Origin of the sequence: Gillisia mitskevichiae (assembly GCF_003634585.1) — a bacterium.
In the GTDB taxonomy this organism is placed as follows: domain Bacteria; phylum Bacteroidota; class Bacteroidia; order Flavobacteriales; family Flavobacteriaceae; genus Gillisia; species Gillisia mitskevichiae.
This window is the reverse complement of the sequence record NZ_RBLG01000002.1, coordinates 634387-691808: the sequence shown is the minus strand read 5'-3', so window position 1 is coordinate 691808 and position 57422 is coordinate 634387. Positions and strand designations below refer to the sequence as shown.

General features: G+C 33.4%; 64 protein-coding genes and 1 pseudogene (2 of these 65 only partly in view). 42 read left to right on the top strand and 23 right to left on the bottom strand.

The features are described 5' to 3' along the window. Positions 1-469, bottom strand: partial view of a pyridoxamine 5'-phosphate oxidase family protein gene (locus tag BC962_RS08920; protein WP_121345644.1) — the 5' portion only. Its footprint begins 77 nt before the window's first position; 469 of the gene's 546 nt are visible here — the first part of the coding sequence; the start codon lies at positions 467-469; its stop codon lies beyond the left edge, outside the window. 207 nt (positions 470-676) lie between these two features. Next, a complete protein-coding gene (locus BC962_RS08915) occupies positions 677-1402 on the bottom strand; it encodes an SIMPL domain-containing protein (protein ID WP_121345643.1) in 726 nt (241 codons plus the stop codon). An 82-nt stretch (positions 1403-1484) separates the two neighbouring features. Here BC962_RS08915 and guaA point away from each other — a divergent pair, with 82 nt between their 5' ends. Genes guaA through BC962_RS08895 form a run of 4 tightly spaced genes read left to right on the top strand, consistent with a single transcriptional unit; the run spans position 1485 to position 6030 of the window. After that, positions 1485-3017 (top strand): glutamine-hydrolyzing GMP synthase, encoded by a 1533-nt coding sequence (gene guaA, locus BC962_RS08910; RefSeq protein WP_121345642.1) that lies wholly within the window; start codon positions 1485-1487, stop codon positions 3015-3017. Between the two features lie 38 nt (positions 3018-3055). After that, a complete protein-coding gene (locus BC962_RS08905; protein ID WP_121345641.1) occupies positions 3056-5071 on the top strand; it encodes a LysM peptidoglycan-binding domain-containing protein in 2016 nt (671 codons plus the stop codon). Positions 5072-5076: 5 nt separating this feature from the next. Further along, positions 5077-5475, top strand: coding sequence for an OsmC family protein (locus BC962_RS08900; protein WP_121345640.1), 399 nt, complete (start codon positions 5077-5079; stop codon positions 5473-5475). Positions 5476-5478: 3 nt separating this feature from the next. Then, a complete protein-coding gene (locus BC962_RS08895) occupies positions 5479-6030 on the top strand; it encodes a DUF922 domain-containing protein (protein WP_147405640.1) in 552 nt (183 codons plus the stop codon). On the opposite strand, the gene BC962_RS08890 is transcribed toward BC962_RS08895, so the two are convergent. The 3 genes from BC962_RS08890 to BC962_RS08880 form a co-directional block, all read right to left on the bottom strand. Further along, entirely contained in the window at positions 6027-6968 is a 942-nt protein-coding gene (locus tag BC962_RS08890) for an NAD(P)H-dependent flavin oxidoreductase (RefSeq protein ID WP_121345638.1), read from the bottom strand. The two genes, BC962_RS08895 and BC962_RS08890, sit on opposite strands and share 4 nt — an antisense overlap. Positions 6969-7301: 333 nt before the next feature. Continuing rightward, positions 7302-8489 (bottom strand): tRNA 2-thiouridine(34) synthase MnmA, encoded by a 1188-nt coding sequence (gene mnmA, locus BC962_RS08885; RefSeq protein WP_121345637.1) that lies wholly within the window; start codon positions 8487-8489, stop codon positions 7302-7304. A 132-nt stretch (positions 8490-8621) separates the two neighbouring features. Then, positions 8622-9044 (bottom strand): lipocalin-like domain-containing protein, encoded by a 423-nt coding sequence (locus BC962_RS08880; RefSeq protein ID WP_121345636.1) that lies wholly within the window; start codon positions 9042-9044, stop codon positions 8622-8624. A 338-nt stretch (positions 9045-9382) separates the two neighbouring features. Between BC962_RS08880 and BC962_RS08875 the strand changes: the two genes are divergently transcribed. Beyond that, on the top strand, positions 9383-10360 hold the full coding sequence (locus BC962_RS08875; RefSeq protein ID WP_121345635.1) for a fasciclin domain-containing protein: 978 nt from the start codon (positions 9383-9385) through the stop codon (positions 10358-10360). A gap of 65 nt (positions 10361-10425) precedes the next feature. Here the strand turns inward: BC962_RS08875 and yidC are convergent, their stop codons facing one another. From yidC to BC962_RS08845, 6 genes are all read right to left on the bottom strand, one after another. Further along, on the bottom strand, positions 10426-12282 hold the full coding sequence (yidC, locus tag BC962_RS08870) for a membrane protein insertase YidC (RefSeq protein ID WP_121345634.1): 1857 nt from the start codon (positions 12280-12282) through the stop codon (positions 10426-10428). Positions 12283-12350: 68 nt separating this feature from the next. Then, entirely contained in the window at positions 12351-13994 is a 1644-nt protein-coding gene (locus BC962_RS08865; protein WP_121345633.1) for a CTP synthase, read from the bottom strand. Between the two features lie 124 nt (positions 13995-14118). Beyond that, on the bottom strand, positions 14119-14355 hold the full coding sequence (locus BC962_RS08860) for a DUF3820 family protein (RefSeq protein ID WP_121345632.1): 237 nt from the start codon (positions 14353-14355) through the stop codon (positions 14119-14121). A gap of 26 nt (positions 14356-14381) precedes the next feature. After that, positions 14382-14753, bottom strand: coding sequence for a response regulator (locus BC962_RS08855; RefSeq protein WP_121345631.1), 372 nt, complete (start codon positions 14751-14753; stop codon positions 14382-14384). Then, entirely contained in the window at positions 14750-15619 is an 870-nt protein-coding gene (locus tag BC962_RS08850) for a histidine kinase (RefSeq protein ID WP_245984130.1), read from the bottom strand. Before BC962_RS08850 ends, BC962_RS08855 begins: the two co-directional genes overlap by 4 nt. 16 nt (positions 15620-15635) lie before the next feature. Next, positions 15636-16211, bottom strand: a complete 576-nt coding sequence (locus BC962_RS08845; protein ID WP_121345630.1) for a carboxymuconolactone decarboxylase family protein — start codon at positions 16209-16211, stop codon at positions 15636-15638. Positions 16212-16415: 204 nt separating this feature from the next. On the opposite strand from BC962_RS08845, the gene BC962_RS08840 reads away from it, so the two are divergent. From BC962_RS08840 to BC962_RS08810, 7 genes are all read left to right on the top strand, one after another. Continuing rightward, positions 16416-16979, top strand: a complete 564-nt coding sequence (locus BC962_RS08840; RefSeq protein WP_121345629.1) for a TetR/AcrR family transcriptional regulator — start codon at positions 16416-16418, stop codon at positions 16977-16979. Between the two features lie 66 nt (positions 16980-17045). Continuing rightward, the gene (locus BC962_RS08835; RefSeq protein WP_121345628.1) at positions 17046-17477 is read left to right on the top strand and encodes a hypothetical protein; all 432 of its coding nucleotides are present in this window, start codon (positions 17046-17048) and stop codon (positions 17475-17477) included. Positions 17478-17574: 97 nt separating this feature from the next. Then, entirely contained in the window at positions 17575-18123 is a 549-nt protein-coding gene (locus tag BC962_RS08830) for a carboxymuconolactone decarboxylase family protein (RefSeq protein WP_121345627.1), read from the top strand. 192 nt (positions 18124-18315) lie between these two features. Beyond that, on the top strand, positions 18316-18627 hold the full coding sequence (locus BC962_RS08825) for an EthD family reductase (RefSeq protein WP_121345626.1): 312 nt from the start codon (positions 18316-18318) through the stop codon (positions 18625-18627). Between the two features lie 36 nt (positions 18628-18663). Continuing rightward, a complete protein-coding gene (locus tag BC962_RS08820; protein WP_121345625.1) occupies positions 18664-19317 on the top strand; it encodes a DsbA family oxidoreductase in 654 nt (217 codons plus the stop codon). Between the two features lie 209 nt (positions 19318-19526). Next, positions 19527-21089, top strand: a complete 1563-nt coding sequence (locus tag BC962_RS08815; protein ID WP_121345624.1) for an NAD(P)/FAD-dependent oxidoreductase — start codon at positions 19527-19529, stop codon at positions 21087-21089. A gap of 110 nt (positions 21090-21199) precedes the next feature. After that, positions 21200-22720 carry a GH3 family domain-containing protein gene (locus BC962_RS08810; RefSeq protein ID WP_121345623.1) on the top strand — a complete coding sequence of 507 codons (1521 nt, stop codon included), beginning with the start codon at positions 21200-21202 and terminating at the stop codon, positions 22718-22720. 12 nt (positions 22721-22732) lie between these two features. On the opposite strand, the gene BC962_RS08805 is transcribed toward BC962_RS08810, so the two are convergent. After that, positions 22733-23302: a hypothetical protein gene (locus BC962_RS08805; RefSeq protein WP_183075477.1), complete on the bottom strand. Its 570-nt coding sequence runs from the start codon at positions 23300-23302 to the stop codon at positions 22733-22735. Positions 23303-23528: 226 nt separating this feature from the next. Beyond that, positions 23529-23720, bottom strand: coding sequence for a cold-shock protein (locus BC962_RS08800; RefSeq protein WP_010229690.1), 192 nt, complete (start codon positions 23718-23720; stop codon positions 23529-23531). A 267-nt stretch (positions 23721-23987) separates the two neighbouring features. Between BC962_RS08800 and BC962_RS08795 the strand changes: the two genes are divergently transcribed. Continuing rightward, the gene (locus BC962_RS08795) at positions 23988-24953 is read left to right on the top strand and encodes a L,D-transpeptidase (RefSeq protein ID WP_121345621.1); all 966 of its coding nucleotides are present in this window, start codon (positions 23988-23990) and stop codon (positions 24951-24953) included. A 52-nt stretch (positions 24954-25005) separates the two neighbouring features. Here BC962_RS08795 and BC962_RS08790 read toward each other — a convergent pair whose 3' ends face one another. The 3 genes from BC962_RS08790 to BC962_RS08780 form a co-directional block, all read right to left on the bottom strand. After that, positions 25006-25800, bottom strand: a complete 795-nt coding sequence (locus BC962_RS08790; protein ID WP_121345620.1) for a Cof-type HAD-IIB family hydrolase — start codon at positions 25798-25800, stop codon at positions 25006-25008. A gap of 154 nt (positions 25801-25954) precedes the next feature. Continuing rightward, the gene (locus BC962_RS08785; protein WP_121345619.1) at positions 25955-26311 is read right to left on the bottom strand and encodes a phage holin family protein; all 357 of its coding nucleotides are present in this window, start codon (positions 26309-26311) and stop codon (positions 25955-25957) included. A gap of 68 nt (positions 26312-26379) precedes the next feature. Beyond that, the gene (locus tag BC962_RS08780; protein ID WP_121345618.1) at positions 26380-27021 is read right to left on the bottom strand and encodes a SanA/YdcF family protein; all 642 of its coding nucleotides are present in this window, start codon (positions 27019-27021) and stop codon (positions 26380-26382) included. A 175-nt stretch (positions 27022-27196) separates the two neighbouring features. On the opposite strand from BC962_RS08780, the gene BC962_RS08775 reads away from it, so the two are divergent. Further along, positions 27197-27829, top strand: a complete 633-nt coding sequence (locus BC962_RS08775; protein WP_121345617.1) for an NAD(P)H-dependent oxidoreductase — start codon at positions 27197-27199, stop codon at positions 27827-27829. 4 nt (positions 27830-27833) lie between these two features. Here BC962_RS08775 and ribB read toward each other — a convergent pair whose 3' ends face one another. From ribB to BC962_RS08755, 4 genes are read right to left on the bottom strand one after another with little or no spacing between them, the layout of a single operon-like run. Then, complete coding sequence (gene ribB / locus BC962_RS08770) at positions 27834-28982, bottom strand: 3,4-dihydroxy-2-butanone-4-phosphate synthase (RefSeq protein WP_121345616.1); 1149 nt, start codon at positions 28980-28982, stop codon at positions 27834-27836. A gap of 38 nt (positions 28983-29020) precedes the next feature. Beyond that, a complete protein-coding gene (locus tag BC962_RS08765) occupies positions 29021-30463 on the bottom strand; it encodes an LptF/LptG family permease (protein WP_183075476.1) in 1443 nt (480 codons plus the stop codon). 1 nt (position 30464) lies between these two features. Further along, positions 30465-31109 carry a LolA family protein gene (locus BC962_RS08760; RefSeq protein WP_121345615.1) on the bottom strand — a complete coding sequence of 215 codons (645 nt, stop codon included), beginning with the start codon at positions 31107-31109 and terminating at the stop codon, positions 30465-30467. Between the two features lie 22 nt (positions 31110-31131). Next, positions 31132-33501, bottom strand: a complete 2370-nt coding sequence (locus tag BC962_RS08755; RefSeq protein WP_121345614.1) for a DNA translocase FtsK — start codon at positions 33499-33501, stop codon at positions 31132-31134. A gap of 205 nt (positions 33502-33706) precedes the next feature. Here BC962_RS08755 and BC962_RS08750 point away from each other — a divergent pair, with 205 nt between their 5' ends. The 8 genes from BC962_RS08750 to BC962_RS08715 all read left to right on the top strand — a co-directional run bounded on the left by BC962_RS08750 (position 33707) and on the right by BC962_RS08715 (position 41343). Continuing rightward, positions 33707-34120 (top strand): hypothetical protein, encoded by a 414-nt coding sequence (locus BC962_RS08750; protein WP_121345613.1) that lies wholly within the window; start codon positions 33707-33709, stop codon positions 34118-34120. A 302-nt stretch (positions 34121-34422) separates the two neighbouring features. Next, positions 34423-35028, top strand: a complete 606-nt coding sequence (locus BC962_RS08745) for a DinB family protein (protein ID WP_245984129.1) — start codon at positions 34423-34425, stop codon at positions 35026-35028. Positions 35029-35317: 289 nt separating this feature from the next. Further along, on the top strand, positions 35318-35806 hold the full coding sequence (locus BC962_RS08740) for a nuclear transport factor 2 family protein (protein ID WP_121345611.1): 489 nt from the start codon (positions 35318-35320) through the stop codon (positions 35804-35806). A 42-nt stretch (positions 35807-35848) separates the two neighbouring features. After that, the gene (locus BC962_RS08735) at positions 35849-36391 is read left to right on the top strand and encodes a DUF4287 domain-containing protein (protein WP_121345610.1); all 543 of its coding nucleotides are present in this window, start codon (positions 35849-35851) and stop codon (positions 36389-36391) included. Positions 36392-36457: 66 nt separating this feature from the next. Continuing rightward, positions 36458-37258, top strand: a complete 801-nt coding sequence (locus BC962_RS08730) for a cyclase family protein (RefSeq protein ID WP_121346048.1) — start codon at positions 36458-36460, stop codon at positions 37256-37258. Between the two features lie 317 nt (positions 37259-37575). After that, positions 37576-38214 carry a hypothetical protein gene (locus BC962_RS08725; protein ID WP_147405639.1) on the top strand — a complete coding sequence of 213 codons (639 nt, stop codon included), beginning with the start codon at positions 37576-37578 and terminating at the stop codon, positions 38212-38214. Positions 38215-38390: 176 nt separating this feature from the next. After that, complete coding sequence (locus BC962_RS08720) at positions 38391-39860, top strand: serine hydrolase (protein ID WP_121345608.1); 1470 nt, start codon at positions 38391-38393, stop codon at positions 39858-39860. Positions 39861-39921: 61 nt separating this feature from the next. Then, positions 39922-41343, top strand: a complete 1422-nt coding sequence (locus BC962_RS08715) for an amidohydrolase family protein (protein WP_121345607.1) — start codon at positions 39922-39924, stop codon at positions 41341-41343. Between the two features lie 69 nt (positions 41344-41412). Here the strand turns inward: BC962_RS08715 and BC962_RS08710 are convergent, their stop codons facing one another. Beyond that, on the bottom strand, positions 41413-42123 hold the full coding sequence (locus BC962_RS08710) for a membrane or secreted protein (RefSeq protein ID WP_121345606.1): 711 nt from the start codon (positions 42121-42123) through the stop codon (positions 41413-41415). Between the two features lie 264 nt (positions 42124-42387). Between BC962_RS08710 and BC962_RS08705 the strand changes: the two genes are divergently transcribed. From BC962_RS08705 to BC962_RS16340, 20 genes and pseudogenes are all read left to right on the top strand, one after another. After that, complete coding sequence (locus BC962_RS08705) at positions 42388-43035, top strand: Yip1 family protein (RefSeq protein ID WP_121345605.1); 648 nt, start codon at positions 42388-42390, stop codon at positions 43033-43035. Between the two features lie 400 nt (positions 43036-43435). Continuing rightward, positions 43436-45280, top strand: a complete 1845-nt coding sequence (locus BC962_RS08700) for a helix-turn-helix domain-containing protein (protein ID WP_121346047.1) — start codon at positions 43436-43438, stop codon at positions 45278-45280. Positions 45281-45463: 183 nt separating this feature from the next. After that, entirely contained in the window at positions 45464-46171 is a 708-nt protein-coding gene (locus BC962_RS08695) for a DUF2927 domain-containing protein (protein ID WP_121345604.1), read from the top strand. Positions 46172-46549: 378 nt separating this feature from the next. Further along, complete coding sequence (locus tag BC962_RS08690; protein ID WP_121345603.1) at positions 46550-47506, top strand: calcium/sodium antiporter; 957 nt, start codon at positions 46550-46552, stop codon at positions 47504-47506. Between the two features lie 203 nt (positions 47507-47709). Further along, entirely contained in the window at positions 47710-47871 is a 162-nt protein-coding gene (locus BC962_RS16350) for a hypothetical protein (RefSeq protein WP_183075474.1), read from the top strand. Positions 47872-48097: 226 nt separating this feature from the next. Further along, on the top strand, positions 48098-48556 hold the full coding sequence (locus BC962_RS08685) for a hypothetical protein (RefSeq protein ID WP_121345602.1): 459 nt from the start codon (positions 48098-48100) through the stop codon (positions 48554-48556). Between the two features lie 273 nt (positions 48557-48829). Then, entirely contained in the window at positions 48830-49393 is a 564-nt protein-coding gene (locus tag BC962_RS08680) for a hypothetical protein (protein ID WP_121345601.1), read from the top strand. An 85-nt stretch (positions 49394-49478) separates the two neighbouring features. Next, positions 49479-49655, top strand: a complete 177-nt coding sequence (locus tag BC962_RS16345) for a hypothetical protein (RefSeq protein ID WP_183075473.1) — start codon at positions 49479-49481, stop codon at positions 49653-49655. Between the two features lie 76 nt (positions 49656-49731). Continuing rightward, on the top strand, positions 49732-50139 hold the full coding sequence (locus BC962_RS08675; protein ID WP_121345600.1) for a hypothetical protein: 408 nt from the start codon (positions 49732-49734) through the stop codon (positions 50137-50139). A gap of 47 nt (positions 50140-50186) precedes the next feature. After that, positions 50187-50672 (top strand): hypothetical protein, encoded by a 486-nt coding sequence (locus BC962_RS08670; protein WP_121345599.1) that lies wholly within the window; start codon positions 50187-50189, stop codon positions 50670-50672. Positions 50673-50717: 45 nt separating this feature from the next. Further along, complete coding sequence (locus BC962_RS08665; protein WP_121345598.1) at positions 50718-51383, top strand: porin family protein; 666 nt, start codon at positions 50718-50720, stop codon at positions 51381-51383. A gap of 106 nt (positions 51384-51489) precedes the next feature. Then, a complete protein-coding gene (locus tag BC962_RS08660) occupies positions 51490-52056 on the top strand; it encodes a thioesterase family protein (protein ID WP_245984127.1) in 567 nt (188 codons plus the stop codon). A gap of 52 nt (positions 52057-52108) precedes the next feature. Then, positions 52109-52510 carry a hypothetical protein gene (locus tag BC962_RS08655; RefSeq protein ID WP_121345597.1) on the top strand — a complete coding sequence of 134 codons (402 nt, stop codon included), beginning with the start codon at positions 52109-52111 and terminating at the stop codon, positions 52508-52510. A 338-nt stretch (positions 52511-52848) separates the two neighbouring features. Then, positions 52849-53292 carry a hypothetical protein gene (locus BC962_RS08650; protein WP_121345596.1) on the top strand — a complete coding sequence of 148 codons (444 nt, stop codon included), beginning with the start codon at positions 52849-52851 and terminating at the stop codon, positions 53290-53292. A 521-nt stretch (positions 53293-53813) separates the two neighbouring features. After that, entirely contained in the window at positions 53814-54275 is a 462-nt protein-coding gene (locus BC962_RS08645) for a hypothetical protein (protein WP_121345595.1), read from the top strand. Between the two features lie 169 nt (positions 54276-54444). Continuing rightward, on the top strand, positions 54445-54690 hold the full coding sequence (locus BC962_RS16575; protein ID WP_262674321.1) for a DUF5996 family protein: 246 nt from the start codon (positions 54445-54447) through the stop codon (positions 54688-54690). Positions 54691-54748: 58 nt separating this feature from the next. Continuing rightward, positions 54749-55360: pseudogene (locus BC962_RS08640) on the top strand (DUF5996 family protein); the annotation flags it as partial. 39 nt (positions 55361-55399) lie between these two features. Further along, positions 55400-55921, top strand: a complete 522-nt coding sequence (locus BC962_RS08635; RefSeq protein WP_121345594.1) for a GNAT family N-acetyltransferase — start codon at positions 55400-55402, stop codon at positions 55919-55921. Positions 55922-56155: 234 nt separating this feature from the next. After that, entirely contained in the window at positions 56156-56605 is a 450-nt protein-coding gene (locus BC962_RS08630; RefSeq protein ID WP_121346045.1) for a GNAT family N-acetyltransferase, read from the top strand. A gap of 224 nt (positions 56606-56829) precedes the next feature. Next, positions 56830-57006 carry a hypothetical protein gene (locus BC962_RS16340; protein ID WP_183075472.1) on the top strand — a complete coding sequence of 59 codons (177 nt, stop codon included), beginning with the start codon at positions 56830-56832 and terminating at the stop codon, positions 57004-57006. 27 nt (positions 57007-57033) lie between these two features. Here the strand turns inward: BC962_RS16340 and BC962_RS08625 are convergent, their stop codons facing one another. Then, positions 57034-57411: a diacylglycerol kinase gene (locus tag BC962_RS08625; protein WP_121345593.1), complete on the bottom strand. Its 378-nt coding sequence runs from the start codon at positions 57409-57411 to the stop codon at positions 57034-57036. Beyond that, positions 57411-57422 carry the 3' portion of a thiol peroxidase gene (gene tpx, locus BC962_RS08620; protein WP_121345592.1) on the bottom strand. 489 nt of this gene lie beyond the right edge of the window, so the window shows 12 of its 501 coding nt (coding positions 490-501); its start codon lies beyond the right edge, outside the window — the gene reads right to left on this strand; its stop codon occupies positions 57411-57413. The genes BC962_RS08625 and tpx overlap by 1 nt, the downstream gene beginning before the upstream one ends.

Sequence of the window (57422 nt, the reverse complement as noted above, 5' to 3'; positions counted from 1 at the left end):
TGAGCTTTAAATATTCCATTCTTACTGGTATAAATTCCAGGAGGGCAAAGTGTAATTTGTTGGTGCGCTCTACTTGTAGCGGATTTTTTATTGGCTTCCCCGGAGGTAATAAACTATTGTAATTATTTACAGCCTTCCCTTCAATCTTATATTTATGTTCTTCCCAAGCTTCATTATCGGTATGTATTATAATATTTCCTTTAAATACTAATTGAAGCTGATTTGCAGGATCATAAAAAAGGCAGTTTGCTTTTGAGTTATGTTCAAGTTGTTTGATCTTAGTAGAGCGGAGGTCGGTATAGAACAGCAAGCTTTTATTTTCAGAAATTCCTCTCAAAATAACAGTGCGTTGTCTTACGGCAGCATTTTTTCCCATTGTTGCCAAACTGAAAAAATTGAAAGGATGTTGTTTCCCAGATGCTGCTAGACTTAGTTCCTTCCATGCCGCTTGAAATAGGTCGTTTAACATAAGCTTAATTCAATTTTTAAAGTAATTAAGTAGTTTTACCTTCAAAAAAAAAGGATCATTAAAGATACGACATATTTCATTTTTGAACTATCCAGAAAATGGTATTTCAAGATTGCTGTCGGGTTTATTGAGCTGCAATTTTAATAGTTTGGATATGATATTATATTCTTTTGAAAACGTGGGAATATTTTAATTAATCACCTGGAATTAGTCAATTTTATATTCCAATCTCATAGTTATAGACGCAGTTTTCTTTTTGTCCTGAGTGTTATATGCGCCACTCCAACTATAATCTTCACCGCTATTCTGACCTGTAATTTGAAATACTCCCATACTAGCATTGTTGAGATCTCCTAGATTTCCACCGCTATTCTCTGCGATTTTTTCTGCTCGTAAACGCGCATCTTCTGTAGCTTTAGAGATCATTTCAATTTTAAGATCGGCTATTTTGGTATAATAATATCTTGGGGGCGTGGAGTTAAATTGGACTCCTTTATTCAATAGTTCTGTGATCTCTCGAGATACAGATTCTATTAATTCTACATTGGTAGATTCAATTTTTATAGATTGTATTAATTCATAGCCCTTAAAAGTGCTACCAACATAATTTCCATTTTGATATTGATTTTCTCGTTGTTCGTTGGTTTGAACAGAATTAAAAACGATGTTCTCTGAAGGAATCCCTTTTTGGATCAAGTATTTTCTTACAGTTTCCTTATCTGTGTTTAAATCTTCATAGGCCTGTTTTAATACAGGAAAAACTCTTACAAATTGTCCTTCCCAAACAATAAGGTCTGAGGTGAAATTCTCGCTGCCAGAACCGGTTACAGAGATAACTCCAACTGGCTGCGCTCTTTTTATATAGGCATTTCCTAATAACAAAGAAGCCAAAACTATGGCAATAGAAAATATGATAGCAACCAGATATTTCATAAATGTTTATTTTGAATGGATTTAAAGATATAAAATAATAATTCTGCTAGGACATTATTCGTTCAAATTCTTACTTTTGCGCATGCAACAAAACGTACTTATTTTAGACTTCGGATCCCAGTATACTCAACTAATTGCAAGACGAGTTAGAGAGCTTAACATTTACTGCGAAATTCACCCTTATAATAACCCACCAAAAGATATTTCAGGATTTAAGGCAACAATCCTTTCTGGAAGTCCTTTTTCTGTGAGAGCAGAAGATGCACCGCATCCTGATCTTTCAGAAATTAGAGGAAAAATGCCTTTGCTTGCGGTATGTTATGGAGCTCAGTATTTAGCTCATTTTCATGGAGGACGAGTAGAGCCTTCAGAAACTAGAGAATATGGAAGAGCCAATCTTTCTATTATAAAGGATGCCGAAGTTTTGTTTGAAGACATCACGGAGAATTCTCAGGTGTGGATGAGCCATAGTGATACTATAAAGGAATTGCCAACCAATGCTGTTCGTTTGGCTAGTACTTCAGACGTTCTAAATGCAGCTTACAGGATTGAAGGGGAAGAGACCTTTGCTATTCAGTTTCACCCGGAAGTTTATCATACTTCAGATGGAAAACAACTTTTAGAGAACTTTTTAGTGAAGATTGCTGGAGTAGAACAAAGTTGGACTCCGGAAGCCTTTGTAGACATGACGGTTTCAGAATTAAAAGAAAAGATTGGAGACGATAAAGTGGTTCTTGGTCTAAGCGGAGGAGTAGATTCTTCTGTTGCCGCGGTGCTTTTACATAAAGCCATCGGGAAGAACTTATATTGCATATTTGTAAATAACGGATTGCTTAGAAAGGACGAATTCGAAAGTGTTCTTGATCAATACAAGGATATGGGATTGAATGTAAAAGGAGTAGATGCTTCGGCACGTTTCTTGGATGCATTGGCTGGAGTTAGTGATCCAGAAGGAAAGAGAAAGAAGATAGGGAATGCCTTTATTGAAGTTTTTGACGATGAGGCTCACCAAATTCAAGATGTTAAATTTTTGGCGCAGGGGACAATTTATCCAGATGTAATAGAATCTGTTTCTGCTACAGGAGGACCTTCAGCAACAATTAAATCCCATCATAATGTTGGTGGATTGCCAGACTTTATGAAACTTAAGATAGTAGAGCCGTTAAGAGCACTCTTTAAAGATGAAGTGAGAAGGGTAGGTGCAGAACTTGGTATTGCAAAAGAATTGTTAGGAAGACATCCTTTTCCAGGTCCGGGATTGGCAATTAGAATCCTTGGGGATGTCACTGCCGAGAAAGTAAGGGTGCTTCAAGAAGTTGATGCCATTTTTATAAATGGACTAAAAGAATGGATGTTATACGATAAGGTTTGGCAAGCCGGAGCAATATTACTACCTGTGAATTCTGTTGGAGTTATGGGGGATGAGAGAACTTATGAAAAAGTAGTTGCTTTAAGAGCAGTAGAATCTACCGATGGAATGACAGCAGATTGGGTAAATTTACCTTACGAATTCCTACAAAAAATATCAAATACAATAATAAATAAGGTAAAAGGCGTTAATAGAGTAGTGTACGATATAAGTTCTAAACCGCCTGCAACTATAGAGTGGGAGTAATAGTTAGACACTAATTAATTTCAGTAAAAAAATAACAGATGAGGTTTTTAATTATTATATGCTTGTTTTTTCAAGTGCTTACTACTAGTGCCTTTGGTCAGGCTTATCAATATCATACAGTTACTGCAGGGGAAACAGTATATAGTATCTCCAAGAAATATGATATAAGCCAAGAGACTTTACTTAAACTAAATCCGGAAGCTAAGGAAGGTTTACAGGTAAATGCAAAGTTGGTAATTCCTATGTCCTTAGAACAAAGCGAAAACGCAGTTAAGAAAGCGGTTAGCTTTAATTCGCATAAAGTGCAGAAAAAGGAAACTTTATATAGCTTGTCTAAGGAATATGGAGTAAGTGTAGAAGACATCAAAAAGTACAATAAACAACTATATTCAAAAGAACTTCAGAATGGAGAAACTATCCAGATCCCTGTTTTCGTTGTAGATGAAAGCACTCCGGAAAAAGTTATTATTGCTGAAAAGAAAGAAAGACCTACTCCCGGGAAAGTTATTATAGAAGAAAGAAATCCTGAAGTAACTAATTCTAAACCCTCTGCACAGATCCTGAAAACGAGAGAGCATATTATTATTCCTAAAGAAACTAAATATGGGATCGCTCGGAAATATGGAATGACGCTGAAAGAGTTGGAAGATCTTAATCCAAAGGTTGGAGTTTTACAGCCAGGGATGATGATTAAAGTTGGAACTAATGTACTTAACCAGCCTGTGGTAATTACTGATGATGCCTTTGAATTCTATGAAGTGCAGCCTCAAGAAACTATGTATAGTTTAACTAGAAGATTTCAGGTAGCTGAAGATTCTTTGGTTGCTTTGAATCCTGCTTTAAAAGACGGATTAAAATGGGGTATGATCTTAAAAGTACCTACTAAAGATTCTAAAGGGAATAAATTGGAAGATGTAGCTGGATTAGGTGAAAAACCAATGCCAACTTCTGAGTTAACAAAAATGGATCTTTCTAAGAATTTAAAGAATTTCGAGCCGAAAAATCTAGTTTTGATGCTTCCTTATAATCTTAGTAAAATTAAAAACGATTCTGTTTCTAATGCTAAAGAGTCAATTCAAAAAGATCGTGTATTGCGACTCTCTTTAGATTTTTATAGCGGCGCTTTAATGGCTATAGATCGAGCTAAAGAATTGGGTATTTCTACAAACCTTCGTGTTTACGATACTCAAAATAATTCTGGAAAAGTTTCCCAAACTATTGCAGCTAACAATTTTAGTAATGTAGATGCTGTTATTGGTCCATTATATCAAGCAACCTCAGAAGAGGCAGCATCTAGCTTAGTGAATTTAAATGTTCCCGTGATCTCACCAATCACCAATAGAGAGTTAAAAGCGCTCCCTAATTTATACCAATCTCGTCCAAGTGATGATATGTTAAGAGAAGCCATGATCGTATTTCTCCAGAGTAATTCTCAAGGTAAAAATGTGATCATTGTAGCAGATGGAGCTTCTTCTGCAATAAAAGCCAAATTAGTAAGTGCTATCCCTGGTGCACGAATTTTAAATCCGCAATCCAATAATATTACAGAATCTTCATTAGCATCTGTAATAGATAAATCTCGTGAGAATTGGGTGATCTTAGAATCGGAAAATATTGCTTTGCTTGGAAGTGCAACTTCAGCTTTAAATAGATTAGCTAGGAATAACAGGATCACTTTGTTCACCACCTATAAAAACAGCACTTTTGAAAGTGATGCTGTAACTAATGAGCATTTAGGAGAATTGAGTTTTCATTTTCCTTCTGAATATAAAGAATTTGACGAAACAGTAACAGATAGTTTTGTTGAAGCCTATAAAAATAAGTATGGCTATATTCCTAATAAATACACAGTACGAGGTTACGATCTTACCTTAGATGTTTTATTAAGACTTGCCGCGATGGGAAGTATTGAAGAGTCTGTAAAAGCTAATATTATCACAGAATATGTAGAAAATAAATTCCTTTACAAACCTAAATCCAATGGTGGCTTTTATAATGATGCAATCTATATTATGCAACTAAATAAAGATCTTACACTTAGTGTTGCAAAATAAAATCTATGACTTCAAAAGTAATTTACAAAGGAGATCTGCGAACTGAATGTGAGCATATCCAAAGCGGAAATAAATTTATTACAGACGCTCCATTAGATAATAATGGGAAGGGAGAGGCATTCTCCCCAACAGATACTGTAGCTACTGCAATGGCCTCTTGTATGCTTACAATTATGGGAATTAAGGCTAACGAACACGAGCTGGATATAAAAGGTACATATGCGGAGGTTACAAAACACATGGCAGCAAATCCTAGAAGAATCTCTAAGATTGATGTAATTATGTTTGTAAAAGGAGAATTAACAGATAGAGATAAAACCGTACTGGAAAATTCGGCTAAGACATGCCCGGTCATCCAAAGTATTCACCCGGATATTATTAAAAACATCACCTTTAATTATTAATTAGTGAGAACTGTTTTCTTCATATTGATGCTCTCGCTTCCTGTTTTTGGGTTTGGGCAATCTGAAGATCTAAAGATTTCTTGGAGCGAAGAGGCTCATTTAACCTGGGAGGATTTCCAGGGAGTGCCTCTTGAAAAAACACTTTTTCATGCTAATACCAATACTGGACTTTCTTATTCTTGGGGTTTAAAAGGAACTTCACAGAAAATGGAATTAGACTATAAAGTAGAATCTTTTTTTTATCCAGAACAGAGTTGGGTACAGCCAGCATCAAAATCTGAATATTTGCTGAAGCATGAACAGCTTCATTTTGATATATCCGAATTGCATGCGCGAAAATTGAGAAAGCTTTTAGCTAATGTAGAGGCTTCTAAAATAAATAAAGATTCCCGCGAGTATTTGAATAAATTATATGAGAATATAGATAAGGAGCGTAGTGCTATGCAAAATGCTTTCGATAAAGAATCTAACCATAGTTTAAGCAAAGAAGCCGAACTTAAGTGGCGGCAGTATATTGCAGAAGAATTAAATAAATTTAAAGAATTTAGTTCTTAAAGTTGAGCCACTTTTTGCTTAGCACTTTCAAATTCTGAAATAATTTCCTGAATAATTTCTGTAGCTGGTTTTATCTCATGTATTAAGCCTGCGATCTGTCCTATTTCTAATTCCCCGTCTTCCATGTCGCCTTCAAACATCCCTTTTTTAGCACGAGCACGTCCTAATAAGGTGATTAGTTCTTCTTTTGTAGGAGCAGTTTGATATAGTGCCTGAACTTCATTAAAAAACTTATTTTTCAACATACGCACCGGTGCCAATTCTTTTAAAGTTAATTGGGTATCTCCTTCTTTAGCTTCTACCACTTTATTTTTAAAATTCTGATGAGAGGATGCCTCATTACTAGCAACAAATCGAGACCCAATTTGTACTGCATCTGCACCTAACACCATTGCAGCAAGCATTCCTCTACCTGTGGCTATTCCTCCAGCTGCGATAAGAGGTATTTCCAGTTGTTCTTTTACCATTGGGATCAGGGTGAAGGTTGTGGTTTCATCTCTTCCATTATGGCCTCCTGCTTCAAAGCCTTCAGCAACCACTGCATCTACTCCCGCATCTTGAGATTTTAATGCGAATTTCACACTGCTAACCACATGTACTACTTTAATACCGTGACTTTGTAAATGTTTAGTCCATGTTTTAGGATTTCCTGCAGAGGTAAAAACTATTTTAACCCCTTCTTCAATAATGATCTCCATGATCTTTTCTATATCAGGATATAGCATAGGAACATTAACTGCGAAAGGCTTGTTCGTAGCTTTTTTACATTTCTGAATATGCTCTCTTAGAATTTCAGGGTACATAGAACCAGCCCCAATTATCCCCAATCCTCCACTGTTACTAACGGTGCTTGCAAGTTTCCATCCACTTGCCCAGATCATTCCAGCTTGAATTAATGGATATTTTATATTGAAAAGTTGGGTGATTCTATTCTGCATATTTTATTGAAATTTATAGGTATACTTTTTTCGTCCCTCAATGCACCTTAACATCTCGTCCCCCTGAATTTATTTCAAGGTTTCAATTCACTCTATTTATTTTTAGTGTAGCTAGATTCTGAATCAAGTTCAGAATGACGTTTTTTAACAATTTATGGTGTTTTACGGATTTATATTTTAATTATTTAAAAGCCACGAATTCACAAATATAATCTCTCATTGAGGGTTTAATTCTCCGAGACTCTTGATTGATTTCTAATTAGTGAATTTGTGGCAATCTTTATAAGATCATATTTCTTGCTGATATCAATTTTACACTTAGGTATTGCTAATTTAAGAGATCACTCCTGAACCTACTAATTCATCCTCCAAATACCAAGCAACAAACTGACCTTCGGTAATTGCAGACTGTGCATTTTCGAACAATACATAAAGACCATTCTCTGTTTGATGTAAGGTAGCTTCTTGTAATTCTTGTCTATATCTAATTCTGGCTTTTACCTTAAGTTCAGAATCTGGTGCAATTGCTAGATCTTCACGAACCCAATGCACTTCATCATTAGCTACAAATAGCGCTTTTCTGAATAAGCCGGGATGCTCTTTTCCTTGACCTGTGTAGATAATATTTTCGTTAACATCTGTGTCTATTACAAATAAAGGTTCCGGAGTTCCACCTACTGCAAGACCTTTTCTTTGACCTTTTGTGAAGTAGTGAGCACCTTGATGTTTCCCAACAACTTTACCATCTGCTAGCTCATATTGAAACTTCTTAGAAAGTAGTTCCAGCTCTTCAGCCTTAGAATTGAACTGTATCGGTAGATCTTGGTATTGTTCTCTTTGAGAATCTATCTCTACTATTACTCCTTCTTTTGCTTTTAGTTTTTGCTGAAGAAATTCTGGCAACCTAACCTTTCCAATAAAACAAAGTCCTTGAGAATCTTTTTTATCGGCCGTGATCAAATCTTGTTCAGCAGCAATTTTGCGAACCTCTGGTTTTAGCAGCTCTCCAATTGGAAAAAGTGTTTTTGAAAGCTGTTCTTGGGTAAGTTGACATAGAAAATAAGACTGATCTTTATTATCATCTTTTCCTGCTAATAGCTGGTAGATAGTTTCTCCGTCTTTCTCCAGTATGCCTTTTCTACAATAATGTCCTGTTGCAACATAATCTGCTCCTAAAGAAAGAGCGATCTTCATGAAGACATCAAATTTTATTTCTCTATTACAAAGTACGTCTGGATTAGGTGTTCTTCCTAACTCATACTCACGAAACATATAGTCTACGATTCGCTCCTTATATTCTTCACTCAGGTCTACTGTCTGGAAGGGAATTCCTAATTTTTCAGCAACCATCATGGCATCGTTGCTATCATCTAACCATGGGCATTCATCAGAAATAGTTACGGTATCATCATGCCAGTTCTTCATGAACAAGCCTATAACTTCGTACCCTTGTTGTTGCAATAAATATGCGGTAACACTAGAATCTACACCTCCTGATAAGCCTACAACTACTTTTTTCATAATATAACATCAATCACTTCGGTAAGTCCGAGATTTAATAAGTCTTATAATTGTCGGATTACAGATGGCAAAATTACGAAATAAAAAAGGGTAGTAAAAACTACCCTCTCTTGATTTTAAATATTGAAAAAATTATCTTTTTTCGAATACAATATTTGTGTTTTGTCCAGAAAGTAGATCTGGATAAAAGGTGAAACTTGAGCTTTCGTTAAATTCAACTCTTCCAGCTTGAGAGCCAATCCCTTCAAAAGGAATGGTAAATTTATATCTAGAATTCCCTTCATTACTCCAAGCAGAATTATCAGAATCTTTTAATTCACATTCACCATCAGTAACAGTGTAAAAAGCAGAGTCTGCATTATTATCTGCATTAAAATCTATAAATGATTGTTTGTTGCATTCGCTTACAGTTAAATTTAATGTGCCACTATTGTTAATTTCAGCAACATACCACTTTCCTAAAATTTGGTCGTCACCTGCATTTCCTGAATCGTCATCGCTAGTGCAAGAGCTTAGTAATGTTAAACTAAAAAATAATAAAAAGATCTTTTTCATGTAAATAGGTTTTTAATTTGGTTTGCAAAGATAAGGTTTCCTTTATAACTTATAATCTACTGCATTATTTTATAGATATAGAAAATCAACTATAATTAGCTCAAATTTTAACAGATAAAAAATCTGTTATAGTATAATATTTAAACTACCCTTTCCGTTTTTAATTTAATATCCCCTATAATTTTAAACGTATATCAAATACCATTTACGTTTATAATCTCCCTATAAAATATTGATATACAATAAATTAACAATTGTTTAAAATTTATTAACAATTGTTAAACAAAATTATTCTATGTTGTTGTCTAATTTTATTAACTAATCAAAAAAATCATATTATGAAATTAACTTCGAAAATTTTCAAGCCCGCTGTTATGGCTTTCCTTGCCTTAGGAATGTTCGCCTGTAACGATGATGACGATGCTAATGTGCCAATGGTGGAAGATAATACTATTGCAGATTTTGTATCTACTAATGATAATTACTCCTCTTTAGCTGCGGCTCTTGAGGCAGCAGATCTAACATCCACGCTGGATGGAACCACTAAATACACTGTGTTTGCTCCTAATAATGAGGCGTTTAGTGAATTTTTAGCTGCTAATAATTTTGATGCCTTAGATGATGTACCTGTAGATGTATTAAAACAAGTACTTTTAAATCATGTTCAAATGGGAGAGATCATGGCTGCCGACTTAAGTACCGGGTATATAGAAAGTATGGCTAAAGGTCCAGCTTCAGATGAAAATCTTAGTATGTACATTAATGTTGGAGATAACGTAGTAATTAACGGGGTTTCAACTGTTACCACTACAAATATTGAAGTGGATAATGGAATTATTCACGCAGTGGACCAAGTGATTGGTTTGCCAGATATTACAACATTTGCAATTGCAGATCCAACATTCGATATATTACAAGCTGCATTAACTAGGGAAGAAGATTATACCTTCGTAGATATACTTCAATCTACTGGAGATGCTTCTCCTTTTACCGTATTTGCTCCAACTAATGATGCTTTTGTTGCATTATTAGATGAGCTTGATGTGGATTCCTTAGATGATATTGATGCTGATCTTCTAGCTACAGTACTTAGTTATCATGTGGTATCGGGAGATAACGTTAGAGCGGAAGATCTTACAGATGGAATGATGGTAACAACTTTTGAAACCGGAGAGATCACAATTAATGTAGGAGCTAGTGTGACTATTACAGATGAGAATGAAAGAACATCTACAGTTGTCTTACCAAATGTTCAGGCTACTAATGGAGTAATTCATGCCATAGACCAGGTGCTTTTACCTGCCTCAGAGGACTAGTTAACTAATTTTAAAAATTAAAAAAGCCCGGAATTCCGGGCTTTTTAATATCTGTATGTGAAAAACTATTTCTTAGCGTTCTTCTGTTGTTCTGCTTGCTCCATAATGTCTTGCATTTTCTTAGCAAACTTTCCTTGCTTTTTAGGCTTCTTTTTATTCTCCTGAATCTTAGCATGGATCTTATCTTCATCTATTATGGCATACTTAATTACAAGCATAATACCAATTGTAATTAAATTAGATACAAAATAGTAAAGTGAAAGTCCACTGGCATAATTGTTAAAGAAGAACAACATCATGATAGGGGATAAGTACATGATAAATTTCATGTTAGGCATCCCGGGTTGTTGGTTGTTCTGCATTGTTTGTCCTGTTGTCATCATCATGTAAATAAAGATGGCAATAGAAGCTAAAATTGGAAATAAACTCACATGGTCTCCGTAGAAAGGAATCGTAAATGGCAATTCTGCTATGGTATCGTAACTAGAAAGATCATCTGCCCAAAGGAATCCTTTTTGCCTTAATTGGAAGGCACTCGGGAAAAATTGGAATAAAGCATAGAAGACGGGGATCTGCATCAAGGCTGGCAAACATCCACTCATAGGGCTGGCTCCTGCCTTGCTATAAAGCTTCATAGTTTCCTGCTGCTTTTTCATTGCATTGTCCTTATATTTCTCATTAAGCTCATTAATTTCAGGTTTTAAAACCTTCATCTTAGCTTGAGATAAATAAGACTTGTAAGTTACTGGTGAGAGTACAATTCTTACTACGATAGTCATTACAATAATTGCAATTCCGTAACTAGGTAAGAACCCGGATAAAAATGCGAAAAACGGAATAAATACATATTTGTTAATCCATCCAAAAATCCCCCAACCTAATGGTACAACTTCATCTAGATTTCTGTCATAATCGTTTAAGATCTTATAATCTGTAGGACCGTAGTACCAATTCATATTATAATTAAGCTCTCCGCCTTTTAATTCTAAAGGAAGGCGAGTAGCAAACTCTTTTGTATATACTGTATCAATTTCTTCATCTTCAACTAGGTTTTTAGAAACGAAATCCCCCTTAACAAATGGAGTGTCTGTTAATAATATAGAAGAAAAGAAATGTTGTTTATAGGCTATCCAAGTTACATCGTCTGCTTCATCATCTTTCAATTCCCCTTGACCTAAATAATCATCGTCTCCATCTTCATATTCCCAAGCTAACTCGGTGTATCTATTTTCATAAGAGATACTTTTAGAATGACGATAACCTTTTAAATTCCAGTCTAAATTCACATCATTCGAGCTGCTAATTACATCTCTAAGGCCTTGAGAACGAATGCTGAAATCCAACATATATTCTCCCGGTTTCATCACGTATACATATTCCAAATATTCAGATTCTGAAACCTTCAATTTCATAGAAAGTACCTGATTGTTACCACTATCCGAAAGGGAAGGTTCAAAATACATGTCTTTTGTATTGATCACTCTTCCATCTGAAGTTGTAAAAGTCAAGTTTAAAGAAGCGTTTCCATCTTTTATAAGATAAACAGGAATAGAATCGTAGGTTTTAAACTGAGTCATTCTTGCTTCAGAAATATATCCACCTTTATTATCTATTTTAAGATCCAATAGATCATTGGCTAATGTGGTAGTCTTATTTGTTGCAGATGCTAAAGTTGCAGAATAGCCAAAAGTACCTAAAGATTCCTGTACTCTAGCTCTTGCAGTAGAATCCATTTCTTGAATACCAAGCTCTTTTTGTGGAGTAGCAGTTTCTTGAGGAGCATTCTCAACTTGCTCTATCGTATCTTTTTTATCTACAGCTTCGTTAGTCTCAAAGGAATTGTTGTACAACATCCAAATTAAAAGTCCACCAATCAGGAAAAATCCAATTAAGGATTGTACGTCGAATTTTTTTTCTTCCATGTTAAATTATAAAGTAAACTAAGCGTTCTCTATCACTTAGAGTTATTGTTAGTCAAAAAAATGACCGTTTATTGATTTTGTGTCAATTTGACACTCTTTTTTAGTTTTGAGTAGGTTACGGCAGCTTTCACAAAACCAACAAAAAGTGGATGAGGATTAGCTACGGTACTTTTATATTCTGGATGATATTGCACTCCAACATACCACGGATGGCCTTCTAACTCAACAATTTCTACCAAACCAGTTTCAGGATTTATTCCTGTGCTTTTTAATCCAGCGTTCTCTAATTCCGTTTTATACTTGTTGTTATATTCGTATCTATGTCTGTGTCTTTCAGAGATTTCCTCAGATTGATAGATCTCTTTAACAAGTGAGCCTTCAGAAAGTTTACAAGTCCATGCTCCCAATCTCATAGTTCCTCCTTTGTGAGTAACTTGTTTTTGAGCTTCCATGATATCTATAACAGGATGTTTAGTCTCATGATCCATTTCTGTAGAATTGGCATTTTTTAGCTGAAGTACATTTCTAGCAAATTCTATAACAGCCATTTGCATTCCTAAGCAAATTCCTAAGAAAGGAATGTTATTTTCTCTTGCATAACGAACTGCATCTATTTTACCTTCTACGCCTCGCTCTCCAAAACCAGGAGCAACTAAAATTCCATCTAAATGAGCGATCTTATTTTTAATAGTATTCTCATTGATGAATTCTGAATGTATGCTTTCTACCGTCACTTTTACTTCGTTGGCAGCGCCAGCATGAATAAAAGATTCTAAAATAGATTTATATGAATCTTGAAGTTCTACATATTTGCCAATAAGCCCAATTCTAACTTCGTACTTCGGGTTTTTATGACGTTGTAAAAACTGATTCCAGCGTTCTAAATTTGGAATTGTATCATCTGGTAGCATCAATTTTTTAAGTACAACTGTATCTAAACCTTCTTCTAACATAAGATTTGGTACATCGTAAATCGTTGAAGCGTCTATAGATTGAATAACTGCTTCTTGTCTAACATTACAAAAGATGGCAAGTTTTCTTCGAATATCATCAGAAAGTTCATGCTCTGTTCTACAAACCAAGATATCTGCCTTAATTCCACTTTCCATCAATGTTTTCACACTATGTTGAGTGGGTTTTGTCTTAAGTTCTCCTGCTGCTGCAAGGTATGGAACTAAAGTTAGGTGAATTACAAGTGCATTATCATCTCCCAATTCCCATTTAAGTTGTCTAACAGCTTCTATATATGGTAAGGATTCTATATCTCCAACTGTTCCACCTATCTCGGTAATAACTATGTCATATTCGCCGCTTTTACCAAGCATCTGAATACGTTCTTTAATTTCGTTGGTAATATGCGGAACCACCTGTACTGTTTTCCCTAAAAATTCTCCTCTGCGTTCTTTTTCAATCACGCTTTGGTAAATCCTACCAGTAGTAACATTATTGGCTTGTGAAGTTTTTACGTTTAGAAAACGCTCATAGTGCCCTAGATCTAAATCTGTTTCAGCTCCATCTTCTGTCACATAACATTCGCCATGTTCATAAGGATTAAGAGTTCCGGGATCTACATTTATGTAGGGATCTAATTTCTGAATTGTGGTTTTAAAGCCACGAGCTTGTAATAATTTTGCCAAAGATGCAGCGATAATTCCCTTTCCTAAAGAAGATGAAACCCCGCCAGTGACAAAAATATACTTGGTTTCGGCCATTTTATAAGTATTTGTTGTGTTGCTTTATTCAGGGCGCTAAATTACAAAGAAGAATAGAAAAAAGCATTCAATTTCAAACCTATTATTTTAGACCAAAAAACCTTTAATAAATAATTTTAGTGTATCAATTCTTTGGATATCGTAGGCGTATATTTCTAAGTATACTTTCCATCCCGTTCACCTTTAGTTCGGTTACTTGTTGTAATTGATCTCCTAATTTACCTTCTGGAAATCCTTTTTGCCTATACCAGATAAGATAATATTCGGGAATTTCAGAAAGAAACAAGCCTTTATATTTCCCAAAATACATCTTGGCATAAGCTAATTCTATAAGTGCTTTTTTATCTGGTTTTAATTCCATTTGGTAAATGTAAGTAGAAAGAATATTTACTTACAATGCTTAGAACATAATTCGGAGATCTTATTTTGACTAAGAGGTTTTATAATATAATCTGTTACGAAATCATACTCTGAAGCCTTTTCCTTGTCTAAATTGCTCGTACTAGAAGTTAGGATGACAATTTTTGGAGTATAGTTATTCTCTACTAGTTTATCTAAAAAGTCCCAGCCACTCATTTCTGGCATATTAAGATCGAGAAAAATAACGTCATTTTGCTCTTTTTGTTTTAAGATCTGTTCTAATGCTAAAACTGGATTGGTGAAATCTGATATAGGGATATTAATTCCTTCAACCTGTAGGAGTTTACGGGTAATAAAATTAGTTATAGGTTGATCGTCAACCAAAATTACAGAATTCATTCTTTTTCTACTTTTAAGTGTTCTAACTCCTGGGTTGCCATTAAAATTACTTCTTGGAGTACTAGATCCATTTCTTCCGCAGAAGATTCTATTTTCGGGACCAATTCTGTTCTAACCTCAGCATCAGAAAAATGAGGAAAAAGACCGATTAAGCCTTGAATTCTAGATAATGGCTCTCTTATATTATGAGCATTTAATGCCGAAATATGCAGTAATTTCTTATTTTTTTCTAAGATCTCACTTGTACGTTCCTTAATGATCTCTTTTTGGTTTTTAACAATGTTCTGAATTTCTTCATTTTGGGCTTTAATTACCTTTAAAGCCTCCGTTAATGATTTATTTTTATTGTCTAATAAACGAGCTAAATAGATCTCATGAAATTTAGCTTCAAAGCAATCTATAGCTAATTTTAATATATCTATATCTGCAGCTGTAAAATTCTTATTCTTATCGGAAATTAAAGTTACAGTAACTTTTCTACCATTATTATTGAATAACCATGCCCACATTTCAGGTTCTACAAGAATGGAACTATCTATATTTCTCGCTATCCAATCTTGTGGTAAATTAGTAGTATGTATTGGTATTTCTTTTAAATAGAGGTTCTCTTCATGCTCTAATAAATCCACTTTTTCATGTAAATCGTAATCCACTTCATCTTTAGTCAAGGAAAAGAAAAGGTGCTTTTTTTCTTGCTGAATTGTTATTCGAATTATATGATAATTAATAAGGTATTTAAGATGTGTTTTGGAAACTTCACCTACTTCCGCAAGTGAAGAACATCTACTTATTTTATTAGCAAATTTCGAATAAGCCTCATAAGTTATCCTATATAACTGAGAAGAATTCTTGGATATATCTTGCATTTAGAATGATATATGGTTACTCCAAAGTCTCCAAAAGTTCATTATCTACTTTAATGCCAGAAACATCTGCTATAGTGTTTAGCATATTTACAAGATCTGCCTGAGCCATTAATTCTTGAATTTCTTTATTACTGAAGCCAGCATTTTCTAATTCCTTAAAATCTGAATCGGCAATGTCTTTATGATTTAAAGCTGCTTTAGTAACTACATTTACTGCAGTTCTGTAGCTTACCGGCATACTAGGAGAGTTTAACTGCTCTGTTGCTTTAAAACCTTCAGCATCACTTATCATACTACTCATACTATCTGCAAAAATTCCATGTGCATGAGAACAGTAGTTACAGCCTCTTTCTTTAGAAACATTGTAGATGATAAGTTGTTTTAAAACATTTGGTACTTCCCCTTCCATTAATGTGGACTTCAATTTGTTCCAGTTTCCACCTAAAAGAGTTGCATTATCTCCTTGGCATTTAAACCAGTTTAATACAAATGGTAGTTGTAAGGTTTTTTTGGTATCGTCGTAAATTGCTTGAACTTCCAGAGAAGCCTCATCGTAAGACACCATTGGGTAGCGTGATGTAGTGTTGTTCATGTAGATAATAATTTAAGTAGGTTAATTAATGGCTGGAAATATACATAATAAATTAAAAACAGGAATATTAATAAGGAGATGTTATAATTTGTTCAATCTATAGGCACTTTATTTAAATCCTTTTTAGATGCTAACAATTAAGGAAAAGTTAAACATTTTTTTATAACTAAGCAATTGCATAGTTTTGCAGTGTAATTAAAAATAATGGCAAGAACTAAACAATATAAAGAAGAAGATGTTATTCAAAAGGCGATGAATCTTTTTTGGCGTAATGGTTACGAAGGAACTTCTGTGCGTATGCTGGAAAAAGAAATGGGAATCAATCAATTTTCTATTTATGCAAGTTTTGGAAGTAAACATGGGGTTTTTGTTGAAAGTATTAAAGCATATAAAAGTGAACTAAATAGTATTAGAAATGTTTTAAAAAATTCTAATAATGGGGTTTTAGGTATAAAGCAATTCTTTTATGACTTTTTAGAATTCACTAAAGAGAATGAGAAAGGGAAAGGCTGTCTGGTTTGTAATACTGTTAGTGAATTGGGGAATAAAGCTGAACCGGATCTTATGGTGGAATTGATGAAGTTTACAGAGGAGCTTAGAACTTTATTTATAAATAACTTACAACAAGATAAAGATAGATCTGAAGAAATGATAGAAAAGGCAGCTAATTTTCTAACAACTGCTATGCTGGGATTATCCTTAGGGTCTCGGATAGAAAATGAAACTCAGCTTGAAGATTATATAGAAATGACATTTAAAAAGCTTTAGTTTTTTTTTAAACCTTAACTAAGCGTTTGCTTAGAATAGAATTATCAATTTAAAAAATAAAATAATATGAAAAATTTAATTCCAATACTTGTTCTCATTACAGTTTCCATATCATTAAACGCTCAAGATTATGCGATGGTATTTCCTGCTAGCATCAAGATTGAGTCTAAGAATGATAACTATACTAGGCTTAATGATTTTGCTTCAGATGTTTTATTAACTAAGGATTTTAATTATAGAGATTTTTTGAAGAGTTCAAAAAATTCTATTGTAAACTTTCAGTTAAATGGAGAAAGTTTCACTAAATCGGAGTTTACTAAAATACTGAGAAAAGGAGCGAAAAAATCAGATTCTTATGCAGAGTTCCAACAATTTCTTAACAGCTCTTATCCACAATTTTCAAGCGTTCTTTCAAATGGAAACAAACATTTAATCTACGAGAAATTTAATAAAGGAACGTTCAATTCTTATTTCCAAGACTTAGCGAATAACTGGTAATAAGAGAATAAAAATCTCACACAATTCAATTTTTTTTAATTAATTCTAAGCTTATGCTTAGAAAGGTATAAACAATTATATATTAAATATTTAAACTATGAGTACATTAAAAGTTCACACAATCGAATCTGCACCAGAAGCTAGTAAAGCATTATTAGAGAATTCTAAAAAAGCATATGGTATGATACCAGGTTTGCATGGAGTATTAGCTGGTGCTCCAGGAATATTAGAAGCTTACCAAACTTTACATCAACTATTTGTAGACTCCTCCTTTAATAATGAAGAGTTAACAGTTGTATGGCAATCTATTAACGTAGAGCATGAATGTCATTATTGTGTACCAGCACATACAGGTATTGCTGCGATGATGAAGGTAGATGAAAATATCACCGAAGCTTTGCGTAATAGAACACAACTTGAAGATCCAAAATTGGAAGCATTAAGAAAAATGACATTATCTATAGTGCGTAATAGAGGAAATGTAGATGATAAAGAAATTGAAGCATTTTATGCTGCTGGATATGGGGAAAGACAAGCGCTAGAGATCATCCTTGGTTTGTCTCAAAAAACAATTAGTAATTATACCAATCACATTGCCAATACCCCAGTAGATGAAGCTTTCACAAAATTTGCTTGGAAAAAATAAGATCCAACAGGTAAGCATGCTAAAAGCTTAATTAGTAATATACCTTCCGGAACTACTTCGGAAGGTATGTTTATAGCAATTAATTGGCATAGTTTTAAGTCTTATAATTATGAAAAGGCTGTTCAATTTCAGAATATTTGATTTGGAAGTCCGAGGAATTAAATAGAAAATCTATCTTAAAAAATAAAAATCATGATAAAAGTAAGCGTAATGTATCCTAATGGACCAAAAACAAAATTTGATTCAGAATATTATAAAAATTCGCATTTGCCAATGATCGCAGAGGCTTTAGGTGAAGATTTAAAAGCGATGGAGTTTAATATAGGAATTGGAGGAAGAACTCCAGGGGCACTTGCACCTTATATTGCTATAGCTCATTTAACATTTGAATCGGTAGCATCGTTCCAATCCTCTTTTGGCCCACATGCCGAAAAATTTGCAGCAGATGTTCCTAATTATACCAATGTAGAAGGGGAACTTCAAATTAGCGAGATTGTTAGCTAATATCAGTTCCGAAGAAATAATTTTATAACGAAGAATATGAGTAGTAAGCTTAAAATAGATATAGTTTCAGATGTGGTTTGTCCCTGGTGTACAATCGGGTACAAACGTCTAGAGAAAGCTATAGATGAAATGGGTGTTCAAGATAAAATAGAAATTGAATGGCATCCCTTTGAACTTAATCCAAATATGCCTGAAGAAGGGGAAAATGTACAGGAACATATTGCAAATAAATATGGTGCCAGTTTGGAAGATCAAAAGCGCTCCCAAGAGCATATGACCGAAGTTGGGGAAGAGCTTGGATTTAAATTCGATTATTTTGACGATATGAGAATGGTAAATACAAGGGATGCACATATTTTGCTTGAATATGCAAAGGAAAATGGAAAACAAACTGAGTTAAAAATGCGTTTGGTTGAATCCTTTTTTAGTGAGCGTAAAGATGTTTCTAGCAAAGAGGTTTTAAAAAAGGCCTTACAAGAAGTCGGTTTAAATGTAGAGGAAGCGATGGGGAAATTAGATAGTGAAAAAGCTAGATTAGAGATTGAAACAAAAGAGGCATATTGGAAAAATTTAGGGGTAAATTCTGTGCCTACAATAGTTTTTAATATGAAAAGCGCTGTTACCGGAGCACAGCCCGTTTCAGTTTTTAAAGATGTATTAGCAGATCTACTTCAGGAGAAAATCGGATAATCACTATATACCATTAATGAGTTTTTTGGGAAAAATGAGTTCCTTTTAGCTAGCTAATAAAAGCTGTTTCTTTACCTATTAAGCCTTGTATATTTATAAAATTACAAGGCTTTTTCTATATTATTAGAATAATAAATTGATAAAACTTAAAAATATCCATCCCTTAATCTGAATTTATAAATACTTAAATTTGTGGCATATTTAAAGTCATGAAGTACGAGTATCAATTACGTGTAAGTCCAGAAGAAGCAGCAAAACAAGATCTTTTATTAAGAGAAGTTTCTAAGCATTCTGGGATATCTACCAAGAAAATACGACATATTGAAATTATTAAAAGGTCTATAGATGCAAGACAGCAGTCTGTAAAGATCAATTTAAAGGTGGGTGTTTATGTGAATGAAGATAAAAAAGAAACCACTTTTGAACTTCCGGAATATCCTAATGTAAAAGATAAAGAGGAAGTATTTATAATTGGAGCTGGCCCTGCAGGACTTTTTGCAGCGCTTCGTTGTATAGAATTAGGTAAGAAACCGGTTATAATTGAGAGAGGAAAAGATGTTCGAAATAGAAGACGAGACCTGAAAGCCTTAAATATAGAACATATTGTTAATGAGGATTCTAATTATTGCTTTGGTGAAGGTGGTGCTGGAACTTATAGCGATGGAAAATTATATACGAGGTCTAAAAAAAGAGGAGATGTAAATCGGATCTTAGAGTTATTTGTCGCATTTGGAGCAACTTCTGAAATTTTAGTAGATGCACATCCTCATATAGGAACGAATAAATTACCAGCAATTATAGCAAGTATTCGGGAAAAGATTCTTGAAATGGGAGGAGAAGTGCTTTTCGAAACAAGAGTATCAGATATTTTAATAGAGAATAATGCGATTAAGGGTATAAAAACCTTAAAGGGGGAGCATTTCAATACGAAAAACATCATTCTTGCCACTGGGCATTCTGCCAGAGATATCTTCGAATTATTGTATAGAAAAGGAATTAAAATAGAAGCAAAACCTTTTGCTTTAGGAGTAAGGATCGAGCATCCCCAACAATTAATAGATAAGATCCAGTATAAATGTGATGATAGAGGAGAATTTTTGCCTCCGTCTCCTTACAGTATTGTGAAGCAAATAGGTGGGAGAGGAATGTATTCCTTTTGTATGTGTCCTGGAGGAGTAATTGCACCTTGTGCTACTAGCCCGGGAGAAGTGGTCACTAATGGATGGTCTCCAAGTAAAAGGGATCAGCCTACTTCCAATTCTGGAATAGTGGTGGAATTACGACTTAATGATTTTAAAGCTTATGGTGATTCTCCACTTGCAGCAATGGAATTTCAGAAGAGTATAGAACAAGCTGCCTGGTTGCATGGGGGTGAGACTCAACGTGTACCTGCCCAAAAAATGGTTGACTTTGTTGAAGGCCGTATTTCTACAAATATTCCCGAGACCTCTTATAAGCCAGGGGTAACTTCCGCAGATCTTAAAAATGTTTTTCCAGAATTTATACATTCCACATTACAACAAGGATTTAAGGAATTTGGTAAATCCATGAGAGGATATTATACGAACGAAGCAGTTATACATGCTCCTGAATCTAGGACATCTTCGCCAGTTAGAATTCCCAGAGATCCCAAAACTTTAGAACATGTCCAGATTAAAGGTTTGTTTCCATGTGGGGAAGGAGCTGGTTTTGCAGGAGGAATTATTTCTGCAGCTATAGATGGGGAGAAATGTGCAGAAAATTGCATCGCTTTGATGCATACTTCAAGTTAGAACGGTCTTTAAAGGTTAAAAATTTTATAATTATAGTCTATAATTTAAGGCTATTTTTCACTTTTGCCTAGATTCAAAAAGTATTAGTTTCATTCAAAAATTAAGGCATCATGGCAATAATAGGATCAATTATAAAAGGTTTAATAGATTTAAGAGATAAAATTGTTTCTGAACCAAATGCTGATGAGGCCCAATTAGAGGTATTGAAAAGTTTACTTACTAAGGCAAAAAACACGGCCTTTGGGAAACATTATAATTTTGAAGAGATTTTAGAAGCAGAGGATATTCCTGCAACTTTTGCGGAACGTATTCCAAACTTCGATTATAATAAGATCAACGAAGAATGGTGGTATAAAATGCATGATGGGGAAACCGATGTTGTTTGGCCAGGTACTCCACCATATTTTGCTTTAAGTTCGGGTACAACTGGTAAAACCAGCAAAAGGATTCCAGTTTCAGAAGATATGGTAGAAGCAATACGCACCTCAGGGATTAAGCAAGTAGGGGCTTTAACTAATTTTGATCTTCCTACAGAATTCTTTGAAAAAGAGATCATGATGTTAGGTAGCTCTACAGATCTACAAAAAGAAGGCGCGCATGAAGAAGGGGAGATAAGTGGAATCTCTGCAAGCAATATTCCATTTTGGTTCAAGAGTTATTATAAACCAGGCGAAGAGATCGCAAAGATCGAAGATTGGGATGAGCGGGTAGAGATGATAGCGAAAAATGCTAAAAACTGGGATATTGGTGCAATTTCTGGAATTCCTTCTTGGATAGAATTAATGTTTAAAAAAGTTATAGAGCATCACAAAGTGAATAATATTCATGATATATGGCCAAACTTCCAAGTGTATACATCTGGAGGGGTAGCTTTTGAACCTTACGAAAAAAGTTTCAATGCTTTATTAGCTCATCCTGTTACAGTGATAGATACCTATTTAGCTTCAGAAGGATTTATGGCCTACCAGCAAAGGCCAGAAACTCATTCTATGAAACTTGTTTTAGATAATGGGATTTACTTTGAATTTGTTCCTTTTAAACCGGAATTTGTAAATGAAGATGGTTCTATAACAGATAATGCACCTGTAGTACAGCTTAGAGATGTTAAGGAAGAGGAGGATTATATCTTGCTAATAAGTACGGTTTCTGGAACATGGCGATATTTAATTGGAGACACAATTAAATTCACAGATGTTAGTAGGCACGAGATAAAGATCACTGGGCGAACCAAGTTCTTTCTGAATGTAGTGGGTTCTCAGCTTTCTGTTAATAAAATGAATGATGCGATCCAAGAATTAGAGAAAAAGTATGACATCGAGATCCCAGAATTCACTTTAGCAGCGGTTCGTATTGATGGCGAATTTCATCATTCCTGGTATTTAGGAACAGATACACAAATGAAAAATGAGGAATTGGCTGAGGCTTTAGACCAGTCTCTTAAGAATGCCAATAAAAATTATAAAGTTGCCAGATCTAAGGCTTTAAAAGGGGTGAAGGTAACTACGATTCCTCCCAATCATTTTTACGAATGGAATGCCCTGAATAAGAAGAAAGGCGGACAGGTGAAAATGGAACGTGTAATGAATGAGGAGAAATTCGCAGAATGGGAAGAATTTATTAATAGCTTATAGAAAACTGGCTATTTAATCTTTTAATTCTTCAACAAGTAGCAATATTTCTTCAGGGGATAAGTATAGCTTTCTAATTCGATCTTTGTAAATACTGGAGAGATGCGCATGATTTAAGATGAAATCTTTGGTAGCAAGAATATAATCTCCCATACCATGACTAACAGCAAACGTATCTGCAGCTCTTTCAGCTTCTTTTATAAATTTGTGGGAGGTTAAATAACTAATTCCAAAACCTATTAGATTAATTCCGCTGCGTTCCTGATAGTCCATAATATGCCCAAGTTCGTGACCAATCCAACCTATGAGAACTTCAGAAGGAACTTCTGAAATAGAGAATGATTCATTTTCTATATGAAAATGTTCGGTGATCATTACAAAATAGGATCTATTCTTTTTGTTTTTAAAAATCCCGGAAAATTTAGGCTGTGCCTGCATAAAAGATTTCTTTATCTTCTCTTTGAATCTAAACTCAATTGGAGTATCCTTTAATTCTGGGTAGTGAGATAAAGCAATGGCAACTTCATCGGCAATAGATTTTGGAATTATCTTATTAGTAATTTCAGAAGTATTTAAATCTTTCATATTAAGGCTAGAGCTAAAAACACTAATCTGCATCAAAGAAAAGAGTGCGAAAAAAATGAATTTGGCTTTTATATTGAACAAAGTGTTTTAATAAATTATGTGTATTAAAGATAATGCTCTAAAATCGTTCCATGAAAAATTTTAGAAAAGTTTAAAACAAAAAAAAAGCTTTGCACATCGTGCAAAGCTTTAAAATTGTCAAAGTATAGTATACTATAAACGAAGCCTAAGCTTGTTTTACATTTACTGCATTTAATCCTTTTCTTCCTTCTTCAAGATCAAACGTTACTTCGTCGTTTTCTCTAATTTCATCAACAAGACCATTAGCATGTACAAAATATTCTTTGTTTGACTCTTCGTCTGTGATAAATCCAAATCCTTTAGTGTCGTTAAAGAATTTTACGGTACCTCTATTCATTATATATAAATTTAATTTAGGCAAATATAGAGTTATTTATCGACTAATTACATTTATTTAGAAATATTTTCAATAAATTTTGTTTTTCTTAAAAATGTGTTAATAGCTTAAGCTAATGTTGGTTATAAAATAATTTAAGTGGTTTATTAATTTATTATTAATAAAGAATCAGTTTTTGTTAAAGTATATAAAAACATCATGTAGTTTAGAATTGAGACTGCGAAATTTGTTGTGTAATTATCATCAACCCAAATTGACTTTTATTCAATGAAACCCCAAATACGAATAACTTCTAGAGTATTTTTATTTTTAATTTTTCTGGTTATAGCAACTATCTCTTGTAATACCGAATCAGATAAAAAATCAGAGCCAAGTATTCAGACGGATATTGCAACGGATAGCTTAAATGATATTCCTAAAGAAAAAGTAATCCCAGAATTGGTTATAGCCTATAAAATAGATTCTTTACGGACTTCTGTTGAGTTGGATAGTTTTAAAAATAGATATTCAGAATCTCAGCAGAAAGTGATCGCAGCATTAAATAGAATTGATCCGAGTAGAATGAGGGTGGGTGAGAACCTTATTGTTCCTGATACTTTATTTGATGATATATCTAATTATGCTCCTTTTCCTAAGAAACTAGATATAATTAATGCTATACCTAAAACCGTTTTAATTTCACAACGTGTACAAGGCTTTGCATTATACGAAAATGGAAACTTAATAAAATGGGGTCCGGTAAGTTCTGGTAAAAAATCTACTCCCACCCCAAATGGCTTGCATTATGGAAACTATAAGGCAAAAAGGAAAATTAGTACTGTAGATGAGGCTTGGATATTACCTTATTATTTTAATTTCATGAATTTTGAGGGAGTAGGAGTGCACCAATATGCATTACCGGGATATCCTGCAAGTCATGCCTGCGTAAGATTATATATGGATGATGCACAATATATTTATGATTGGGCCAAGCAATGGGAATTAAATTCTTCTGGGCAAAAAGTCCTAAAAAAAGGAACTCCTTTTATGGTATATGGTAAATACGATTATAATGCTGAAGCTCCTTGGTTACAATTGGCTAAAGACAGGTTAAATAATAATTTGATAAATGAGGAGATGGCAACTTTAAAAGATTATGTTGCTAAATACAATGAATACATTAAATCGATAGAACCTAGTAATTTAGATAAAGAATTGTCTGTAGATAAAGGAACTGTAATTACTTATAATTAATTTCAAGAGTTAAATAAAAAAGGTTCACCCTAAAGGTGAACCTTTTTTATTGCTAATTTTTCAAAAGCCCTAATTCCTCTATAGTTCTTAATACTCCATTTTCGTTATTACTAAAATTGGTCACATACTTACTTGCACTTATTATTTCGGGATGTGCATTTTTCATAGCGTAACTAAATTTGGCATTCTGCATCATTTCTAGATCATTTAGATAATCGCCAAAAACCATAGTCTCCTCGGGAGTAATATTCAGCTCTTTTTGTATTTCTTTAATAGCATTCCCTTTATTCGCAGAAAGAGAAGTGATATCTATAAATACACTTGCTGCGATGGCTACCTTAAAATTATTTTTATAATCTTGGAAATGAGGATAGGTATGTTCTTCCACGCCATTAAAATTGCAAAGAGTCACTTTTAAAATAGTATCATCTACTTTAGTAAGATCCTCTACAATTTCTAAGCGTTCGTAATATTTGTTGATCTCCTTGAAAAATATTTCGTCCTTAGTTTCTATATATGCCGAGTTCTTGCCGCAGAGCACCAATTGAGTATGGTCAAGATTTCTACCAATTTCTATAAATTTAACAGCATCTTCTCTTTGTAGCGGATTCAGATAGATCTCTTTTCCTTTATAAACTACATACGTACCATTTTCCGCAAAAAACAGCATTCGGTCTTTGATCCTCTCAAATTTACTTTCCAAATTATAGAATTGCCTCCCACTGGCCACAGAAAACATTATTTTCTTATTGGTAAGTTCTTTTTCAATTTCCCAGAAATCTGGATGTATTTCATGCTTATCATTAAGCAAAGTTCCATCCATATCTGTCACAATCAATTTTATCATAGTAGTTTTTAAAAGCTTCAAATATAGGCTTTATGCCTGCGTTTAAAGTTAAGATTATATCAATTCTAACTCTTAGGTCATAGATAAGAATAATATCAAAAAAAAGCCGCTTCAGAATATTTCTGAAGCGGCGTGAAATATTAAATTTAATTCTTTAGAACAGTATAGCATCTACTAAAGCTCCAGCAAGAGCAAGTATAACTGCTAATATTATTGAAGTTGAAAACCCGATGGTTTTAAAGTCCTTACTAACCTTATCTGCTAGTTCAATAATTATTGCATAAGCAATCACTCTAGTAACAAAGCCTAGTCCTAGGAAATAAAATATTCCAAGAGTTGCAATGTTTAGTAAAGAAGTTAGTAACCAACTTAATAGAAAACTGAATACTCCTATGATCAAAGCAACAATTAATGCCGATTTAAAACCTTTTAGCTCAACTTTGCTCATGTATTTTGCCGCGAGTAGCAATACTCCTGCATCAATAATAATGTGTAGTAACCATTGTAACATACTGGATGGGATTTAATTAATAGTAAAATCTATTACAATAATAGTTAAAAATAAAATATTCTAATTTACTAACGACCAACAGGAGTTTCTTCCCCCATGTTCTTTGGTGTTTGTTTAGTTAGAACTTCATAAACGGCTTTTAGATTAGCTAGTTTCTCACGTCTTATTAAATTATTTTCAGTTTCATAGAATCTTTCTTTAGCTGGAAATCCAATATAGTCAAGACCTAATCCTTCAGCAATAAAAAGGGTCCTAGGGAGATGAAATTTTTGAGTAACTATAATCGCATTTGGAATTTTATAAACATGATCAGACCTGTACATACTGTCGTAAGTATCTAAACCTGCGGGATCTGTGAAAATTAAATTTTCTGGCACATCTCTTTCCAATAAGTAATTTTTCATGGCACTTACCTCGTCGTAATCATTTCGTCTATTGTCACCACTCAAAAGGAACTGCTTAGCCCTGCCAGATCTATAAATTTCTAAGGCTGTATCTACACGATCTCTTAATATAGGAGATAATTTCCCGTCTGAATGTACGCTGGCGCCAAGAACGATTAGCGTATTAGTTACTGGGAGATCTGATATTTCTGAATAAATTTCATCGGAAGTTGTTTCGATTATATAGGTACTAAGTCCCCAGATAAACGCAATCCCTCCCCCTAAAATTATCAATATGTATATTATATATTTCTTTAGCCTGTTCATCTATTTAGTTTCTGGAATGTGAAGATAACGGGTGCTTAGCAAATGTAGTATTTTTATCGATGATTGATTTGAATATTGCCAATCCATAATTCAAAACATTTGTAATAAGCGGTATAGTTGCTTCGTCTTGCAAATAGTTATGCCTAAATTTGTATTCTGAAATTTAACATAAGTGATGAATAATATAGAAGCTCTAAAGTGGAGATACGCCACTAAAAAATTTGATGAAAATAGGATCCTTTCAGAAGATAAAATAGAAATTCTTAAGCATGCCTTTAATTTAACTGCTACTTCCTATGGCTTGCAGCCTATTAAAATGGTTATAGTTCATAATAAGACGCTTCAATCCAAGCTTGTAGAATATTCCATGAATCAGCAACAGGTTGGGTCTGCATCTCATGTGCTGGTGTTATGCATAGAACGGGAAATAGATGAGGATTTCATAGAGAATTACTTCAAATACGTACATAAGATACGTGCTACTCCTAATGAGATCTTGTCTCCTTTTAAAGATTTTTTAATAGATGATTTTAAGAATAAGCATATAGATGAAATAACATCCTGGGCCACGAATCAAGCTTTTTTAGCAATGGGAACCTTGCTTACAGTTTCTGCAACCGAAGCAATAGATGCTTGCCCTATGGAAGGTTTTGAGCCAAAAAAATATGACGAGATCCTTGGCTTGGAAAAATTAAACCTTAAATCTGTATTAGTGTTACCTGTAGGATTTAGAGCAAAAGATGATATGTTTTCTGAATTTAAAAAGGTGCGTAGACCAATTTCAGATACCATTATAGAAATAAACTAGTTACTTAATAACTAACATATTCCATGATCTCTAATCCATATCCAATCATACCAACACGTTTTGCTTGTTGGGAGTTAGATAATAATTTGATCTTATGGATCTCCAGATCGTGCAAGATTTGTGCACCTATTCCAAAATCTTTATAATCCATGATAATAGGTGGTGCTTTTACCTCTCCTTTTTTCTGACGATCTTTTAATTCTGAAAGCCTACTTAATAAATTAAGAGATTGGCTGGCAGGATTTATAAAAACGATCGCTCCTCGGCCTTCATCATTAATAGCTTTGAACATATCGTCCAATTTCTTATCGGCATTATTGGTAAGCGTTCCTAAGATATCATTATTAATAAGGGTAGAATTAACCCGTACCATGATCTCTTCATTAGCTTTCCATACTCCCTTGGTAAGTGCAAGGTGAACCTGATTATTCGTGGTTTGCTTATAAGCTCTTAATCTAAAAGTTCCAAAACGGGTTTGAATATCATAATCTTCTTTTTTCTCTATTAAAGAATCATGTTGCATTCTATATGCTATAAGATCTTCTATAGATACTAATTTTAGATCGAATTTATTTGCAACCTCAATTAGCTGAGGCAATCTTGCCATTGTTCCATCTTCATTCATGATCTCAACGATCACTCCTGCAGGCTGAAATCCTGCTAATCTCGCAAAATCTATTGCAGCTTCTGTATGGCCAGTTCTTCTTAATACACCACCTTCTTTTGCTTTCAAAGGGAAAACATGTCCAGGTCTACTTAGGTCTGCTGGCTTGGTATTAGGATCTATTAATGCTTTTATCGTTTTAGCTCTGTCTGCAGCAGAAATCCCGGTAGTTACTCCGTTTCCTTTAAGATCTACAGATATGGTAAAAGCGGTCTCCAATGGATCGGTATTGTTTCCAACCATCATTCCCAATTTTAATTCATTACAATGCTCTTCCGTTATAGGAGCGCAAATAAGACCACGCCCGTGAGTGGCCATGAAATTGATCATCTCTGGGGTTACAGCTTCTGCTGCGGCAAGAAAATCTCCTTCATTCTCTCTATCTATATCATCTACAACAATAATTATCTTTCCAGCCCGGATATCATCTATGGCTTCCTGGATAGAATGTAATTTTAATTGTTGATTGTTTTGGATCGCTTGCGGCATAATAATAGTTTCTTTTTCAGGCTGCAAAGATATTTAATCTATTTTGTTTCCGACTTACTCCTGAAGAGTTTTTTAATAAGCTTGTTAATTGGAGCCATAAAATTCCCAAAGGCTAAGAGGCCTTGATCTGTAGTTGCCCTATATGTGAAAAAGATACCTAAGGGAAACATGATCAATGTGGAAAGCCAAGATGCCAAAAACGGACTCATACTTCCATCTTCTGCACTGTTCTTAGCGAATATCCCTATAAAGTGATAAGTAAGGAAAATTAAGATGGCAACGACCATTGGGAGTCCCATTCCACCTTTTCTAATAATTGCTCCTAAAGGGGCACCAACAAAGAATAAAATAATACAAGCCACACCTAATACATATTTTTCATGTAGTGCAATCTCAAATTTATTAAGCTGTTTGGCGCTATTTTTAAATTCCTGTTTTTTAATGGTAACATTAGATAAGGCAGCATTAACGCTTCCCAAGGCGAGTTCTACAATTTGTAATCCGTTCTTATTATCATACAACTCTAGAACAGATTCTTCAAAATTGGTGATAGAATCTTTAGGTGTATAATTAGATGCAAAATAGGTTGCGCCAGTACGACTATAGATTACATCTGCGAATTTATTTAATTCTTGGTTGTAGGAAGTAGAGAAAGAATCTATACTCTGTGAAAGCTCTCCAATCTTAAGCATGCTTTGAGAATTTCTATAATTCTCGTCATCCATGTCTACATTATTGAAATTAGAAAGATCTATATTGATGATATATTCCTTGAAATAACTCTTTGCAAAAGGTTTGTTATCTCGTTTAGTGAGATCTCTTTGTGGAATTTCATCGTAATAATTCCCATCCTTTAAAATGAGCGATAAGACTTCAGAATTCGTGCTTCCTACCAGTTCTCCTTCCGTAGATTTAATAACGGTAAGATTTCCACCTCCAGTAGATTTCTGATGAATAATTACATTCTTTAAATACTGGTCGTTATCTCCAGTCTTCTCATCTACCTTAATATTAATTTCACCTATATCATTAAAAACCCCTTCAGAAATAGCCATTGTAGGCTTTAACTGTGCTATATTTTTTCTTAAATTAATAGATTTAAATTCAGCAGCTGGAATTACATTGTTAGAAAAGAAAAAAGCCAGAAGGCTTATAAAGATTATAAAAACGGTAAGACTTCGCATTGCTCTCTGTAAGGAGATCCCTGCAGATTTCATCGCGGCGAATTCATAGTTTTCAGCAAAACTTCCAAAAGTCATAATGGAGGTAAGCAGAATGGTAAGCGGCAGCACCAAAGGCACTAATTTAGGCGAAAAATAAAGCAGGAATTTTAAAATAATTCCTGCATCTATATCTTTTCCGGCAAGTTCACCTATATACAACCAAATGGTTTGAAGTACAAAAATGAACATCAGGATAATAAAAACAACTAAAAATGTTTTTAAATAACTTACTAATATGTACCGGTCTAGTATTTTCAATTTAGTCTAATCTATTGATATAAAAATCTTTATATCGTCCTTCATTAAAGCTGAACAAGCTTTTAGCTAAAGGCTGATTGGTTTTAAAACTTTTTACAGTAATGGTAATCTTAGTCCCGTTATCCTGCGTTTGAATTAAATTATAGATGTGCTTTGTCTGGCTATCTATACCTAACAAGATATTTTTTACATCGGCATTACTATCTATAGGTGTTAACTTGATGTATTGGATCTGTCTTCCTTTAATATCCTGAGATATATCCCATTTGTAGGTGTATCCTTCCTCGTAAAAAGAGAACATTTTAGAAGGAGTGATGTTGTTATCGTCTTCCTCTACATAATTAGAGATGTTGATCTCTTGATCTTCCGGAATAATGGTGTAGATCTTTTTACCGTCGAATAATTGAGTAGTTCCCATTAAATTCAACAAATATTTATCTCCATGAATACTTACATCTCCTCGTGTTTCTTGACTTACGCTCTCTGCAGTGTTTTCCAGAGAATATTTAAAGTCTATCACCATATTATCATAGCCTTTTACCTTAGAAGATACTTCGCTTAATAATTTTTTAGCTTTTGTAGATTGCTGAGCATTCATGGCGAAAACGCTGAATAAGGCGATCATTACAATACTTAATCTTTTCATTTTTAATTTTTTAATTTGTGTCTCAATTATTTAATAGTTGGTCTAGTGAGACGAGATCTGTCACTAAAACTTGGCGGGCTTTGCTTCCTTCAAAGGGACCTACAATTCCTGCAGCTTCTAACTGATCTATAATTCTTCCAGCACGATTATACCCTAACTTCAATTTTCGTTGAAGTAAAGAAGCAGAACCTTGTTGCGCAATCACTATAACTTCTGCGGCTTCCCGGAACAATTTATCTCGCTCGCTTACATCTATATCAAGTCCTGTGCCACTCTCTGCATCCTCGTATTCTGGTAGGATATGAGCATCTGGATATGCTTTTTGAGACCCAATAAATTCGGTGATCTTATCTACCTCTGGAGTGTCTACAAATGCACATTGAAGACGCACCAGATCATTCCCTTGAGTAAATAACATATCTCCACGCCCAATTAACTGATCGGCTCCTTGGGAATCTAAAATTGTTCTTGAATCTATTTTTGAAGTCACTCTAAATGCTACTCTAGCCGGGAAATTGGCTTTAATAATTCCTGTTATCACATTTACAGAAGGTCTTTGTGTAGCAATAATTAAGTGAATTCCTATGGCTCGAGCTAATTGAGCTAATCTCGCGATAGGGGTTTCTACTTCTTTCCCAGCGGTCATAATAAGATCTGCAAATTCATCTATTACCAATACGATATATGGCAGGAATTTGTGTCCGTTCTCTGGATTGAGTTTTCTGGCTTTGAATTTTACGTTGTACTCTTTAATGTTTCTAACCATTGCATCCTTTAAAAGGTTGTAACGGTCGTCCATTTCTATACAAAGAGAATTAAGCGTAGCAATTACCTTAGAATTATCGGTGATAATAGCATCTTCAGATCCTGGAAGTTTAGCCAGATAATGACGCTCTATTTTATTAAAAAGAGTTAGTTCTACTTTCTTAGGATCTACTAAGACGAACTTCACTTCTGCAGGATGTTTGCTATATAATAATGAAGTTAAAATTGCATTCAATCCAACAGATTTTCCTTGTCCTGTAGCACCCGCCATAAGTAAGTGAGGCATTTTGGCAAGATCTACAACAAAGGTTTCATTAGAAATAGTTTTACCCAAAGCTAAAGGCAATTCCATTTCAGCATTTTGGAATTTTGGAGAAGCTATCACAGAACGCATAGAAACTATGGTAGCATTTTTATTTGGTACTTCAATACCTATGGTTCCTTTTCCTGGGATAGGGGCAATAATCCTAATTCCGAGCGCCGCAAGCGAAAGCGCGATATCGTCTTCTAAATTTTTTATCTTGGAAATACGAATTCCTGCTTCAGGAACTATTTCATATAAAGTTACCGTTGGTCCTACTGTGGCTTTAATGTGGGCTATCTCTATCTTATAATTTTTAAGTGTAGAGACAATATTGTTTTTATTCTCCTCTAATTCCTCTTGATCTACTGTTATTCCGCCACCACCAGCATTATAATCTTTTAATAGATCTATTGTAGGCCATTTGTAATTTTTTAATTCTAGTGTATGGTCAAATTCTCCAAAATCCTTAACCAATTTTTTGCTCAAAGTATCTTCTGCTTCTTCCTCTTCTACAGTCTCTACCTCCATTTGTACATCCTCGTCTACAGCAACTGGAACTGGTTTTGGAACTTCCTTATTAAGAGTAAGGGGAGTAGGAGTGGATTTATCCTGAATATTGGAAGTCTCTTTTTTAGTAACAACTTCTGAAACCCAATCCTCCTCTTCGTAAGTTTTAGTTGCGGGCGGTGCAGAGGCAGTTTTAGAAGTTTCAAAATCATCTTTTAATTCCGCCTTCTTAGTATTTATATAAGTACCTATAAGTTCTGGAGTGATCTTCAGCCTAAAAACCAAATATGCAATAAGCATAAAGGTTAGCAATAAGGAAGTTCCTATTAATCCAATAAAATCTTGTAAATAATCATTGATCTCAAAACCAACGCGACCTCCTAACATGGCGTTCTTTTCAGCAAAAAATCCGAAAAATACAGCCCACCAGATCATCATTAATAAGCCCCAAAACCAAAACTTAAAAAGATTTTTAAGTTTAAAAGCAAAAAATAAATAAACTCCGGTAAGTGTTACTAAGCCAGCTAGTATAAAAGCTGCTAGTCCAAAACCATTATAGATAAAGAAATCACTGATGCTTGCGCCAAATTTGCTCATCCAATTTTTAGCCACCAAGTCTCGATTTCCAAAATCTTGTAGTGTACTTTGATCTGCTTGCCAATTAAATAAAAAGGAAATAAAAGCGATTAGTAAGGCGACCCCCAATAACATAAGGAAGCTGCCTAAAACTACTTTTTGTTGCCTAGAAAGTTTAAATTCTGGTTTTTTGATCTTCGTATTTTTAGTTTTTCTGGTCGAGGCTTTTTTCTTGGGCATATATTCTCAAGGGAGTTTGTGCAAAAATACAAATTAGCAAGAGTCTAAAATAAAGAATCAGACTTCAATATTAACAATTAGAGATTTTAACTTTTATAAATTCAAATCTAAGACTTTTATTTTTTTAAATTTCTGAAAGTGATCATCTACAGCAGAAAACATATTTTTAAGCATACCACATATAATTTTTTAAAAACATTTCATTTTGAATTCTCATTTCGTACTTAGCGATGCTCAATATGAAAAGCAATTTGCAACAGCACAATTAGATCCTGCTTTGTTCTCTCACGAAGCACATTTAAGACTGGCTTATATTCATATTTCCAATTATGGAATAGAACAAGCCATTTCTAATATTACATTTCAATTAAAGAAATATGTACAAAACTTGGGTGCTGAAGATAAATTTAATATGACTCTTAGTGTTGCCGCTATCAAGGCTATGGATCATTTTATAAAACGATCTTCTTCAACCAATTTTTTAAGTTTAATAACGGAGTTTCCCCGATTAAAGTATAATTTTAAAGATCTTATGGCAGCTCATTATGCTATAGAGATTTATAATATTCCGCTTGCAAAGCAGCAATTTTTAGAACCAGATCTCTTGCCTTTTAATTAAATTTAATTAATCTTTATTTTCTTACTTACGCTGCTATATAAATCTAGATAGATGTTTTTCTAATTATATTTAAAATATTTCTACATCTATATCCAAGTAGGTTTTTCTGAAACTAGACGCTCTTTAAATAATGTTTTCTGAAAAGCTATTAGCATCATAAATTAAGGATTAATATCAATATAAATTCTGATAATGAGGCATCATAAATATGGAAAGGATGTACTATCTTAGAGAGTGAAAATGAAGTTGTGATTTTGAAGAAGATCAGGGAATTAAAAATATAATTGTAAAATCATTAAATTATGAAAAGGATCATTTTACCAATTGTAATGCTTGTTTTGGTAAGTTTTACTTCTGAAACTTTTAAGCTTACAGATGCAGAACGAGAAATGGCTGTTAAGGAACTAGTGCATTCTCAAGATGAAATGTTATTGGCTTTGGATGGTTTATCTGAAGCACAACTAAATTACAAGCCAGATGACGAAACCTGGTCACTGGCAGAGATCACAGAACATTTAGCAATTACAGAAAATGGGATTTTTGGAATGCTAGAACAAAGTTTAAAAACTCCTGCAGATCCATCTAAACGCGGGGAAGTAAAAATGACAGATGAACAAATCCTTGGATTTATTGAAGATAGATCTACTAAAGTGAAGACTTCGAAAGAAATGGAACCTAGCTCTCAGTTTGGTGATTTTAATGCGACTTTAAAAGTATTTAAAGACAGTAGAGAAAGCCATATAGATTATCTAAAAAACACCGATGATGACCTAAGAAATCATTATGCACAAATGCCTTTTGGAACTCTAGATGGCTTGCAAGTAGTATTGTTTATGTCTGGACATACAGATCGTCATGTGCAACAAATGCATGAGCTAATGAGCGCTTCAAATTTTCCTGAAGAATAACTGATGATAAAATTTTAAAGGCATAACCATCTTAATTGGACAAAGTCTAATGAGATGGTTCTTTTTTTGGTACATCTGGCTAATCTTATTCTATGCTTTATAAATAGATTAATAATTGAATAAGTAGACTTTAAGTTTTTTAAAAGGCATCACTTGAATGTATTTATAAAATCAAGTATCTTTATTGAATATCCCAAATAAAGGCCCAATATATAATTTAATAACTCTGTTAGTCGATACCAATAGTATCCGTTTTTAGGCTTTAAACATTTTTTAAAATCGATTGAAAATGAACAATAAAGAACTCTTAGAAAAATTTTATAATTCATTTTCAGATGGAAATGCACAAGGGATGATAGAATGTTATCATAAGGACATCACTTTTCGAGATCCAGCATTTGGTAAGCTTAGAGGCAGTAAAGCAAAAAATATGTGGGAAATGCTACTCAGTAAAAAAGATAGCAAAGCAATTATAACTTATAAGATCTTAGAAATAGGGAAAGAGGACGCAAAGGTTAGTTGGACGGCTCATTATAAATATGGACCAAAAAAGAGAAATGTAATAAATAAAGTAATTGCAAATTTTGAGTTCAGGGATGGAAAGATCATAAATCATACAGATAAATTTGATCTTTGGTCTTGGTCTAAACAAGCTTTGGGCGCCAGTGGTTACTTACTAGGATGGTCTTCTTATATGAGAGATCAAATTCAGAAGAAAACAGGAAGTTTATTAAATTCATATATAGAAAAGAAATCTCTTGCAGCATCAGTCCATTAATGTGAATGCTGTGTACTATTACAAATATTAAAGCTACTAAAAATGGAAAAGGCCTTAGAAACAATGATCGCTAATATGCCTGAAAAGACTGGCAGATCTTTAGAAGAATGGAAAAAATTGCTTAAAACCAAATCTTTTGCTAAGCATGGAGAAGCTATGAAATTTTTAAAGGAAGAACATAATGTCACCCATGGATTTGCCAATACCATAATACATTTATCTAAGGAGGATAAAGAAGAGCCAGAAGATCTTGTAGCAATACAATACAAAGGTAAAGAGGATTTAATCCCTATCTACAATAAGCTACTGTTAGTTATTAAAGCATTTGGAAATGATGTGACAGTCACTCCAAAAAAGACAAGTGTTAGTATAATAAGAAAGCGGCAATTTGCTCTAATTAAGCCAGCCACAAAAACTAGAATAGATCTAGGTTTAAAATTTAATGATAAATCTACTACAGAAAGACTTGAAAATTCCGGGCCTTTTGGAACTATGTGCACGCATAGGGTTAAATTAAGTAAGATAGATCAAGTAGATAAGGAATTAACTGCTTGGCTAAAAGAAGCCTACGAGCAAGCAAATTGAGAAAAACCTGTGACGAATGAATATTTCTAAACTTAAGGAATCATGAAGATCAGCAAAATTTATTTTTTGATTTATATAGTAATGATCGCTAGTTGTGATAAAAAGGCAGAACGTTCCAAGGAGATCATATCTTCACAAAAAACTCAATTCCCTAAAGGACAAATAATAGATCTTACTCATGATTTCTCTGAAGAAACTATTTATTGGGTAACTGCCAAGGAGTTTGAAATGGAGGTAGTTGCAAAGGGAATTACAGATAAAGGGTATTATTATGCTGCTAATAATTTTGCTACTGCAGAACATGGGGGCACTCATATAGATGCACCTATTCATTTTGCGGAAAATACTCAGACGGTAGATGAAATTCCACTTTCCAATCTAATTGGAAATGCCATTAAGATAGATGTTTCTGAAAATTCTATTGCCTCCCCAGATTATCTTATTAGTATTGAAGACCTTAAAAATTGGGAGGAAGAGAATGGGGAGATCTCAAAGGGCAGCATAATATTACTGGAAACTGGCTTTTCTAAATTATATCCCGATAAACTGAAATATTTAGGTACTAAAGAGCGTGGAGAAGAAGCTGTAAAAAAATTACATTTTCCAGGATTAGCCCCAGAAGCGGCCAAATGGTTAGTAGAAAACAGAAACATTCATGCAATTGGAATAGATACTCCCAGCATAGACTACGGCCAGTCTCAAGATTTTCAAAGCCATATTAGTTTACTTTCTAATAACATCCCGGCTTTCGAGAACTTAACAAATTTAGATAAACTGCCAAGTAAAGACTTCCAAGTGATCGCCTTACCAATGAAAATAAAAGGAGGTAGTGGAGCTCCTTTGAGAATTATCGCGATCCTTAATTAATATGTCATTAAGTGTTACATAGCTCGGGACGTTAGGATGAATTGGTTTGTTAATAAAATCTTAAAATGCATTTGCCTTTTTTGGATTATTACAGTAAGTTTACACTACAATCATCCATTGGCCCTACGCTAATAAGAATAGATATATTATTTTAAAATCTCATTTTGAAAGAAAATTCTTTCAAATTCTTAAATAATTTTCAATTTAAAAAGTGATGTCATCCAAGAGATCATTCTTTTAAATGAAGCACTTTAATGTTGGGAGTTAGCCGAAAAACCAACTGAATCCTTAGTAGGCATAATCAAATCAAAATACACATGAATAAAGTATTACTTATTTTTTGTTTCCTATTTACTTCTTTAATGTTTTCTCAAACAAAACTTTATGTTCATCCAGATGCAGATAATTATGTAGAGAACACGACTACCATTGCTATTTTACCACTAAAAGTTCAGGTGAAATTAAGACCGAAAGAATTGAAAGATTTTACTCCAGAACAAATGGAACAAATGAATAGAGATGAAGCATTAGATATCCAAAAAGGGATGTATACCTGGTTCCTAACTCGAGAAAAAAGAGGAACTATGTTAGTAAAGGTTCAAAACCCAACTCTTACTAATACATTATTAAAACGGCAGGATATAGATATTCATGATATTTCAGGATATCTACCAAGCGAGCTTGGAGAGATCCTTGGAGTAGAGGCTATTATCACCGGTAATTTTGAAACTTCTAAACCAATGTCTAACGCAGCTGCTATTGGTTTGGCCGTATTTACTGGAGGAATGTTTGCAACCAGTGCTGCTGTAATGAATATGGATTTTACTAATACTAGTGATAATGAATTGATAGTAAACTATAATAAGAAGATTAAAGGGAGTTTAGGCTCAGATGCTCAAGACCTTATTAATATCTTAATGAGAAAAGTTTCTAGAAGAATACCATATACCAAATAAGATATCCAAGTTACTCATTACATTTTTAGATCGGCAGGGTATATACCGCTGCCGATCTTTTTATATTCTATTTTCCCTATAACAGCCGTTATAATAGACTGAAGTAAAAATTCGCTATTTTAGTGACTTGATAATTAATTACTTATCATTTTTTTTAAATATCTAAAACTAATAATATGTTTCTAAAATCCAATCATGCCTTAAGAACATTTTTTACTTGCTGTATTCTGGCCTTACTAAGTAATACCGCAATGAATGCTCAGTCCAAAGCAGCTCAAATAGAAGACCTTATGACTCTATATTCAGAATATGGACAATTTAATGGTTCTGTATTGGTGGCAGAAGATGGGGAGATTATTTATAAGAATGGTTTCGGAAAAGCAAATATGGAATGGGATATTCCTAATGATGAAAACACAAAACACAGGCTGGGTTCTATAACTAAACAATTCACATCCATGCTCATCCTTCTATTAGTGGAAGAAGGGAAGTTGAAGTTAGAGGTGCCTATTATTACCTATCTTCAAGATTATCCTAAAACGACTGGAGACAAGATCACCTTACATCATTTGCTTACGCATACTTCTGGGATTCCAAATTACACATCTTTTCCAAAGTTTTTTGCTGAAACTAGTCGGGATCCTTTTACTCCTAATGATTTTACTTCCTTATTTAAAGATATGGAACTGGAATTTGCTCCGGGAGAAAAATACTCTTATAGCAATTCAGGTTATTTTTTATTGGGAGTGATTATAGAGAAAGTGACTGGCAAATCTTACGAAGAGAATCTACAGGAAAAGATTTTTAAGCCTTTAAATATGAAAGATACAGGTTTCGATCATCATGATGTGATCCTAAAAAACAGAGCTTCCGGATATCAAGAAAGAGGAAACTCTTATTCTAATGCGCCATATTTAGATATGTCTATTCCATATTCTGCAGGGTCTATATACTCTACAGTAGAAGATCTTTATTTATGGGATAGGGGATTGGCTTCAAATAAATTACTATCCGAGAAAAATAAAGAACTATTGTTTACTCCACATATTAAGTCTGGAGATAGCTTCTATGGATATGGTTGGGGAGTAGATAAAATGCCTGATGGCATTTCTAAAGATAGCATTACTATAGTTGGGCATGGAGGTGGAATAAACGGCTTTAATACGATTATAAATAGAACTCCTTCCAAGCAGGATTTAATTGTCTTGCTTAACAATACCGGCGGAACCAATCTTGGTGAAATGAGCCGTAATATTTATAAGATATTGAATGGAATGCCTTATGATCTTCCGCAGAAATCCCTTGCGAATTTTCTGATGGAGGAAATCAATAAAAACGGATTGGAAGCTGGCCTGGCTGCTTTTGAAAAGCAAAAAGCTGCTAAGGAATTTATTCTGAAAGAAGATGACATAAATGCCTTGGGATATCAATTTTTACAGTCTGGGAAATTAAATGAAGCGATCGCAGTTTTTAAATTGAATGTTACGGAATTCCCTGAATCTTCCAATGTGTACGATAGTTTAGGAGAAGCCTATATGGTAGCAGGAAACAAGGAATTGGCAATTCTTAATTATAAGAGGTCTGTAGAGTTGGATCCAAAAAACGAAAACGGGAAAGAGATGCTGAAAAAACTACAAGGTGAATAATTATAAATACTTTTTTCTTCAGTTCACCAAAAATGCTAATCACCGCAATAAATTCTAACAAATGATAAAAAGCTCGTTTTTATGGATCGCCGCATTTCTTATTAGTTTTCAAATAAATGCACAGGAGTTCACTCCGCAAGTAAAAGCCTTTATTGCAGTAGATACTTCCAATATTGCAATTACAAATGTTACTGTGATAGATGGTACCGGTGGAGAAATAAAGGAGGGGCAATCAATTGTGATTAGCAAAGGATTAATTCAAGATGTGGGTAATGCAATTTCTGTAGTGATCCCTAAAAATTCCTTGATCATTAACGGAACCGGGAAAACGGTAATCCCCGGATTGGTGATGTTACACGAGCATTTATTTTATAGTAAGCCTTTCGAGAATTGGTTTAGCGTAGGCCAGATGACCTTCACTTTTCCAAGATTATATCTTGCCGGTGGCGTTACAACTATGAGAACTGGTGGTAGTATTCAGCCACAAACAGATCTCAACGTAAAGAAATGGATAGAAGAAGGGAAAATGACAGGTCCCAAAATGGATGTTACAGGGCCTTTTATAGAGCGTGAGGGTTATGAGATCCCGGAACTCGGTTTTATAGAAGGTACTGCTGAGGTTGCTAAACTGGTGAACTATTGGGCAGATAAAGGAGTGACTTCCTTTAAAGTATATAATCATATCACTAAAGAAGACCTTAGAATATGCGTGGCAGAAGCTCATAAACGCGGACTTAAAGTAACAGGGCATTTGTGTTCCCTAACTTATGAAGAAGCTTCGAATATTGGTATAGATAATCTGGAGCACGGCTTTATGGCTTCTAGCGATCTTATAGATGATAAAATTGAAGACATGTGCGATCCCTTTAAAGCCCGAAAAAGTTTGATGAATACCAATGTAGATGATCCAAGAATGGAAGCGTTAATGGATCTGTTAATTAAAAATAACACCACTATTACCACAACTCCTGTGGTCTTTGAGCCTTACACTGGCTTCGAAGTTGTCCCGGGCGGCGGACTTAAGGCCATGATCCCACAGCTTCAGGATGATCTTCAGAATAAATACGATCGTGCAGTGAATAAAGATTCTCTGGGGATCGAGCTTTTCAAAAAAGATCTGGAATGGACTAAACGTTTTTATGAAAAAGGAGGGAAGCTGGTTGTAGGTACAGATCCTACAGGAGCGGGAAGAACAGTTGCAGGATATGCCAACCAACGAACTATAGAAATTCTTGTGGAAGCTGGATTTTCATTAACAGATGCTATTAAGATTGGAACACTAAATGGTGCCGAATTCCTGAAAAGGCAAAAAGAGGTAGGCAGTATAGAAAAAGGAAAGAAAGCCGACCTGATTTTAATTGATGGAGATTTGCGGGAGGACATCCGTAATATCCGAAAAATGGAATTGGTTTTTAAAGATGGTGTAGGTTTCGATTCTAAAAAACTCTTCGAATCGGTGCAAGGGAAAGTAGGTTTGTACTAAGCAAGTTTTGCCTGAGTTTTAAAGAACAACGCATTGCATTATTTTGTGGAAGTTCCTAATATTAGACACTTATTCCCTAATACTCCATATTTCATGAATTGGATCTCCTTTACTGGACAACCCGGAATGATGCCAATTGCCATCCACTAATTTATAGTCAAATTTAAGGCTGTTCCCGACTCTAGAATTGTCTCGGGAAAAGAATTCTATATTCTCTGTATATTCCTCATTAACCGTAGTGTAAGTTCCCCCGCCGGTGCCCATGAATTCCTTAGTTTCGGTGTTATAAGCTATCCATTGAAAGCGAGTGCCAGATAAGATCTTCATTGTTTTTCTAGGGCCACTAGTGTCTCTTAATTGTGTTTCTCCATCCCTAATTCTACCAGACATCAACCACGCACCTTGTAATTTTCCGGGCAAGCCATTATCTATTTTTTTATATTTCATATCAGCCCCAACAATGCCCATGATAGAATCATTATTAAATACTTTAAAGCTCAGCTCGGTACCTACACGCTCTGGGTTTTTAGTATCGAATTCTACTTTTTCTGTCATTGTATCTTCTGTGAGCTCCCAGGTGCCACCGTTAGTACTAATAAATTCCCCAGTGTCGGCATTATAAGTGCTTATAACCTGATAGCCAACGGCAAAAATGACCAGGCTTTTAAGCTTATCTCCATTCTCTGAAGTATGAGTTCCTTCCCAGGCCCCAATAAAACTTTGAGCCTTCATCCCAAACGAGAAGAATGTACAAAGCAACAATACAAGTATTTTTTTCATGACCTTAAATTTTATCTGTTCTTAGACACTGAGAAATTACAGTCTAAAATAAGTTTTATTACCAATTTAAACAATACTATTATGTGTTTATAGAAATTTACACTCTTAATTATGAAGAGGTTAAAGCTGAATTTTTTCATGATAATTAAAATTGTTTTAATAGTAGGCGGAAAGAATTTCTCTGGTGATACGATAAAATTATTTTATTTACTTTAGATGAACCTTACAAGCATGCTCATTTATTAATCGCTCATATTATAAAATTTGGAAAACACAGCTACTACACCAAATATAAATGCTTCCAATTTATGGAAGAATATTCTGTTTCATCCTACTGCAACTTTTAAATATATTTTTGAGAACCAACCTAAGAAGAGTGTTTTCATTTTCTTTGTATTTGGTGGAATGGCCAGCGGAGTGGGACGCTTATTAGATAGAAATTCCTTGGATGGGTCTGATGATCTTCCACAACTTCTAATCGTTTTATTAATAAGTGGAGCTCTGGGATGGATCTCCTATTATTTAGTTGCCTATTTCTTGAGCATCGCCGGGGATATCTTAAAAGGAAAAGCTAGTGTAGAAGATTTTAGAACAGTGATCGCTTGGGCTTTGGTGCCAACTATCTTTTCTTTAGCTGTGGTGATCCCACAATATCTCATTTATGGTGGAGGTTCTAATAATAGCGTATGGGAAAATGGATTTTCTATAGATAATACAGGACTAATACTTTTGTTCTTAATAGCCGCCATTCTTAAAATTTGGATGGTATTTATATTGGTAAAAGGAGTGGTTTTTATTCAAAAATTTTCTATTGGAAAAGCATTGATGAATGTTGTTTTACCTTTTGTGATCGTTGCTCTGTTTATTTTTGGTTTACTTGCTATTATAGGCGCGCTAGGAGGTTTTAACTAATGGCATTTCCTGATAGCTGAGGTAAATTAAAACACAGCTTTATTATTTAGCTGAAACCCTGAATTAATAAGTCTTAGCGTTATACTTTTAAAACAGATGAATTTGTAAGGGACGTTCCATGCAATAGCTAAAAAGTTGAATTTTTTGTTTTGCATGATATTTTAGGAAAACTATAATTATCAAGCATTTATATTGACACTTAATAAGTAAACTTGCACTTTTATTAGTAATAATAAATGTATTTTTGAAATATAGAAATTCCCGTTGCCCTACCTTCCAAGTAATTTCAGTTTATAATTTACATGTATTCTCCTAAGAATTTTAAGGGAACATGTATGAAGATGAATTTATAATACTTGTTGGCCTCCAATTGTCAACAATCAAATTAATCAACAATTATATGAAATTAGAGAAAATATTAGATAGACTAGGATCACTAGAAAAAAACTCATTTATCAAGATAATTGATAATATCATTTCCAAGAACCCTAAAAATGAGAAAGAAATTGATAAATTATTGAACTCATCAGATAAGGGTCTGAAATCGGTAGATAATCAGAATATCTCCACGATATTTAATTTAACATCTAATGAATTTCAAAAATATATAGAATGTGAATTTCAGGAAATCACCTCCCAATTAGATATTTTAATTGATATAATTATAAGAGATGGTAATTGTATTATGAAGCAAGATTGGTTTTCAAGATTGTATGATTCGGAAATAAAAAATCTTAAAAATAAAATCAAAATATTAAATTCAGATTTTGAAAATGATAAATCTGAATTAAGTGAAACGCGTAAAAGAGACTATAAAATATACAAGGCTTGTCTTCATACAGCTTATTATAATGATGTAGAAAACAATAGAGATTCGAAAGTTAGTTCAGATGAATTATCCATAATCCTTACTCTTTCAAAGCAACTTGGTCTTTCTCAGGAAGAAATAAAATTAATTAATTACTCCATATTACCTATCAAAAAAATTGAAATTCAAGAAGTAATCAAAGGTTTAAAAAACATTGGGGTGATTTTTTATTCTAACAAAGAAAACACTATTTATGTTGCAGATGAAATGGTAAGAGTTTTGAGAAAAATTCGCCAAAAAGAAGTTGCAGAAAAATTTTATCGCCGCACTTTAAAACTTTTGAGAGAGCCAATTATTAACCAAATTGCTAAAGACCACAATATTGATCGCAAATTAGACTATTCTCAAAAAATTGAAGGAATAATTAAAGAAGGAGTGTCCTTTACGAATCTTCTACTTGCTGGTATATATAAAACTGGAAGCACTTTAACAGAAAACAAAAAAACATTGAACGAACTGTGTGAGAAAGGTCTTGAAATTAAAAATTTGAGAGGCAGTACTCTTGAAGAAAAGATCAATAGTTTAATTGAGCATTTTGATTCTGTCGAAAAAGACGAAAAAGTAGGAATTTCATTGGATGGATTTGATAAGCTATTAACTGAATTGAATCAATCTTTACCGAAATTAAATAAACAAATTAAAGACCAATTTGAATTACAAGATGAATTCGTTCTAAAAGGTGAATTTTTATTGGAATATAATATCAAACCAAGAGACATTTTAGATTTAATATCAAAATCAGATTTAACCCTATTTATTAAAGAAAATGGAATTAGACAAAGGGGAGAAAATATTCTAAATATTTTAGAACATTATAAAGATGTAGAAAATTTATATCTAGAAAATTACATGAATGTTGGATACCGTAATCTTAATTTATTAAAAGAAAATGGAATAATAGTTAAGGAAAGTGAGCTTGGGATAAAATTCGAAGAATTAACAAAGGTGATTTTCAAAGGCCTTGGTTTTGATGTTGATGAGAAATTTAAAAATCAACTGAACACCAATAAGGATATGATCGATATTCTTATAAACTTAGGAAATAATGAAGTTATTATTGTGGAATGCAAGACAAGTAAAGAACGTGGTTATAATAAATTTAGTACGGTATCTCGACAATTAAAATCATATCAAAATTTAGCTTTAAAAAACAATTTAAGAATTGTAAAAATTCTACTTATAGCACCCGAATTTAGTGATGATTTTGTGACTGATTGTGAAATGGATACTGAAATGAATTTATCACTTGTAACAGCTCTGACTTTATCTAATATTTTTGAAGCTTTCAAAATATCCAAATATCAAGAATTTCCTCACGTATTATTTCGAGATATTTTAATCAACGAAGAGCGTATTTTAAAAGCATTGAATAAGTAATGGTGATTTTTTTTAAAAGTAGATAAATTCAAAATCCTATACGATCCTTTGAAAATTACTAATCATGATTACAATTAATAAACTGCTAAGCCTATAATCAGCAGCTAAAAAGACGCGTCTATATTCTACACTATTAACCTTAACCAATATACTTGGGATTATAAATAAAAAAGAAAATTAATAATGAAAACTACAATAATTAGCTTGATGCTTATTTTTACTTTTAGCATGACAATATACTCTCAATCTAGAAAGGAAGAGCAACTAAAAACAGATTATATTGAAAGCGCTTTTCTAGAATATGATACTAATAATCTTCCAATAATAAAATGGGAGAATAAAGACACTCTCAAAGTTCACATCGCTGGAGAGTTCGAATATATGTCTAAAAAAAGATGGGAAAAATATCTTAATAAAATTGAAGATCTCGTAAATATTAAAATTGTTGAGACAAAGAACATTGCCGAATCCGATATAAAAATCTTCTTCGGCGAGCTAGATGCCTACTTCGCAAATTATAAAGTTACAGCTCCAAAAAATGTAAATTTAACCAAATTTGATAACTGGAATAGTAGAAATTATAATAGCGAAAAACAACTTACTAATACCAGTTATTGTATTGTTCCTTCAAAAACCAGAGATTCAAAACGAGGCAGCTTCAACATAAAAAAAACGTTTCTTAAATCTTTAGGAATATTGGGGGAGTTGGAAAATGACTTTAGTATTTTGAATAGATACCAAACTGATAATAATACTCAATTATCTAAAAATGATAAAAGAATTATAAATATACATTATAACAATTCTATTAAAGCAGGAATGAATATGGACGAAATTAAGATCGCTCTTAATTCAATAGATATCCCAGCAATTCTAGAAGAGAAGTTTTAGTTGAAATTCCAAGTTCTGTAATTTGTATGCATTGCTTTAAAACCTTTTTTTTAGACAGAACGTAATATATAACTAAGCTAACAGACTGGATAGATTTAAAGATATAAGCAATTCCACAGTATCTAATTTATAGTCCTGAATAGATTTGCTCATAGGTAGCGCAGGGAAAGGGGCTGAAGAAAACACTTAGAAAAGTTACCAACGAAACAGAAAGATATTATCACCAAAATTGTTAATTAATTATTGTTGTATTGTATTAAAAAATCAGTGTTTTAGATGTTATTTGTATACATTTTAAAGCCTGCACTTAGATAACTTCTGTCACAAGTTCTAAGTGTCATGCAATTAGCAATGCTGTAATTAAGTAAATCTCATAATATGCTGATTTCTATTATTTTGATAATTTTGGGTTTTGCCTCCCTTATTTTTGGAGCGAATTGGTTAGTTGATGGCGCATCTTCTTTAGCCAAAAAGTATAAAGTATCCGATCTGGTAATTGGTTTAACCATCGTTGCTTTTGGAACTTCTGCTCCAGAATTAGTAGTAAATTCTATTGCTTCTATAAATGGATATCCAGATATTATCTTCGGAAATATTATTGGCAGCAACAATTTTAACTTGTTTATAATTTTAGGGATCGCAGGTTTGATCTATCCAATTTCTGTGCAGTCTTCCACTGTTTGGCGGGAAATTCCGATCTCCTTATTCGCAGTACTTATATTTTTTCTACTAGCGAATGACTTTTTTCTGAATGAAACTTCTTCTATTTCCAGAATCGACGGACTAATTTTACTATTGGGCTTTGCAGCCTTTTTGTATTATGTATTTAAGCAGATGAAAACAGAAGCGACCATAGAAATTTCTTATGTACCTCAATCTAATTATAAGATCTGGGGACTAATAATAATAGGTTTTGCAGGACTTGTAATTGGAGGCCAGTTGGTTGTAGATAATGGAATACAGATAGCTACAAGCTTAGGCGTTAGTGAGAAAATAATTGGTTTAACAATTATTGCCGCGGGAACCTCCTTACCAGAATTAGTAACCTCTATAGTAGCAGCTTCAAAGAAGAATAGCGATATAGCAATTGGTAATGTTATTGGTTCGAACATTTTTAATATTCTATTAATATTATCTGTAAGCTCCTTTATTAAACCAATTTCTTTCAATCCTAATTTTAATTTAGATATTGTTATTTTGATAGGTGGAACCTTGTTTTTATTTATGGCGATGTTTACAGGAAAAAGGAAGCAACTCGATAGATGGGAAGCTGGATTGTTACTAGGTTTTTATTTAATTTATACGATCTATCTGGTGTGGAGGGAAATACAATGAAATCTAATTCCAATCATTTCAGTGGAATAGTGGTCATTCTTCTGAAAAGTAATATTTTAGTGCCTAAGTAACAGCCAACAATGCCGAAATTTGGAAATGCCAAGATAAGCTGTCCTTAGTTACTAGCTTAAATCTATTCAGCATTAAATGAAGATATAGCTTGCTACTAAAAGTCTGATTAAAACTTTAAAAATATAATTTAAATGAATAAAATTAGAATTTTAGGCCTAATAAGTTTAGTAGTTGGATTAATAGGCATTTTCTTTTTAGAAAGATATGATCTTGAATTCCTTTTTGGAATATTAGCAGGAGCAGGAATTGGTTGGTTATTAACTGGAAGATTCATTGTTATGAATAGAAAATAAAAGGGATAGATCTAAAGTCCGATTGCAAAAAATATTGAAACAAGTTATTTCAAGACTTTATTTTCTGCCAGATCATAGAATTAATATTGCCTTAAAAGCGAGGATTTCTCGTTTAATTTAAGGAAGATCTCATATTGCTAAAACCCTGTATTGTAGAAATACAGTACTTATTAGTATTCATTAATATTAAGAAAGATTAAAATTTAAACAACCTAAATCTAAGACTATGAATCAACATTTAACCCAGCACAACAATGAGAATGAAAGTACGGTAATTAGTATTCCGCAGGAGTCTATTCACTTTTTTAAAGAAACAGGGAGATGGGCTAAACTACTGGCTATTTTAGGCTTTGTGTTTATAGGATTTATGGTAGTTGCAGCTTTTACCATGGGTACGATTATGACAGCTTTTGGAGGAGAAGTAGGTCAATTTCCATTTCAAGGAATCCTTATGGGGGCTATTTACTTATTTGTTGCCTTACTTTACTATTTCCCGGTAATGTATCTATTTAAATTTTCTAAAAATATCAAGCAAGCATTTATCACTATGGATTCTACCAGTTTCAATGCTGCTATTGGGAGCCTGAAATCTCACTATAAATTTATTGGAGTGCTTACTATTATCATGATGGCATTTTATGCAATGATGTTATTTGGATTAGTTGTCATGGCTATAGCCATGTAGTGAACTGGATTTGTTAAAAAGAAGGAATTTAAGTAGATTTTTTCACCTTCACTAACCCATACCGTTACAACACTAAACTTGGATTTGAAATGAAGTATTTATTAAAAATTCTATGATTTTCTGTAACATTTTCGGCTAAGCCCAACCAATACAACAAATATTAAGTACATAATCGCAATTTTATAAATTTTACTAGGTCGAAGCAAACTGTGCCAGCATGGCTTTGTTTTCATCGATCCCCCCTTTTTTTAATAGATCTAAATACAATACCCAATGAAAAAAACATTTTTAAGCCTCATCTTCTGTGGTTTATCCTTAATCGTAAAATCTCAAACTGCTAGTGTAGAACAATCTGTTTTCGAACTCCAAGCAGGATTCTTAGGAGCATGGGTACACAATGAATCTAAATTAAATAACTCCCTTGCCTTAAGAGGAGAATTAGGATTTGATACAGGGATCTGGGGAGGATCTTTTTATGACAAAACAGGGGTTGTATTTGTGCCGGTAATTACGGTAGAACCTCGCTGGTACTATAATCTTGAAAAAAGAGTTCAAAAAAACCGTCGTACAGATGGGAATAGTGGAAACTTTATCTCATTAAAAACCAGCTATCATCCAGACTGGTTCGTGATCTCAAATTATGATGACATTAATATAGTTAGTGATATCTCTATCGTACCAACCTGGGGAATCAGAAGGAATATTGGAAATCATTTTAATTACGAAACAGGAGTAGGAGTAGGCTATGTTTACTATTTTGCTAAGAATGCTGGATATTTAGAAAATGAAGGTGAGGTAGCTGTGAATTTGCATTTAAGAATTGGCTACAGATTTTAAACGGGTTTACTAAAACGGGTATTTATTGTAACAATAGTATCAAATCCCTACCAATGGACCGAGTGTTAAATAATAATAACTGAATATGGAGATTTTATTTTGGATAGTCTTGGCAGTTGCGGCCTATATAAGCATAAAACAGGCTAGATCTTCTAGATCCAGGAAACTATTTATAGGAATATATGCCTGCATATTTGTAATTGGGTTTTTATATAAATCTGGAGAAGCTTTTGGAACTGCCTTATACTATATAACTCATTAAGTAAATCCTAGCAGCTCCAAAACTGATTTTAGCATTAGAACAATGCAAAGATTTTAAATTTAAACATTAGCTATCTATGACCGATAAATTTTTGCCTAATTATTATAAAAAAATAATTATTTCCATAGCAGTGTTGTTAATATTATGTCTCACTTTTTCTAATCCCCTAGCAGATTTTTTCAAGTTAGATGAGAATATATTCAATTGGATATTAAAGGATCTTATACTTATATGTTTTACTGCTTTAATATTTACTCAAGAGAAAATGGAATCTCCTAGAATTCAGAAATTACGGATCAAAAAATTAGTGGAAGCTCTGGGATTTGGGGTAATAGTAGTGATCTATGATTCCTTATCGGCTATATTTTATTGGAGTGAATCTTTCGAAATGAAAAGCAGTTATGAGTTCCTTATCCTCATCATTTCTTACTATCATATAATCTTCTTTATAAGTAAGAATATTAAGCAGGTAAAAAGAGCTTAATTCAAATATTAAAAGTTTAGTTATACTGTTTCAAATAAAATATAACAATGAACAATTTTAAATTTTCCCTCTTAGTTGTTTTATTACTATTTGTTTTTTCGTCTTGTAGCAAAGACGACGATAATAAACTTTATAAAACCTATACCAGCGAAGATCTAAAGTTAATACATATGGATAGTTCTAAAATTTGGAAGTTAGAGGCTTATTATAATGCTTATCCAGATTTTCTACACAGCCAAAATGATTGCTATATAGACGAAACTTATATTTTTAAGACCGACGGAATAGTAGAAGTGATTGCTGGAACTGAAAATTGTTATTATGGAGATTCAGAAATTTCCGCTTCAGAATATACCTTTTACGAGGAAAGGGGATCGGTCTATTTATCCATGGTAAAAAGGAAAGTGTCTGGAGACATGGTTTCAAATTTGGTTTTTTCATTACCATTAATGGAATTAGAAGCAGATAGAATGCTATTTGCAGCTGGTGAAAAAGGGGGTTATGGAAGAAGCTTAGTTTTTGTAAGCGAATAAATACACTCTATTATAAATCTATATCTAATATTTAAAACCTGAAGAATGAAAGCTATTAGACTATCTGTAATACTATGTTTATTTTTTTTAACTCTTTCTGTTCACGCTCAGTCCAGCAAGCTTGATTTTGGGTTGAAAGCAGGTGCTAATTATTCTAAATTCACTCCGAACCCGCAATTTTATAATATAGAACTTGGAAAATATAAAGGTAAAGTGGGATATTATGTGGGTGGATTTTTAAATATTGAAGTTTCTGAAAAACTACAATTTCAACCCGAACTATTAATAGCAATGCAGGGAACTCGACTGCTTATTGAAGGTATCGAAACTCAAGATCCTGGCAACAGTCCTGTTGTTTCCGATTTTAGATCTAAAGTGAATGATCTTACAATAGTTCTTCCTCTTGAAGTAAGATATTTCTTCACCCAAGAATTCTTTGCAGAAGCAGGGCCTCAAATAGGATATATTGTAGATCGCACTTATAAAACCGAAACGGAGGTTTTAAATGATAACTTTCCTAATGAACGCGAAGATCCTAACAACCCAAATAATTTTGATTACGATAAATTTGAGATTGGTTTAAATCTAGGGACAGGTTATAATTTATCTGAAAAATTAACGATCTCCGCTCGATATTTCTTTGGTTTAAATGAAAGAGATAACAACTTAAAATCTTCAGTTATTAATTTAGGACTTGAGTTTAAACTTTAAAAAAAGTCGTATTACCGTCCTGAAATTGGGAGTAAAGTCCATCCCCTAGCATTATTATAATTAAGTCTGCAATCCATTTAAAATGGGTATTTTAGGGCTTAAACTAATGAATAGTACTAATATGATCTATTACTGGTATACTATCTTAAAGATATTAGTGCTCAGGAACTTTCAAACTTCTGTGAATTACGATGAAACTATAAGAAGGACCTTTAGAGTTGGACTTATGGATTGTGATGGCTTGCGGGTAATGACAGCTTCAAAATATGCAGTTTATATGGATTTTATACGTTGGGAACTAATTGCCAGATCTCAACTTTATAAAGCTATTGTAAAGCGAGGTCTGGCGCCTTCTTTAGGTTCTCAAAAGATCATTTATAGAAAACCCCTTAAAGTGTGGAGCAAGTTCGATGTAGTTTTAGAAAACGTGGGCTGGGATGAGAAATGGGTTTACTTAGTCCATAACTTCGAACAAAATAAGGAAGTAAAAGCGGTAGGCGTTGTTAGGGCTTTAATATGGAAAAAAGACATTCCAAGCGCACTTTCAGATATCATGAACGAGATAGGAGCGCCTTTGTCCAGAAAACCACCAGAATGGGTTTCAGAGATGTTCAAGGATGATAAGGAGATCATTAAAAGGAGTCAACTAGATTATATATCCCAAGAAATTTAGATTTTACGGATCTTAGAAATTCAACAGATAATTAAAAATTAAACCTAATAGCATGACTGAAAAACTAATACGCAAGGGCTTTATTGCCGCAGGATTAATGAATATTGTCGCAGTTTTAACTTTTTCTAGGTTTTTTACTAATGAAGTTATTCCCGAGACAGACCCTGTGGTGATGTCCAACTTCGGATTACTTATGATTGTAGTTTGGGGTTTTGCATATTTAGGGACAGCAGCTAATTACAAAAACGTGAAATGGGTAGTAGGAACTTTTGTAATCGAAAAGTTGATCTACGTAATTGCATGGGGTAAATGGATTGGCAGTAATGATATAAGCGCGGTATACGATAAAGACCTATTTGCAGGGATTTTCTTCTCGGTTTATGGGATTAACGATTTTATATTTTTCGTCTTTTTTATCATGGTGTTCTATAAACTTTTAAGAAATAAGAACTAAGAAAATAATTGGTTCCCTAAATAGAAAAAGGAACAGGCTACTATTAACACTTAAATTGACTAAGAAATATGAATAAACTTATAATAATTGGCATCATAGTCCTTCTTTCTGGAATCGCGGCTCACTACTTAATAGAAACTACAGAACACGGGTTTTGGATCGGGGCACTAATGGGTGCTGGCGGGGTGCTTATAATTACTGGCATCTCCAAACAGTTTGGTTAAAGTTATTATCATAGATTTCTATACTTTTTACCTATTTTTGCCACCTCAAAAAGCTACCAGTTTCTTTTCAAAATGATCAATATTTGGTAAGCTATATTTCTTTTAAATAGACACATGAACAATCTGGCAGAAAATAACACCCCAACCAAGAAGATCTATAAGGACAGAGCCATTTGGATAGGATCCTTTGTAGGTGGGCCATTAATTGCCGGGTATTTTATCGCAGAAAATTATAAGGCCTTAAATGAGCCTGAAAACGCGAAACTCACGTGGACCTATACCATCCCCTCAATTATTTTCATATTTTCTTTAGCCTTGCTTCTTGCTAGATTCGAGAATTTCCCCGCTTTGGTTATTCCGCTAGCCTATACCACCGGAGCTTATCTTTTTTCAAAATATTATCAAGGTCCTGGGATCCAAGCACATTTGGAAGCTGGTGGTGAGGAATTTGGATGGGGAAGAATTATCGGGATTTCATTGCTGGGCTTAGTATTGACCTTTGTAATGATGTTTGTGTTTTTACTTATTATAAGTGGTTTGGGGATCTTACCGGTATAATTAATCTGGATTGTTCTATTACTTTAATTTAAATGGATTTAAATAATCCTTGTAAGAAGATTTTGATCTTTTTCTAACTATTAGAACCTCTTTATAAGCATGATAACTCTCGAATAGAAAATATTATTAATAGTACTTATCTTAATAATAGATGTGTATTGTTGTTAAAAATGCAAAATTGTTAATAATTATAGAATCTTTTTTTCTGATTTCGAATAGTTCAATAGTTTATTTTAATATGTTTGATAATGTTATCAAGTAGCATTATCATAAATAACTCCTTCTTTAAATGGGATTTTTATGAATTTAGGAATATCCTTTTAAAATTTAATACCTAGTTAGTTTTTATAACTCTCTGAAGCTTACAGGAATTAAAATATAATGATGAAAATTTGGTCATATTAAACTAAAAAAAGAAATTTAAGCAGTAACAAAAATTAAAAGAGACGTCTTATAAATAATTAAAGCAATGATGAGTTCCCTACAATTTATTTGCATTTACAGTGATAAAATTTTAGAGTATGGAACTAGAAGGCTTAAAGAAGCGCTGTTTTTTTGAAAAGAAAAAAGCGATAAGTAAGGAATATGAGTTGCTTGAAGATCTTGTTCAAGAATTACAAAGCAGAGAGTTACCGCCGGAAGTAGTGGTGGATTTAAATGAAGAGATCTTCAGATTAAATGCTGTTATAGATAATCACTTAAAATTATACTTCTACATTAAATTGGTTAAAAAGAAGGTCTTAAAAAAACTTATAAAAGATCTAGAGATCGTTCCTAAGAATTACTATCGCAATCTTTGGTTAGCTCTTGGGATGTGTGTGTTTGGGCTCCCTTTAGGGATTGTATTATCTACTATTTTAGATAATATATCGGCTATAGCAATGGGGCTTCCAATTGGTCTAGCGATTGGTGTTTTTGTAGGCTCTGAAATGGATAAAAGAGCCCAAGAAAATAACAGACAATTAGAACTTGAAATTAATTAATTAAAATTCCAGTTCGTAAGAATTTAGAGTCCTTCTAAACTGGGAATGCTGTCTATTTAAAAGATAGATATTTCTATGGCCTTAGTTTTCTGAAAATATAGTCTTAAATTAGAGTTCCTAATAATTAATCGTATGATTATTAGGTTTTTAAAGCTTTAATATTGACGTTATGAAAAAAGAAAATTGGCCAGTGCTCTCTTACCAAGATGCAAAAAGAACTTATGAAACCATACATTTATGGACCCAGATCGCTGGGAAAGTGAAACTCACACAAATGCCTTGGATCAATCATTCTTGGCATACTACTTTATTTGTGAATCCACGCGGACTAACAACTGGAGATATACCCTCAGAGAATAAACACTTTCAGATAAATTTCGATTTTATAGATCATGAGTTACAAGTAATAACCTGATGGAGAGAACAGTTCTTTTAGTTTAAAGAATTTATCTGTAGCTGGGTGTTATAATAATGTAATGGAATGTCTAAAAGAATTTGGGATCGAGGTGAAAATCAATAAAACTCCCAGCGAAATGGTAGATCCATTGCCATTTGATAAAGATGATAATCATAAGGAATACGATCCTGTACATGCCTCTAATTGGCACAGAGTTTTATTAAATGTAGATGAAGTATTTAATAAATTTCGTTCAGAATTTATAGGGAAATCGAGCCCTGTACATTTCTTCTGGGGCAGTTTCGATCTAGCAGTTTCTCGTTTTTCTGGAAAAGAGGCTCCAAAACATCCTGGAGGGATTCCTAATTTACCAGATTGGGTGGCACAAGAAGCCTATTCTCATGAAGTGAGTAGCAGCGGCTTTTGGCCAGGAAGCGAAATCTTGCCTTTTGCAGCATTTTATAATTATATCTATCCAGAACCTAAAGGTTTTAATGCTACGCATATAAGACCTAAAAACGGATATTATTTCAAGGACATGGGAGAATTTATTTTGCCATATAGTAATGTGCAACAATCTGAAGATCCAGCTAAAACGTTATTAGCTTTTTTACATAGTACTTATAACAATGCCGCAGATCTTGCAAATTGGAATAGGAAAGTCCTGGAAAAACAAGTTGTGAGCTAAACATTAAATTCTCGACCTTTAGCTGATGAAAATTTTTATATGAATCAAGACATCACTTACCATACAGAGCGGTTATCCTTAAGATTGTCTACTTTAGAGGATGCTGCTTTTATGCTTGAGTTACTGAATACTCCTAAATGGCTTCAATTTATTGGAGATAGAAATATTAGAAGTAAAGAAGATGCTGAAGCTTATATCCAGAATAACATACTTCCAGTTATTAAAAAATATGGTTTCGGTAACTTTACGGTAATTAGGAAATCGGATAATTCAAAAATTGGTTGTTGCGGATTATATGATAGGGAAGGAGTAGAAGGCATAGATATAGGCTTTGCATTTTTACCTGAATATGAAAACCAAGGTTATGCTTTGGAAAGTGCTTTTAAAATCAAGGAGCTTGCTTTAAAAGAGTTCAGACTAGATAGGCTAAGCGCTATAACTAATAAGAAAAATATAGGCTCTCAAAAATTATTGGAAAAGCTAGATCTTGAATATAAGAAGGAGATCAGCCTGCCAAATAGTAAAGAACCGATTTTACTTTATAAATGGGAAGCAAATTAAAATGAAGTATCTATTTAAGAAGTGCTTATAATGAATAGATATCTAAAGATCTGGAGAGACAATCTTTAGCAAGTGTTCTTCTAGCAACTAGATTATATTTCAACTTATTACCAGGTCAAGTCCATGAAAATGCATAGCATTTGGCGACATATAACACTTTTGAAAAGATATTTAAAAATAATAGCAAAGCCATAGAGAATAAAATTAAAAATGTTTTTCTCTTAAATTAAAATGATGATAAGATTAATAAGAACTACCTCTGAGGATCCGGATTTTGTGGCATTGAATATATTGTTAGATAATGAATTAACGATTAGAGATGGCGAAGAACATGAGTTCTTTGATCAATACAATAAAATTGATTCTATCAAAAATATTGTATTGGCATATTTTAAAGGAAAAGCTGTGGGTTGTGGGGCAATTAAGAATTTTGATAAAGACAAAATTGAAATAAAACGAATGTTTGTTTTACCAGAAGGACGCGGAAATAAAATAGCATCTCAAATTCTTACAGAATTGGAGACCTGGGCTAAAGAATTAGGTTATAAGCAGTGTATCTTGGAAACAGGAATTAGTTTTAAAGATGCGATTGGACTTTATCATAATGCGAAATATAAAATTTCTGAAAACTATGGACAATATGCGGGGGTGAAAAGCAGCGTGTGTTTTAGTAAAGTTCTTTAAGTAATAAATACATTTTGTTAGCTCAAATAAATAAACTAATTTAGACATCGATTCACGAATGCCCTTCCTTCGAGATTAATTTAAAAGGACGAATTTTTAAAATTCGCTAATTTAATATATAGATCTCCCTAAGTATAAATTTATTACCCCAGATTTATTAAATGATCTAATAGTATTAATTAAAGGTTTAACCAATACCCTTTTATTATATTATTTAAACGATTATGAAAAAGTTTTTCAAGAATAAATTTCACATTTTTATAGGACTGTTCCTAGGCTGCATATTTGGATTATTCTTGGGATTTGCCATTGGAGGTATAATTGGAATCCCAGTATTAGGAATTGTTACAGGAATAAGTTCTGGAGCAATTTGCGGTAGCCTAATGGCGATGTTCGTCTAAGAATTCTCAAATATTTCCATCAAACATTTAGCTGAAAAATGATGGAAATAAATAAGGAAGATAGATAAAACAAGCTATTATTACTGCTGTAAGTGCAGAAAATAGAACTGCACCCGCTGCCACATCTTTAATATATCCAATTTTGCTATGAAAATCTGGATGCACAAAATCTGCTATTCCTTCGATAGAGCTATTAAGTCCTTCTGTACTTAATACCAAGCCAATTGCCAGTACTTGAAAGATCCACTCCGTCTTTGTAATATCAAAATAAAACCCAGCAATACAAATCAATACAGAGATCACTGCTTGAACTTGTATACTAGGTTCTGTTTTTAATAAGATCAATGCTCCTTTAATTGCATATCCTCCGCCACGTATTCTTTTTGCTAGATAACTATCCTTCACTATAATAATGA

What these genes read in the sequence shown, in the direction of transcription:
- BC962_RS08915 (WP_121345643.1), bottom strand. Translation starts at nt 1,402, where the DNA reads ATGAAATATCTGGTTGCTATCATATTTTCTATTGCCATAGTTTTGGCT.
- guaA (WP_121345642.1), top strand. Translation starts at nt 1,485, where the DNA reads ATGCAACAAAACGTACTTATTTTAGACTTCGGATCCCAGTATACTCAA.
- BC962_RS08905 (WP_121345641.1), top strand. Translation starts at nt 3,056, where the DNA reads ATGAGGTTTTTAATTATTATATGCTTGTTTTTTCAAGTGCTTACTACT.
- BC962_RS08900 (WP_121345640.1), top strand. Translation starts at nt 5,077, where the DNA reads ATGACTTCAAAAGTAATTTACAAAGGAGATCTGCGAACTGAATGTGAG.
- BC962_RS08890 (WP_121345638.1), bottom strand. Translation starts at nt 6,968, where the DNA reads ATGCAGAATAGAATCACCCAACTTTTCAATATAAAATATCCATTAATT.
- mnmA (WP_121345637.1), bottom strand. Translation starts at nt 8,489, where the DNA reads ATGAAAAAAGTAGTTGTAGGCTTATCAGGAGGTGTAGATTCTAGTGTT.
- BC962_RS08880 (WP_121345636.1), bottom strand. Translation starts at nt 9,044, where the DNA reads ATGAAAAAGATCTTTTTATTATTTTTTAGTTTAACATTACTAAGCTCT.
- BC962_RS08875 (WP_121345635.1), top strand. Translation starts at nt 9,383, where the DNA reads ATGAAATTAACTTCGAAAATTTTCAAGCCCGCTGTTATGGCTTTCCTT.
- yidC (WP_121345634.1), bottom strand. Translation starts at nt 12,282, where the DNA reads ATGGAAGAAAAAAAATTCGACGTACAATCCTTAATTGGATTTTTCCTG.
- BC962_RS08865 (WP_121345633.1), bottom strand. Translation starts at nt 13,994, where the DNA reads ATGGCCGAAACCAAGTATATTTTTGTCACTGGCGGGGTTTCATCTTCT.
- BC962_RS08860 (WP_121345632.1), bottom strand. Translation starts at nt 14,355, where the DNA reads ATGGAATTAAAACCAGATAAAAAAGCACTTATAGAATTAGCTTATGCC.
- BC962_RS08855 (WP_121345631.1), bottom strand. Translation starts at nt 14,753, where the DNA reads ATGAATTCTGTAATTTTGGTTGACGATCAACCTATAACTAATTTTATT.
- BC962_RS08850 (WP_245984130.1), bottom strand. Translation starts at nt 15,619, where the DNA reads ATGCAAGATATATCCAAGAATTCTTCTCAGTTATATAGGATAACTTAT.
- BC962_RS08845 (WP_121345630.1), bottom strand. Translation starts at nt 16,211, where the DNA reads ATGAACAACACTACATCACGCTACCCAATGGTGTCTTACGATGAGGCT.
- BC962_RS08840 (WP_121345629.1), top strand. Translation starts at nt 16,416, where the DNA reads ATGGCAAGAACTAAACAATATAAAGAAGAAGATGTTATTCAAAAGGCG.
- BC962_RS08835 (WP_121345628.1), top strand. Translation starts at nt 17,046, where the DNA reads ATGAAAAATTTAATTCCAATACTTGTTCTCATTACAGTTTCCATATCA.
- BC962_RS08830 (WP_121345627.1), top strand. Translation starts at nt 17,575, where the DNA reads ATGAGTACATTAAAAGTTCACACAATCGAATCTGCACCAGAAGCTAGT.
- BC962_RS08825 (WP_121345626.1), top strand. Translation starts at nt 18,316, where the DNA reads ATGATAAAAGTAAGCGTAATGTATCCTAATGGACCAAAAACAAAATTT.
- BC962_RS08820 (WP_121345625.1), top strand. Translation starts at nt 18,664, where the DNA reads ATGAGTAGTAAGCTTAAAATAGATATAGTTTCAGATGTGGTTTGTCCC.
- BC962_RS08815 (WP_121345624.1), top strand. Translation starts at nt 19,527, where the DNA reads ATGAAGTACGAGTATCAATTACGTGTAAGTCCAGAAGAAGCAGCAAAA.
- BC962_RS08810 (WP_121345623.1), top strand. Translation starts at nt 21,200, where the DNA reads ATGGCAATAATAGGATCAATTATAAAAGGTTTAATAGATTTAAGAGAT.
- BC962_RS08805 (WP_183075477.1), bottom strand. Translation starts at nt 23,302, where the DNA reads ATGAAAGATTTAAATACTTCTGAAATTACTAATAAGATAATTCCAAAA.
- BC962_RS08800 (WP_010229690.1), bottom strand. Translation starts at nt 23,720, where the DNA reads ATGAATAGAGGTACCGTAAAATTCTTTAACGACACTAAAGGATTTGGA.
- BC962_RS08795 (WP_121345621.1), top strand. Translation starts at nt 23,988, where the DNA reads ATGAAACCCCAAATACGAATAACTTCTAGAGTATTTTTATTTTTAATT.
- BC962_RS08790 (WP_121345620.1), bottom strand. Translation starts at nt 25,800, where the DNA reads ATGATAAAATTGATTGTGACAGATATGGATGGAACTTTGCTTAATGAT.
- BC962_RS08785 (WP_121345619.1), bottom strand. Translation starts at nt 26,311, where the DNA reads ATGTTACAATGGTTACTACACATTATTATTGATGCAGGAGTATTGCTA.
- BC962_RS08780 (WP_121345618.1), bottom strand. Translation starts at nt 27,021, where the DNA reads ATGAACAGGCTAAAGAAATATATAATATACATATTGATAATTTTAGGG.
- BC962_RS08775 (WP_121345617.1), top strand. Translation starts at nt 27,197, where the DNA reads ATGAATAATATAGAAGCTCTAAAGTGGAGATACGCCACTAAAAAATTT.
- ribB (WP_121345616.1), bottom strand. Translation starts at nt 28,982, where the DNA reads ATGCCGCAAGCGATCCAAAACAATCAACAATTAAAATTACATTCTATC.
- BC962_RS08760 (WP_121345615.1), bottom strand. Translation starts at nt 31,109, where the DNA reads ATGAAAAGATTAAGTATTGTAATGATCGCCTTATTCAGCGTTTTCGCC.
- BC962_RS08755 (WP_121345614.1), bottom strand. Translation starts at nt 33,501, where the DNA reads ATGCCCAAGAAAAAAGCCTCGACCAGAAAAACTAAAAATACGAAGATC.
- BC962_RS08745 (WP_245984129.1), top strand. Translation starts at nt 34,423, where the DNA reads ATGAAAAGGATCATTTTACCAATTGTAATGCTTGTTTTGGTAAGTTTT.
- BC962_RS08740 (WP_121345611.1), top strand. Translation starts at nt 35,318, where the DNA reads ATGAACAATAAAGAACTCTTAGAAAAATTTTATAATTCATTTTCAGAT.
- BC962_RS08735 (WP_121345610.1), top strand. Translation starts at nt 35,849, where the DNA reads ATGGAAAAGGCCTTAGAAACAATGATCGCTAATATGCCTGAAAAGACT.
- BC962_RS08725 (WP_147405639.1), top strand. Translation starts at nt 37,576, where the DNA reads ATGAATAAAGTATTACTTATTTTTTGTTTCCTATTTACTTCTTTAATG.
- BC962_RS08720 (WP_121345608.1), top strand. Translation starts at nt 38,391, where the DNA reads ATGTTTCTAAAATCCAATCATGCCTTAAGAACATTTTTTACTTGCTGT.
- BC962_RS08715 (WP_121345607.1), top strand. Translation starts at nt 39,922, where the DNA reads ATGATAAAAAGCTCGTTTTTATGGATCGCCGCATTTCTTATTAGTTTT.
- BC962_RS08710 (WP_121345606.1), bottom strand. Translation starts at nt 42,123, where the DNA reads ATGAAAAAAATACTTGTATTGTTGCTTTGTACATTCTTCTCGTTTGGG.
- BC962_RS08700 (WP_121346047.1), top strand. Translation starts at nt 43,436, where the DNA reads ATGAAATTAGAGAAAATATTAGATAGACTAGGATCACTAGAAAAAAAC.
- BC962_RS08695 (WP_121345604.1), top strand. Translation starts at nt 45,464, where the DNA reads ATGAAAACTACAATAATTAGCTTGATGCTTATTTTTACTTTTAGCATG.
- BC962_RS08690 (WP_121345603.1), top strand. Translation starts at nt 46,550, where the DNA reads ATGCTGATTTCTATTATTTTGATAATTTTGGGTTTTGCCTCCCTTATT.
- BC962_RS16350 (WP_183075474.1), top strand. Translation starts at nt 47,710, where the DNA reads ATGAATAAAATTAGAATTTTAGGCCTAATAAGTTTAGTAGTTGGATTA.
- BC962_RS08685 (WP_121345602.1), top strand. Translation starts at nt 48,098, where the DNA reads ATGAATCAACATTTAACCCAGCACAACAATGAGAATGAAAGTACGGTA.
- BC962_RS08680 (WP_121345601.1), top strand. Translation starts at nt 48,830, where the DNA reads ATGAAAAAAACATTTTTAAGCCTCATCTTCTGTGGTTTATCCTTAATC.
- BC962_RS16345 (WP_183075473.1), top strand. Translation starts at nt 49,479, where the DNA reads ATGGAGATTTTATTTTGGATAGTCTTGGCAGTTGCGGCCTATATAAGC.
- BC962_RS08675 (WP_121345600.1), top strand. Translation starts at nt 49,732, where the DNA reads ATGACCGATAAATTTTTGCCTAATTATTATAAAAAAATAATTATTTCC.
- BC962_RS08670 (WP_121345599.1), top strand. Translation starts at nt 50,187, where the DNA reads ATGAACAATTTTAAATTTTCCCTCTTAGTTGTTTTATTACTATTTGTT.
- BC962_RS08665 (WP_121345598.1), top strand. Translation starts at nt 50,718, where the DNA reads ATGAAAGCTATTAGACTATCTGTAATACTATGTTTATTTTTTTTAACT.
- BC962_RS08660 (WP_245984127.1), top strand. Translation starts at nt 51,490, where the DNA reads ATGAATAGTACTAATATGATCTATTACTGGTATACTATCTTAAAGATA.
- BC962_RS08655 (WP_121345597.1), top strand. Translation starts at nt 52,109, where the DNA reads ATGACTGAAAAACTAATACGCAAGGGCTTTATTGCCGCAGGATTAATG.
- BC962_RS08650 (WP_121345596.1), top strand. Translation starts at nt 52,849, where the DNA reads ATGAACAATCTGGCAGAAAATAACACCCCAACCAAGAAGATCTATAAG.
- BC962_RS08645 (WP_121345595.1), top strand. Translation starts at nt 53,814, where the DNA reads ATGGAACTAGAAGGCTTAAAGAAGCGCTGTTTTTTTGAAAAGAAAAAA.
- BC962_RS16575 (WP_262674321.1), top strand. Translation starts at nt 54,445, where the DNA reads ATGAAAAAAGAAAATTGGCCAGTGCTCTCTTACCAAGATGCAAAAAGA.
- BC962_RS08635 (WP_121345594.1), top strand. Translation starts at nt 55,400, where the DNA reads ATGAATCAAGACATCACTTACCATACAGAGCGGTTATCCTTAAGATTG.
- BC962_RS08630 (WP_121346045.1), top strand. Translation starts at nt 56,156, where the DNA reads ATGATAAGATTAATAAGAACTACCTCTGAGGATCCGGATTTTGTGGCA.
- BC962_RS16340 (WP_183075472.1), top strand. Translation starts at nt 56,830, where the DNA reads ATGAAAAAGTTTTTCAAGAATAAATTTCACATTTTTATAGGACTGTTC.